At 61.3% G+C, this 54,758-nt stretch carries 61 protein-coding genes and 4 tRNA genes (1 of these 65 only partly in view); 47 read left to right on the top strand and 18 right to left on the bottom strand.

The annotated features are described in order from the left end of the window. Positions 1-81: 81 nt before the first annotated feature. The 20 genes from M2396_RS13390 (at position 82) to recX (ending at position 15,593) form a co-directional block, all read left to right on the top strand. Complete coding sequence (locus tag M2396_RS13390) at positions 82-429, top strand: phage holin family protein (protein ID WP_101317309.1); 348 nt, start codon at positions 82-84, stop codon at positions 427-429. Positions 430-431: 2 nt separating this feature from the next. After that, on the top strand, positions 432-932 hold the full coding sequence (locus tag M2396_RS13385; RefSeq protein ID WP_150570859.1) for a hypothetical protein: 501 nt from the start codon (positions 432-434) through the stop codon (positions 930-932). Next, positions 929-1,489: a phage baseplate assembly protein V gene (locus M2396_RS13380; protein ID WP_259075403.1), complete on the top strand. Its 561-nt coding sequence runs from the start codon at positions 929-931 to the stop codon at positions 1,487-1,489. Before M2396_RS13385 ends, M2396_RS13380 begins: the two co-directional genes overlap by 4 nt. 100 nt (positions 1,490-1,589) lie before the next feature. Continuing rightward, positions 1,590-1,916: a GPW/gp25 family protein gene (locus tag M2396_RS13375; protein ID WP_101317315.1), complete on the top strand. Its 327-nt coding sequence runs from the start codon at positions 1,590-1,592 to the stop codon at positions 1,914-1,916. Continuing rightward, positions 1,913-2,794, top strand: coding sequence for a baseplate J/gp47 family protein (locus M2396_RS13370; protein ID WP_181106086.1), 882 nt, complete (start codon positions 1,913-1,915; stop codon positions 2,792-2,794). The genes M2396_RS13375 and M2396_RS13370 overlap by 4 nt, the downstream gene beginning before the upstream one ends. A gap of 1 nt (position 2,795) precedes the next feature. After that, the gene (locus tag M2396_RS13365; RefSeq protein WP_259075400.1) at positions 2,796-3,404 is read left to right on the top strand and encodes a phage tail protein I; all 609 of its coding nucleotides are present in this window, start codon (positions 2,796-2,798) and stop codon (positions 3,402-3,404) included. After that, a complete protein-coding gene (locus M2396_RS13360) occupies positions 3,397-5,313 on the top strand; it encodes a phage tail protein (RefSeq protein WP_259075398.1) in 1,917 nt (638 codons plus the stop codon). The genes M2396_RS13365 and M2396_RS13360 overlap by 8 nt, the downstream gene beginning before the upstream one ends. A 3-nt stretch (positions 5,314-5,316) precedes the next feature. Beyond that, positions 5,317-5,745, top strand: coding sequence for a phage tail assembly chaperone (locus tag M2396_RS13355; protein WP_259075396.1), 429 nt, complete (start codon positions 5,317-5,319; stop codon positions 5,743-5,745). A gap of 85 nt (positions 5,746-5,830) precedes the next feature. Then, positions 5,831-6,997 carry a phage tail sheath family protein gene (locus M2396_RS13350; protein WP_259075394.1) on the top strand — a complete coding sequence of 389 codons (1,167 nt, stop codon included), beginning with the start codon at positions 5,831-5,833 and terminating at the stop codon, positions 6,995-6,997. A gap of 13 nt (positions 6,998-7,010) precedes the next feature. Next, positions 7,011-7,520, top strand: coding sequence for a phage major tail tube protein (locus M2396_RS13345; protein ID WP_101317328.1), 510 nt, complete (start codon positions 7,011-7,013; stop codon positions 7,518-7,520). Between the two features lie 10 nt (positions 7,521-7,530). After that, on the top strand, positions 7,531-7,833 hold the full coding sequence (locus M2396_RS13340) for a phage tail assembly protein (protein WP_101317330.1): 303 nt from the start codon (positions 7,531-7,533) through the stop codon (positions 7,831-7,833). A gap of 125 nt (positions 7,834-7,958) precedes the next feature. Beyond that, complete coding sequence (locus M2396_RS13335; RefSeq protein WP_259075391.1) at positions 7,959-10,193, top strand: hypothetical protein; 2,235 nt, start codon at positions 7,959-7,961, stop codon at positions 10,191-10,193. A gap of 9 nt (positions 10,194-10,202) precedes the next feature. Beyond that, a complete protein-coding gene (locus M2396_RS13330) occupies positions 10,203-11,048 on the top strand; it encodes a phage tail protein (protein ID WP_259075388.1) in 846 nt (281 codons plus the stop codon). Continuing rightward, the gene (locus M2396_RS13325) at positions 11,023-11,232 is read left to right on the top strand and encodes a tail protein X (protein WP_101317336.1); all 210 of its coding nucleotides are present in this window, start codon (positions 11,023-11,025) and stop codon (positions 11,230-11,232) included. Before M2396_RS13330 ends, M2396_RS13325 begins: the two co-directional genes overlap by 26 nt. 21 nt (positions 11,233-11,253) lie before the next feature. Next, complete coding sequence (locus M2396_RS13320) at positions 11,254-12,288, top strand: phage late control D family protein (RefSeq protein WP_259075386.1); 1,035 nt, start codon at positions 11,254-11,256, stop codon at positions 12,286-12,288. 82 nt (positions 12,289-12,370) lie between these two features. Continuing rightward, positions 12,371-12,919 (top strand): glycoside hydrolase family 19 protein, encoded by a 549-nt coding sequence (locus M2396_RS13315; protein WP_150572008.1) that lies wholly within the window; start codon positions 12,371-12,373, stop codon positions 12,917-12,919. Further along, entirely contained in the window at positions 12,916-13,413 is a 498-nt protein-coding gene (locus M2396_RS13310; protein ID WP_259075384.1) for a lysis protein, read from the top strand. Before M2396_RS13315 ends, M2396_RS13310 begins: the two co-directional genes overlap by 4 nt. 59 nt (positions 13,414-13,472) lie before the next feature. Further along, positions 13,473-13,955: a CinA family protein gene (locus M2396_RS13305; protein ID WP_101317344.1), complete on the top strand. Its 483-nt coding sequence runs from the start codon at positions 13,473-13,475 to the stop codon at positions 13,953-13,955. A 102-nt stretch (positions 13,956-14,057) separates the two neighbouring features. Then, on the top strand, positions 14,058-15,119 hold the full coding sequence (gene recA / locus M2396_RS13300; protein ID WP_101317346.1) for a recombinase RecA: 1,062 nt from the start codon (positions 14,058-14,060) through the stop codon (positions 15,117-15,119). Positions 15,120-15,122: 3 nt separating this feature from the next. Continuing rightward, positions 15,123-15,593: a recombination regulator RecX gene (gene recX, locus M2396_RS13295; protein WP_101317349.1), complete on the top strand. Its 471-nt coding sequence runs from the start codon at positions 15,123-15,125 to the stop codon at positions 15,591-15,593. Between the two features lie 10 nt (positions 15,594-15,603). On the opposite strand, the gene M2396_RS13290 is transcribed toward recX, so the two are convergent. Next, positions 15,604-16,722, bottom strand: coding sequence for an LOG family protein (locus tag M2396_RS13290; RefSeq protein ID WP_259075380.1), 1,119 nt, complete (start codon positions 16,720-16,722; stop codon positions 15,604-15,606). 235 nt (positions 16,723-16,957) lie between these two features. Here M2396_RS13290 and M2396_RS13285 point away from each other — a divergent pair, with 235 nt between their 5' ends. Continuing rightward, entirely contained in the window at positions 16,958-17,146 is a 189-nt protein-coding gene (locus M2396_RS13285; RefSeq protein ID WP_101317353.1) for a hypothetical protein, read from the top strand. A gap of 19 nt (positions 17,147-17,165) precedes the next feature. On the opposite strand, the gene M2396_RS13280 is transcribed toward M2396_RS13285, so the two are convergent. Continuing rightward, positions 17,166-17,585 carry a quorum-sensing-regulated virulence factor family protein gene (locus M2396_RS13280; protein WP_101317355.1) on the bottom strand — a complete coding sequence of 140 codons (420 nt, stop codon included), beginning with the start codon at positions 17,583-17,585 and terminating at the stop codon, positions 17,166-17,168. Between the two features lie 191 nt (positions 17,586-17,776). On the opposite strand from M2396_RS13280, the gene M2396_RS13275 reads away from it, so the two are divergent. From M2396_RS13275 to M2396_RS13265, 3 genes are all read left to right on the top strand, one after another. After that, positions 17,777-18,487: a tRNA-uridine aminocarboxypropyltransferase gene (locus M2396_RS13275; protein ID WP_150570870.1), complete on the top strand. Its 711-nt coding sequence runs from the start codon at positions 17,777-17,779 to the stop codon at positions 18,485-18,487. A 76-nt stretch (positions 18,488-18,563) separates the two neighbouring features. After that, complete coding sequence (erdR, locus tag M2396_RS13270; RefSeq protein ID WP_101317359.1) at positions 18,564-19,214, top strand: response regulator transcription factor ErdR; 651 nt, start codon at positions 18,564-18,566, stop codon at positions 19,212-19,214. A gap of 72 nt (positions 19,215-19,286) precedes the next feature. Beyond that, positions 19,287-19,649 (top strand): diacylglycerol kinase, encoded by a 363-nt coding sequence (locus M2396_RS13265; RefSeq protein WP_101317361.1) that lies wholly within the window; start codon positions 19,287-19,289, stop codon positions 19,647-19,649. Here the strand turns inward: M2396_RS13265 and finR are convergent. After that, on the bottom strand, positions 19,646-20,572 hold the full coding sequence (gene finR / locus M2396_RS13260) for a LysR family transcriptional regulator FinR (RefSeq protein WP_101317363.1): 927 nt from the start codon (positions 20,570-20,572) through the stop codon (positions 19,646-19,648). The two genes, M2396_RS13265 and finR, sit on opposite strands and share 4 nt — an antisense overlap. Before the next feature lie 121 nt (positions 20,573-20,693). On the opposite strand from finR, the gene fpr reads away from it, so the two are divergent. Continuing rightward, positions 20,694-21,473, top strand: a complete 780-nt coding sequence (gene fpr / locus M2396_RS13255) for a ferredoxin-NADP reductase (protein WP_103436354.1) — start codon at positions 20,694-20,696, stop codon at positions 21,471-21,473. Between the two features lie 75 nt (positions 21,474-21,548). On the opposite strand, the gene tsaA is transcribed toward fpr, so the two are convergent. The 5 genes from tsaA to rimO form a co-directional block, all read right to left on the bottom strand. Next, positions 21,549-22,244, bottom strand: a complete 696-nt coding sequence (tsaA, locus tag M2396_RS13250; protein WP_101317367.1) for a tRNA (N6-threonylcarbamoyladenosine(37)-N6)-methyltransferase TrmO — start codon at positions 22,242-22,244, stop codon at positions 21,549-21,551. Between the two features lie 6 nt (positions 22,245-22,250). Next, positions 22,251-22,712 (bottom strand): DUF1456 family protein, encoded by a 462-nt coding sequence (locus M2396_RS13245; protein WP_259075372.1) that lies wholly within the window; start codon positions 22,710-22,712, stop codon positions 22,251-22,253. A gap of 49 nt (positions 22,713-22,761) precedes the next feature. After that, positions 22,762-23,472 (bottom strand): rRNA pseudouridine synthase, encoded by a 711-nt coding sequence (locus M2396_RS13240; protein ID WP_101317371.1) that lies wholly within the window; start codon positions 23,470-23,472, stop codon positions 22,762-22,764. A 79-nt stretch (positions 23,473-23,551) separates the two neighbouring features. After that, a complete protein-coding gene (locus M2396_RS13235) occupies positions 23,552-24,034 on the bottom strand; it encodes a GNAT family N-acetyltransferase (protein ID WP_259075370.1) in 483 nt (160 codons plus the stop codon). Between the two features lie 88 nt (positions 24,035-24,122). Then, the gene (gene rimO / locus M2396_RS13230) at positions 24,123-25,460 is read right to left on the bottom strand and encodes a 30S ribosomal protein S12 methylthiotransferase RimO (protein WP_101317375.1); all 1,338 of its coding nucleotides are present in this window, start codon (positions 25,458-25,460) and stop codon (positions 24,123-24,125) included. A gap of 234 nt (positions 25,461-25,694) precedes the next feature. Between rimO and M2396_RS13225 the strand changes: the two genes are divergently transcribed. Next, entirely contained in the window at positions 25,695-27,593 is a 1,899-nt protein-coding gene (locus M2396_RS13225) for a potassium transporter Kup (protein ID WP_150570872.1), read from the top strand. Positions 27,594-27,628: 35 nt separating this feature from the next. On the opposite strand, the gene M2396_RS13220 is transcribed toward M2396_RS13225, so the two are convergent. The 5 genes from M2396_RS13220 to M2396_RS13200 all read right to left on the bottom strand — a co-directional run bounded on the left by M2396_RS13220 (position 27,629) and on the right by M2396_RS13200 (position 32,311). Continuing rightward, the gene (locus M2396_RS13220) at positions 27,629-28,921 is read right to left on the bottom strand and encodes a virulence factor family protein (RefSeq protein WP_220633220.1); all 1,293 of its coding nucleotides are present in this window, start codon (positions 28,919-28,921) and stop codon (positions 27,629-27,631) included. Then, complete coding sequence (gene mprF, locus M2396_RS13215) at positions 28,921-31,563, bottom strand: bifunctional lysylphosphatidylglycerol flippase/synthetase MprF (protein ID WP_259075367.1); 2,643 nt, start codon at positions 31,561-31,563, stop codon at positions 28,921-28,923. Before mprF ends, M2396_RS13220 begins: the two co-directional genes overlap by 1 nt. Before the next feature lie 251 nt (positions 31,564-31,814). Next, positions 31,815-31,891 (bottom strand) — tRNA-Met (locus tag M2396_RS13210). A gap of 133 nt (positions 31,892-32,024) precedes the next feature. Beyond that, positions 32,025-32,101, bottom strand: a tRNA-Met gene (locus M2396_RS13205). A 133-nt stretch (positions 32,102-32,234) separates the two neighbouring features. Beyond that, positions 32,235-32,311, bottom strand: a tRNA-Met gene (locus M2396_RS13200). A gap of 218 nt (positions 32,312-32,529) precedes the next feature. Here M2396_RS13200 and dinB point away from each other — a divergent pair. After that, positions 32,530-33,588: a DNA polymerase IV gene (gene dinB, locus M2396_RS13195; RefSeq protein ID WP_259075826.1), complete on the top strand. Its 1,059-nt coding sequence runs from the start codon at positions 32,530-32,532 to the stop codon at positions 33,586-33,588. Between the two features lie 44 nt (positions 33,589-33,632). Here dinB and M2396_RS13190 read toward each other — a convergent pair whose 3' ends face one another. From M2396_RS13190 to M2396_RS13180, 3 genes are all read right to left on the bottom strand, one after another. Beyond that, positions 33,633-34,586, bottom strand: a complete 954-nt coding sequence (locus M2396_RS13190) for a hypothetical protein (protein ID WP_259075366.1) — start codon at positions 34,584-34,586, stop codon at positions 33,633-33,635. 21 nt (positions 34,587-34,607) lie between these two features. Next, complete coding sequence (locus tag M2396_RS13185) at positions 34,608-36,323, bottom strand: proline--tRNA ligase (protein ID WP_259075364.1); 1,716 nt, start codon at positions 36,321-36,323, stop codon at positions 34,608-34,610. Positions 36,324-36,482: 159 nt separating this feature from the next. Then, the gene (locus M2396_RS13180) at positions 36,483-37,763 is read right to left on the bottom strand and encodes an OprD family porin (RefSeq protein WP_101317389.1); all 1,281 of its coding nucleotides are present in this window, start codon (positions 37,761-37,763) and stop codon (positions 36,483-36,485) included. A 732-nt stretch (positions 37,764-38,495) separates the two neighbouring features. On the opposite strand from M2396_RS13180, the gene M2396_RS13175 reads away from it, so the two are divergent. Both M2396_RS13175 and M2396_RS13170 read left to right on the top strand, forming a co-directional pair. Continuing rightward, positions 38,496-38,918, top strand: a complete 423-nt coding sequence (locus M2396_RS13175; protein ID WP_101317391.1) for an HIT domain-containing protein — start codon at positions 38,496-38,498, stop codon at positions 38,916-38,918. A gap of 4 nt (positions 38,919-38,922) precedes the next feature. Then, on the top strand, positions 38,923-39,129 hold the full coding sequence (locus M2396_RS13170; protein ID WP_101317393.1) for a SlyX family protein: 207 nt from the start codon (positions 38,923-38,925) through the stop codon (positions 39,127-39,129). A gap of 45 nt (positions 39,130-39,174) precedes the next feature. Here the strand turns inward: M2396_RS13170 and M2396_RS24185 are convergent, their stop codons facing one another. Beyond that, a complete protein-coding gene (locus M2396_RS24185) occupies positions 39,175-39,768 on the bottom strand; it encodes a cold shock domain-containing protein (RefSeq protein ID WP_150570879.1) in 594 nt (197 codons plus the stop codon). Between the two features lie 283 nt (positions 39,769-40,051). Between M2396_RS24185 and M2396_RS13160 the strand changes: the two genes are divergently transcribed. From M2396_RS13160 to M2396_RS13075, 18 genes are all read left to right on the top strand, one after another. Further along, a complete protein-coding gene (locus M2396_RS13160) occupies positions 40,052-40,525 on the top strand; it encodes a Dps family protein (RefSeq protein ID WP_150572002.1) in 474 nt (157 codons plus the stop codon). Positions 40,526-40,783: 258 nt separating this feature from the next. After that, the gene (locus M2396_RS13155; RefSeq protein ID WP_258197118.1) at positions 40,784-41,029 is read left to right on the top strand and encodes a ribbon-helix-helix domain-containing protein; all 246 of its coding nucleotides are present in this window, start codon (positions 40,784-40,786) and stop codon (positions 41,027-41,029) included. 92 nt (positions 41,030-41,121) lie between these two features. Then, on the top strand, positions 41,122-41,343 hold the full coding sequence (locus tag M2396_RS13150) for an FmdB family zinc ribbon protein (protein WP_101317401.1): 222 nt from the start codon (positions 41,122-41,124) through the stop codon (positions 41,341-41,343). Positions 41,344-41,436: 93 nt separating this feature from the next. Next, the gene (gene aspS, locus M2396_RS13145) at positions 41,437-43,212 is read left to right on the top strand and encodes an aspartate--tRNA ligase (protein WP_101317403.1); all 1,776 of its coding nucleotides are present in this window, start codon (positions 41,437-41,439) and stop codon (positions 43,210-43,212) included. A 98-nt stretch (positions 43,213-43,310) separates the two neighbouring features. Beyond that, the gene (locus M2396_RS13140) at positions 43,311-44,057 is read left to right on the top strand and encodes a YebC/PmpR family DNA-binding transcriptional regulator (protein WP_101317405.1); all 747 of its coding nucleotides are present in this window, start codon (positions 43,311-43,313) and stop codon (positions 44,055-44,057) included. A 68-nt stretch (positions 44,058-44,125) separates the two neighbouring features. Further along, positions 44,126-44,650 carry a crossover junction endodeoxyribonuclease RuvC gene (gene ruvC, locus M2396_RS13135; protein WP_101317407.1) on the top strand — a complete coding sequence of 175 codons (525 nt, stop codon included), beginning with the start codon at positions 44,126-44,128 and terminating at the stop codon, positions 44,648-44,650. Between the two features lie 108 nt (positions 44,651-44,758). Beyond that, complete coding sequence (gene ruvA / locus M2396_RS13130; RefSeq protein WP_101317410.1) at positions 44,759-45,376, top strand: Holliday junction branch migration protein RuvA; 618 nt, start codon at positions 44,759-44,761, stop codon at positions 45,374-45,376. Next, the gene (ruvB, locus tag M2396_RS13125) at positions 45,373-46,419 is read left to right on the top strand and encodes a Holliday junction branch migration DNA helicase RuvB (RefSeq protein ID WP_101317412.1); all 1,047 of its coding nucleotides are present in this window, start codon (positions 45,373-45,375) and stop codon (positions 46,417-46,419) included. Before ruvA ends, ruvB begins: the two co-directional genes overlap by 4 nt. Positions 46,420-46,544: 125 nt before the next feature. Next, positions 46,545-46,997 (top strand): tol-pal system-associated acyl-CoA thioesterase, encoded by a 453-nt coding sequence (ybgC, locus tag M2396_RS13120; protein WP_101317414.1) that lies wholly within the window; start codon positions 46,545-46,547, stop codon positions 46,995-46,997. A gap of 2 nt (positions 46,998-46,999) precedes the next feature. Beyond that, entirely contained in the window at positions 47,000-47,695 is a 696-nt protein-coding gene (tolQ, locus tag M2396_RS13115) for a protein TolQ (RefSeq protein WP_101317416.1), read from the top strand. A 14-nt stretch (positions 47,696-47,709) separates the two neighbouring features. After that, complete coding sequence (tolR, locus tag M2396_RS13110) at positions 47,710-48,162, top strand: protein TolR (RefSeq protein WP_101317418.1); 453 nt, start codon at positions 47,710-47,712, stop codon at positions 48,160-48,162. Further along, positions 48,162-49,238, top strand: a complete 1,077-nt coding sequence (gene tolA / locus M2396_RS13105) for a cell envelope integrity protein TolA (RefSeq protein WP_259075358.1) — start codon at positions 48,162-48,164, stop codon at positions 49,236-49,238. Before tolR ends, tolA begins: the two co-directional genes overlap by 1 nt. Before the next feature lie 26 nt (positions 49,239-49,264). Next, positions 49,265-50,536, top strand: coding sequence for a Tol-Pal system beta propeller repeat protein TolB (gene tolB, locus M2396_RS13100; protein WP_189691595.1), 1,272 nt, complete (start codon positions 49,265-49,267; stop codon positions 50,534-50,536). 54 nt (positions 50,537-50,590) lie between these two features. After that, complete coding sequence (gene pal, locus M2396_RS13095) at positions 50,591-51,091, top strand: peptidoglycan-associated lipoprotein Pal (protein ID WP_043201913.1); 501 nt, start codon at positions 50,591-50,593, stop codon at positions 51,089-51,091. A 5-nt stretch (positions 51,092-51,096) separates the two neighbouring features. Then, positions 51,097-51,912 (top strand): tol-pal system protein YbgF, encoded by an 816-nt coding sequence (ybgF, locus tag M2396_RS13090; protein ID WP_101317426.1) that lies wholly within the window; start codon positions 51,097-51,099, stop codon positions 51,910-51,912. Positions 51,913-52,071: 159 nt separating this feature from the next. Further along, positions 52,072-52,719, top strand: a complete 648-nt coding sequence (gene queE, locus M2396_RS13085; protein ID WP_259075354.1) for a 7-carboxy-7-deazaguanine synthase QueE — start codon at positions 52,072-52,074, stop codon at positions 52,717-52,719. Positions 52,720-52,736: 17 nt separating this feature from the next. Beyond that, positions 52,737-53,411, top strand: a complete 675-nt coding sequence (queC, locus tag M2396_RS13080; protein ID WP_101317428.1) for a 7-cyano-7-deazaguanine synthase QueC — start codon at positions 52,737-52,739, stop codon at positions 53,409-53,411. 62 nt (positions 53,412-53,473) lie between these two features. Beyond that, positions 53,474-53,549: transfer RNA gene (locus M2396_RS13075), tRNA-Lys, on the top strand. A 294-nt stretch (positions 53,550-53,843) separates the two neighbouring features. Here M2396_RS13075 and M2396_RS13070 read toward each other — a convergent pair. Continuing rightward, on the bottom strand, positions 53,844-54,758 hold the 3' portion of the coding sequence (locus M2396_RS13070) for a cation diffusion facilitator family transporter (RefSeq protein WP_259075350.1). Its footprint extends 45 nt past the window's final position; only the last 915 of its 960 coding nucleotides appear in the window; its start codon lies beyond the right edge, outside the window — the gene reads right to left on this strand; its stop codon occupies positions 53,844-53,846.

Here is a 54,758-nt window from a genome sequence, read left to right as displayed (position 1 = left end):
GCGGGCTTTTTGGAATGCCGAGTTTAAGCGTAAACCGACCTGTCGACAGTCGTCGGCGGGCATCACACAGGAGACAGGGCAGTGACGAACGAGCAACAAGCGTTACTGGAAATGCCGCTCTGGCTGGTAATCGTCCTGGCGTTGCTGGGCGGTGTTTCCGGCGAAATGTGGCGGGCCGACAAGGCTGGAGCAAAAGGCTGGTCGCTGGTGCGCCGGCTGGCGCTGCGTTCCGGGGCATGCATGATCTGTGGCGTGTCGACGGTGATGCTGCTGTACGCCAGCGGCATGTCGATCTGGAGCGCCAGCGCCTTTGGCTGTCTGACTGCGATGGCGGGAGCCGATGTTGCCATCGGCCTTTATGAACGCTGGGCAGCCAAGCGGCTTGGGCTGCGCGACGGCGCGCGGGCAGATGTGCGAGAGGAGCCCTGAACATGAGCGAACTGACAACCTTACACGCGGCAGTAACCGCAACCATTCGTGAGGCGATCCCGGAACTTGCGTCAGTCGATGCATATTCATCTGTAGGAAATAGCACGGCATTACCCGCACTGCGCCATGGCGTGGTGCGCATGACGGCCGACCCTGCCCCCCGCGATGGACGCTCGGTGCTGCTCGCCAGTTTCGAGGCGGACATTACCGCCGCGGATAGCGCCCAGGCCGAGGCGCGCCTGCAAGGCAGCCTCCTGGCAGCGCAATTGATCGACGTGCTGCGCCAGCAGTTCTGGGAGCTGGATTTCGTCGAAGCGAGCCGCAATGTCGAGGCTCAGTTCGACGGTAGTGGCTGGACGGTGCGCTGGGACCAGCCGGTGCTGCTCGGCGAGCCACGCTGGGATTGGCCCGACCAGCCGCCTGGGCAGTTGATGCTGGGGATCAGCCCGGAAACCGGCCCTGGCAACGAGGGCAATTACTTCCCTGCACAGGATCTGTCATGAGTTACTCAAGTTCAATGCACGACCGCATGTTGGCCTGCCTGGTCATCCCTTGCCGCGTAGTGGCGGTGGATCCTGCCGCTGCGCGGGTACGGGTCTCGGATGGCAGCGGCTGGAGCAGCGCCTGGTTGCGCTGGCATGCACTGGCGGCAGGCCAGGCCCGCCACTGGCGCGCGCCAAGTATTGGCGAGCAGGGCGTCCTGTTGAGTCCCAGCGGCGAGCCAGCCCAGGGTACGTTCTTCCCGGGACTGTATGGCAATGCGGGGAGCCCACCAGATAACCGTGACCATCTTGAAGTGTGGCATTTCGCCGATGGCGGCTCACTGGCCTACGACTGGCAAGCACGGCGCTACGACATCCACTTGCCGACCGGCAACGCCAGCATCCGGGTCGGGGGCAGCACGCTGCAGGTCAGCGACGGCGCCATCAGCCTTGACGCAGCGGCGATCACCCTCACCGGTAGCGTCTCGATCAAGGGCCCGCTGGTGGTCAGCGGCGACATCAATGGTGGCGGCCAGATCATCGACACGGCCGGCAACACGGCCAATCACAAACATTAACAGACCCGCCGATGCGGGTTTTTTTCTGTCAGGAGACTGCTATGCAAACCTGCCCATGGGGCTCGACCATTGCTGTCCGGCCCTCGCCTGGAGGTGCGCCATGATCGGTATGGACCGGCGCACCGGCCAGCCGTTGGCCGGCATCGCCCACCTGCGTCAATCGATTGAAGACATCCTTTCTACCCCCCTCGGCAGCCGCCGCATGCGCCCGGAATACGGCAGCCAACTGCGCCGCTACGTCGACCTGCCGGTCAACGAAGGTTGGAAAAGCGCCGTACAAGCTGAAGTCGCCCGTGCTCTGGGACGTTGGGAACCGCGTTTGCAATTGGAGCGAGTCAAGGTGATTGCGGTAATCGGCGGTCAGGTCAGCATGAGCCTGCGTGGCCGCTACCTGGGCACTGAAGCCATGCTCGAGGTGCAGGTATGAGCCAAGTCGACCTGGCCCAGTTGCCAGCACCTCAGTTGCTCGAAGACCTCGATTACGAGGCCTTGTATCAGGCTGATCTGCAGACCTTTCGCGCGCATCTGGGGGACGCTTGGACCGCACAGCTTGAAAGTGACCCGGTCTGCAAGCTGCTGGAAGTCGGGGCCTACCGCAAATTGCTCAACCGGGCACGCATCAACGACGCGGCCAAGGCACTGCTGTTGGCTTACGCTCAAGGCAGCGACCTCGACCAATTAGCGGCCAATGTCAGCCTGCAGCGTTTGCTCATCCAGGCTGAAGACCGGACTCAGGTACCGCCGCTCGAGGCACTGTTCGAGTCTGACGCGGCACTGCGCGAGCGGGTGCAGTTGGTCTACGAGGGGCTCACCACTGCCGGGCCGCGCAACAGTTACATCCTGCACGCTCGCAACGCCTCGGGACTGGTCGCTGACGCAACCGCCGAGAGCCCGTCGCCCGCGGTCGTCGATGTCACTGTGTTGAGCCTGGAGGGCAACGGTGTAGCAGATGCGCAGTTGCTGGCCCAGGTGGCCGCGTACCTCAATGACGATGACATTCGCCCGGTAGCCGACCGCGTCAGCGTGCGTAGCGCCGAGGTCTTGCCCTACCGCATTGATGCCACCCTTTACATCGCTGACAGCGGCCCTGAGTCGGAGGCGGTGCTCGCCGAGTGCCGTCGTCGGCTGCAAGCCTGGATCAACCCGCGTCGACGCCTGGGCGTCGAAGTTGCACGTTCCGGGATCGATGCACAGCTGCACATTGGCGGGGTCAGTCGGGTTGAGCTCAGCGGCTGGGCCGACATCCGCCCGAGCAAGTCCCAGGCTGCGTGGTGCACGGGCTTCGATCTGAAGCGGGGCGGCTGATATGGACAGCCTGCTGCCGCTCAACCGCACCGCGCTGGAATGCGCCATCGAAGCCGCAGGCGATGAAGACCTCAAGGTCGACTTACGCCTGCTCTACAGCCCCGAAAACTGCCCGCCGCACTTGCTCTATCAACTTGCCTGGGCCTGGTCGGTCGACCGCTGGGACGACAGTTGGAGCGACGCGATCAAGCGCTCGGTGATTCGCTCGTCGTTCTTCGTACATGCCCACAAAGGCACCCTTGGCGCACTTCGGCGTGTGGTCGAGCCGTTTGGCTACCTGATTGAAGTGGAGGAGTGGTGGCAGGCCAAGCCGGCTGCTGTGCCTGGAACCTTCGCTTTGAAGATTGGCGTTTCCGATGCGGGCATCAGTGAGCAGACGTATGCCGAGTTGTCGGCGCTGATTGATGACGCTCGGCCGGTCAGTCGGCATATGACGGGGTTGGTGATAAGTCTGGAAACCCGCGGCGCACTGTATGTGGGCTGCGCCCTGCAGGAGGGCGACGAGCTGGATGTCTACCCGCCTGCCTCATCGATTATTGCGGTCACAGGCGCTATAGGTCGCGGCGGCCGCGAACACACAATAGATACCTTGGACATTGCACATGGCTGACCAGAATTCACAGTATTACGCGATCCTGACCAATGTGGGCGCGGCAAAGCAGGCCAACGCGGATGCCTTGGGCATCCCGTGGAAGATTACCCAGATGGGCATCGGCGATGCCGGCGGCGCCGAGTCGACGCCAAATGCAACGCAACGTGCGCTGATCAATGAGTGGCGCCGCGCGCCACTCAATCAACTCAAGGTCGACGATAAAGACGCCTCTATCATCGTGGCTGAGCAGGTTATTCCGGCCGATAGCGGTGGGCGCTGGATTCGTGAGATCGGCCTGTATGACGCTGACGGCGACCTTGTGGCAATCGCCAACTGCCCGCCGACCTATAAGCCTTTGCTCACTCAGGGGTCGGGCCGAACGCAAGTTGTACGTATGAACCTGGTGGTCAGCAGTGCCAGCAATGTGCAGCTCAAGATTGACCCGAGCGTGGTGCTGGCGACCCGCGAGTGGGTAGAGGGCAGGCTTGCCGAGCAGGACACAAAGCCATCGGTGCTGGTAGCCACTACGGCCAACATTGCCCTGAGCGGCCTGCAGAGCATTGATGGCGTAGCGTTGACTGCCGGAGCACGGGTGCTGGTGAAGAACCAGAATGCGGGCAAGGACAACGGTATCTATGCGGTGGTAGCCGGTGGTGCCTGGAAGCGCAGCGCCGATGCGGATCTAAGCGCAGAGGTCACGCCTGGCCTGATGGTGGCGGTGGAGAAGGGTACAGCCAACGGCGACAGCATTTGGCAACTGGTTACGGACGCGCCGATCACGCTGGGCGTCACGGCGCTTGCTTTTGAAATGCTCGCCGGGCCATCTGGCGTCACCGTAGGTACTTATAAAAGCGTAACCGTTGATAAGTACGGTCGTGTGGTTGCTGGTTCCAATCCGACCAGCCTGGCCGGCTATGGGATTGTCGATGCAGTCAAAATAGGTCAGTACGGAATAGGTACGCCGCTGCCACTGCCAGCGAGTACCGACCTGAACACCATGCTGCTCGATGGCGTGTATGCCTATACATCAGGCGAGCCTTTGAAGAACGCGCCCATCCTGGGAGCGAGTCATTTGATTGTTCGCGGAGCCGCTGCCTACCCGCATCAAGAGTTGAAGCGGATTTATCAAAACCGTTTCTTCTACCGGGCGGCCAATAAGACGTTCCCTACTGAGGCTTCTGCTGACTGGGAGTCGTGGGTAGAAATGCTGCACACCGGGAACATGGTTGAAGCGACCCAGGAAGAGGCTGAAACAGGTGTCTCGGCGTCTGTATGGATGTCTCCGCGTCGGGTCGCGCAGCTGTTGGCCAAAAAGGTTGTTCAATCCACTGAGGCAGTACTTGGCTGGGCAAAGGTGGCGACTCAGACGCAGGTCAGCAACGGCGCCGACGACGCCACCATGGTGACGCCGAAAAAGCTCAGGAATGCCCAAGCCAGCCAGGTTGAGGCAGAGGCCGGGGAGGTCGACAACAAGCTCATGACGCCGCTGAGAGTCTTTCAGGCGATGCGAAGCGCTGCGGCGCAGGCAACGGAAGTCTTCTACGGGGTGTTACGTCTTGCGACCCAGGCAGAGACCGACTCCGGCACCCTGGACACGGTCGCGGTATCGCCCAAGAAAATGCGCTGGGGCTTTGCGTTCAGCTATACGTCCAACGGCTACTTTGTATTTCCCACCTGGCTCGGCGGGCTGATCATCCAGTGGGCGAACGGTCAAATCAACGCAGGTGCTGGTACGGTCAGAGTCAGGCTGCCACTTGAGTTCAATTCAAGTCTGGTGGTGTATTCCATCGGGACATCCGCGACTGGCGTGGTGGTGACTGGGCAGAACGCTTCGTCAACAGGCATCGACATCAATGCCCGATCTGCTACCAATGGCGCGGTGCCGCCTAGCATCGTCGGTTATACGTTCTTCTGCATGGGGAAATAAGAAATGCACTATTACAGTCAGACAACGGGATGCTGCTATTTGGAGGCAATCCATTCAGTGATGCCTCCCGACGCGGTGGAGATTTCCGAGGATCGCTGGAATGCGGTCATTGGTAATCCCGAGCCGGGCAAAGTGCGTGCTCACGACGATAAGTGTTTGCCCATTCTGATCGATCCACCGGCCCTTGGCTCGGACGATATTGCTGCGCGGGAGCGCGCATGGCGTGACGGCGAGCTGTCGGCACGGCAGTGGCTGCGTGACCGTCATCGCGACGAGCAGGACCTTGAGCGCGAAACCACCCTGTCAGCCGACCAGTTCGCCGAGCTGCTGGCCTACCTGCAGGATCTGCGCGACTGGCCCCAGTCAGATCAATTTCCCGTCGTCGAGCACAGGCCGGTTGCCCCGCCCTGGATCGCCGACCAATCCCAATAACGCCCCGCACCGACGGGGCGTTTTCTTTTCTGCTGTACCCCTAATGGCCTCGCTGACGCGGGGCCTTTTCATATCTGGAGAATCTATGTCTGGCTTCTTTCACGGCGTTACCGTAACAAACGTCGACACCGGCGCGCGTACTATTGCCTTGCCGTCGTCCTCGATCATTGGTTTGGTCGATACCTTCACCCCGGCGCCAGCGCTTACCGCGCAGCCCAATGACCTGATGCTGATCACCAGCGAGCGCGAGGCGATTGCCGCGTTCGGCCCTGACGCGGCAATCACCAAGGCTTGCCAAGCTGTCTTCACCCGTGCCAAGGCGGTGATTGTCGCCTGCGGCGTGGCCAAGCTCGAGGACGCTGCCGAGCAGACCTCGGCGATCATCGGCGGCACCTTGGCGGACGGCAAGCGGACCGGCCTGCAGGCACTTCTCGACGGAAAAAGCCGCTTCAACGCCCAGCCGCGTCTGCTGGTTAGCCCCAAGCACAGCGCGACCCAGGCGGTCGCTACCGCCCTGGTGGCGCTGGCTGACAAGCTGCGCGCAATTGCCATCATCGACGGCCCCAACACCACCGATGAAGCGGTCATCGCCTACGCTGGCGAGTTCGGCGCCAAGCGCGCCTATATGGTCGATCCGGGTGTGCAGTACTGGGACACCAGCAAAAACGCCACGGTCGACGCGCCTGGCTCGGCGTATGTGGCCGGGCTGTTTGCCTGGACTGACGCGGAGTACGGCTTCTGGGCCTCGCCATCGAACAAGGAATTCGTCGGTATCACTGGCACCGGTCGCCCGATCGAATTCCTCGACGGTGACGAAACCTGCCGAGCCAACCTGCTCAACAACGCCAACATCGCCACCATCATTCGCGACGACGGCTTCCGCCTGTGGGGCAACCGCACCTTGTCGGCCGACGCGAAGTGGGCCTTCGTCACCCGTGTGCGGACCATGGATATCGTCATGGACGCGATCCTCTATGGCCACAAATGGGCGGTCGATCGCGCCATTACCGCGACCTACGTCAAAGATGTAACCGAGGGCCTGCAGGCGTTCATGCGCGACCTGAAGAACCAGGGCGCGATCATCAATTTCGAGGTGTTCGCCGACCCTGAGCTGAACACTGCCAGCCAGCTCGAGCAGGGCAAGGTGTACTGGAACATCCGCTTCACCGACGTCCCACCTGCTGAAAACCCCAACTTCCGCGTTGAAGTCACCAATCAGTGGCTGACCGAAGTCCTCGATTCCGTCGCTTAAGGAGCGCATTTACATGGCAATGATTCCCGAAACCCTGGCCAACCTGAACCTGTTCGTCGATGGCGTCAGCTTCCAGGGCGATGTACCCAGCCTGACCCTGCCCAAGCTCACCCTGAAAATGGAAGAGCACCGCCCAGGCGGCATGGACATGCCGGTCGAAATGGACCAAGGCATGGAGAAACAGGAGGCGGCGTTCACCACCACCGGCGTGCGCCGCGACGCCCTGAAGTTCTTCGGCCTGGCCGATGGCAGTGGCTTCAACGGCACCTTCCGCGGCGCCTTCAAAGGCCTCAAGGGCAAGATCAATCCGGTGGTAGTGACCCTGCGCGGCGCCCTCAAGGAAGTCGATATGGGCGACTGGAAGTCCGGTGACAAAGCTGAAATCAAGCACAGCGTGGCCGTGACCTACTACAAGCTCGAAGTCGATGGCCGGCTGGTCTACGAGATCGATGCGCTGGGTATGAAGCGCGTGATCAATGGTGTCGATCAACTGACTGCGCAACGCATTGCGCTCGGCCTTTAAGGAGAAGCCCATGGCTCAAGCGAAAAAACTGCCGCAATGGCTGACCCTGAGCGCTGAACGCGTCAGCGTGCAGCTGTCCCGGCCCAGCCAGGCCAACGGCGTCCAGGTCGATAGCCTGTCGTTGCGCGCACCCACCGTGCGCGATATCCGCAACGCCCAGGCGGGCGGCGCCAATGATGACGAACAGCGTGAGCTGAACCTGTTCGCCTCGCTGGCCGAGGTCGGTATCAAGGACCTCGAAGGCCTGGCCCTGAAGGACTACAGCCGTCTGCAGGCGGGCTATTTTCGCCTGGTGCAGGACGACGAACTTTGACCCGGCCCGGCACAAGGCCGCTGCCAAGCGGCTGGCCAAGGAGCTGAACTTTTCCGCGAGCGAAATCATGACCATGTCGTACAGCGACATGGTCTGGTGGCTTTCGGAATGAGCAGGAGTAAGCCATGGCAGAGACATTAGGGCCATTCAACCTGGGGCTCAGTGTCAACTTCAGCCCGCCGTTGGGGGCTGCGCTTGACGCACTGCGCATCAGCATCGATCTGTTACGCAAGCAAATGAATACCACCCGGCTCGGTCTGATCATCGGTGCATGGACCGGTGTCAGGCCTGTGCTTGAACCGGGGCATCTAATCGGCAATTCGACCGAGCCGAATCATTTGCAGGGGCGAGGCGCACAGCGTCTGACACTAGCGCCTGTGAACGATCAGCTGGGTCGTCTGCATCAAAACTTGGCCCGGCTGGACCAGGTGATATCCGGCCTGATCTGGGTCAAGCGGCAGGATCAGCCAGCGCAGTGGCGCGCGCCTTTGAAATATTCCCCTGAGAAGAGTGCCTCACCCGTGCCAGAGCAGCGCTCCGCTAAGGGGGCGCCGAATCTCGAAACGCCTAAAGTAAGTGGGTCTTTCAGCCCGCCGCTGGGGGCCGCAATCGAAGCGCTGCGCATCAGCATCGATCTGTTACGCAAGCAAATGGATACCACCCGGCTCGGTCTGATTCTCGGTGCATGGACCGGTGTCCGGCCTGTGCTTGAACCGGGGCATCTAATCGGCAATTCGACCGAGCCGGATCATTTGCAGGGGGCAGGCGCACAGCGTCTGACACTAGCTCCTCTGAACGATCAGCTGGGTCGTTTGCATCAAAACCTGACCCGGCTGAACCAGGCAATTTCTGGACTGGCTTTGGTCGATCAGCGGACATCCAGCGCGGCGGCGGATGACTCATCCAAGCCGAAGCAGCGCTCCGCTGCGGGAGCGGAGGAACTCGCAGCGGCTGCGGCGGGAAAGGCTGAACAAGCCAATACGCTGCCAGTGTATGCGGCAGTCGCCACCATTGTTGCCGGCGTGGGCCATGTATTGAGCCAACAAGCTCCCGCAAAAGACCAACAGCGGGCGGCAAAGGCCGGAGGAAAATTTGCCAAGGAAAACTGGTTTGGCGCTTTGCTCGATATTGGCAAGGCATTGGCCACAGGCGAGGATGGCAAGGAGCAAGCCGAAGAGGTTGGTGCAGTTGCGGGAGGGTTCGGCGGGAAATTAATCGGAACAGCATTGGGAGTCCTCTTTTCCAAGAAAGAGCGAGTTCAACAGCGCTCCGCGGCGATCGGTAGCACCATAGGTGAGGTGTTAGGTCGACTGGTAGGCGGCGACGTGCTCGATTCTTTCCAGGACCAGCCAAAGTCGGCTGCTGCCAAAGCCCAAGCAGCCGCGCAAGCAGATGAAGCAAACCCCGCAGTTGCAGGGCAACAGGGACAGGAGCCACACGATAAGAAAGTTGAGAGGAATACGACGTCACCGAAACTTGACTGCAGTTGTCTAGGCCGCCTGGGTCAGTCTGCAGTTGTTCCTACTGCCGTTACATTTGGCCGTTCGTCCGCCCGGCCGCGAGCAGCTGGACTTGGTCGGGCGCTCAGTCTTGCGGCAGCAACAGCATTCAGTGTGATGCCAGTCAAAGATCGGCCCGCTGTAACACCTGCTCGTTCAAACAAAAAGCGTGGCCGGAAAAGTGCTTCAGGTACTGCGCCAGGCCGGTCGCGACGTGGCGCTGCCAAGGTCGGCACCAGCTCACCTCTCGGCCTGCCACAGACAGTCTTGAAAAAGCTGCCAGGCCTGGCGCTGCTGGGCACCACCCTTCAACTCGCCGACACCTACAGCAGTAATGCCACGCCTGAGCAGAAGCTCGAGGGCTATGGCACTGCTCTGGGCGGCTTGGGCGGAGGCTTGGCCGGCGCTGCAGCGGGCGCTGCAATCGGCTCGGTGGTGCCAGTGATCGGCACCGCCATCGGCGGGCTGGTTGGCGGCGTGCTTGGGAGCATGGGTGGCGAGCAGGTTGGCGGCTGGTTGGCCAGGCTCGTGACCTCAGACACCCCCCCAGCAGAGCAGGCTGCGGCCCATCGCGAATCCGACCCGGCGACATCACTTGGAGACGCGTCCCGATCGTTGGCCGAGTGTGCCAAGCAGCCAACGCTGTTGACCGATCCCGCACAGACCGCGCCAACAGCACCCACTCCCACTATCAACCAGCAATTCACCTTCACCGCGAATATGCCGGTCACCTTCAACAACAGCCTCTATGACCCCAGCACGCTGCACCAGTTGGAGGCGATAGCCCGTGGTCAGCTGGAAGAGCTGATGCGTCAGGCCCGCGCAGTGCAGATGTTTGAAACACCCCACGTTTCAATTTGAGGACCACTCATGAACTATCAGGAACAGCTGCAGGCTGGCCTCCACGCGCTGGTCAAGGCGGGTGAAGCGGGGCGTCGGCGGGCCGACGCCATGCTCGAGCCGATGGATCAGGCCATCGACCATGTACAAGGCGCCGTCGCCAGCCTGGAGGGTCTGCCGGTAGTGGGGCCGGCGATCGGTGCGCGCCTGCAACGCAGCTTGCGCGCAATCACCTCGGCCCAGGCCAAGGTGGCCAAGGTCATCGACAAATACGATCAGACCCTCAGCGTGGTGCGCCAGGTGCGTGATCGCCTCGGCACCTTCGCCGAGCAAGTGGACAAAGCCGGGGCCGCGGTGCGTCGGGTGGTGGGGGGCGTGCGCGCGGCAGTTACCGGCGCACTCTCGACCCTGGGCTTCGCCCCCGACAGCACCCCGGCAGCGGAGGCGGTAAAGCCGTTTGCCCACCTGCTGGTGTTGCAACCGCTCAAGCCCGGCGCCGCGGCGTACTACTTCAACCTGGATACCGCCGCGTTCGACCAACTGCGGCGGCAGACTCGCTTTCGCTGGGCGGGCCAGGAGCGCCTAAGCCGCGCCAGCGCGCAACAGGCGGTGGGCCTCGGCGAGGAGACCATCAGTATCCGTGGGGCGATCTTCCCCACCTTCAAAGGCGGGCTCGGCCAGTTGCAGGCACTGCGCAGCATTGGTCGGCAATTGCTGCCGATGTCGTTGATCAGCGGGTACGGCGAGGTGCTTGGCAACTGGTGCCTGACCAGCGTTGAAGAAGAGCAGAGCAGTCTGCTGGCCGGCGGAATCCCGCGTAAACAAACCTTCTCACTGGAGTTCATCAGCTATGGGCAAGACCTGCATGACGTCTGAGGGGGACCTGCTCGACAGCCTCTGCCAGCACTATTACGGCCACCTCAACGGCAGCGTCGAGGCAGTCCTGGCGGCCAACTACGGCTTGGCAGATGAGACTCAGCCGTTTGCCGGCGGGGTGCTGATCAGTTTGCCAGACCTCCCGCACGCCGCTGCCGGCACAACGGTCCAGTTGTGGGACTGACCCTGCTTCGGAGCCACCCCCATGCAACCACAGTTTCGTATCGTTGCCGACGGCAACGACATTACCACGCTGATCAACCAGCGCCTGCTACTGCTGCGCACCAGCGACAAGCCGGGCATGCAGTCAGATGATTTCGAACTGCGTATCGACGCCCGCGACGGCGCACTTGCATTACCTTCCCGAGGCGCCTCGATCGAGGTTCATCTCGGCTATGCCGGGCAACCGCTGACCCGGCTTGGACGCTTTACGGTCGATGAAGTCGAGCTGTCCGGCCCGCCTGACACCCTCGTCATCCGCGGCAAGGCCAGCGACCTTTGCGGCAGCGGCAAGACCACCCGCAGCGACAGTTGGGAAGCGTTGCCGCTGCAACGGATCGTCAGTGAAATTGCTGCGCGTAATGGCTGGCAGGCGGTGTGCCCGCTGACCGTGCTGGTCGCGCGGGTCGACCAGTACGCGGAGTCTGATCTGGCCTTCATCACGCGTCTGGCGCGGCTCTACGATTGCACCGCCAAACTTGCCAACGGCCAGTTGCTGGTGCTGCCTCGCCAGGCTGGCAAGAGCGCCAGCGGCAAGCCGCTTGGCGTGCTCACGCTTGACCGCAGCATGGTCACTAAATGGCAGTTCCGGCTGGATGACCAGCAGACCCACAAGGCCGTACGTACCCGTCACCAGGACCCTGCCAGCGGCGCGCTGCAGGTGGTCGAGCTGGCTAACAGCGCGGTGTCGCCGGACGACCAGCCGGTGCATACCGACCGCCACGTCTACCCCAATCGCGCCGCTGCCGAACAGGCCGCCAGGGCGCGGCTGGCCAGCTTCAACCGTGGCACCGCCAGCCTGCGCCTGGAGATGGCCGGACGAACCGATCTGTTTGCCGAGCGCAGCATCGAAACCAGCGGCTTCTGCGCCGGGCTGGACGGGCTGTACCTGATCGATTCGGTTGAACAGCTGTTCACCAACAGCGGTTGGCAGACCACGGTGCACTGCAATGGAGGCAGCCAGGGCAAATCCAACAATAAGGGCTTCGCGCCGCGGCGAGGCACGGCTATCAAGGTCTGAGCAACGTGTGCGCGGCTCATCGTTGCGGCTCAAGCCCAAGACCTCGTCCTGGGCTTTTTTTTGTTAAACAAGGAGGTGCAGCATGCTTACCGAAGGCCAACTCAGCCAGATATTTCCCCTCGCCGGCCAGCGGGTCGGCACCTTTCGCGCAGCGCTCAACGAAGCTTTGCCGCGTTGGCAAATCGATCATCCGAGGCGCATCGCGGCGTTTCTCGCACAGATCGGCCATGAATCCGGCCAACTGCGCTATGTGAAGGAGCTGGGTGGCGATCGCTACCTATCCCGTTACGACACCGGCAGCCTTGCGCGGCGTCTGGGTAATACGCCGCAGGCTGACGGTGATGGCCAGCTGTACTGCGGTCGCGGCCTGATTCAGATCACCGGCCGCAACAGTTATCAGGCCTGTAGCCGGGCCCTGTTTGGCGACGAGCGCTTGCTGGCGCAGCCGCAGTTGCTCGAACAACCGCGCTGGGCCTGCGAGTCGGCGGCCTGGTTCTGGCATTCACGCGGGCTCAACGCGCTGGCGGATCGCGGCGAGTTCAACCGCATCACCCGTCTTATCAATGGCGGCCTGAATGGCCTGGACGATCGCCTGGCGCTGTGGGCGCGAGCACGCGAGGTGCTCTGTTGAGCCGCAGCTGGCTGGGGCTCAGCCTGCTGCTCATGCTTGCATCCGCTTTGCTGGCCTGGCAGGTCCAGGGGTGGCGTTACGGTCGGCAGTTGGCCGACCAGGCTACCCGCCACGCCCAACAGATGCGTCAGCAGGCTGATGCACTGGCCGATCAGCTGCTCGCCGAGCGCGCCCGACAGCACGACCTGCAGCAGCGTCTACAGGCCAGCGAATCGCGATATTTTCAGGAGCTTTCCGATGCCCAACAAATTCAGGCTCGCCTGCGTGATCGGCTTGCCACTGCTGATCTGCGGTTGTCGGTCCTGGTCGAGCGCGACAGCGCTTGCGCCACTGTGCCCGCCGCCGGCGCCCCCGGCAGCGTGGATCATGGCGCCGTACGCGCCCGGCTTGAGCCAGCGCATGCTCGACGAATTATCGCCATCACCGATTTCGGCGACCGCGGACTGATCACATTGCGTGCCTGCCAGGACTACGTCCGCGAACTCACACGCTGACCCCTTGTCTGACCCTCTCAGGGTGATAGGGTAGGGCGCATTCCCGTCAGGAGCCGACCATGGACCCGATCACCGTTCTTTCAAGCAGTCTGGGCGAGCACCTGCAGCAGCTCAATGCGCAGGTCACCACCGCCGAATCTTGCACCGGTGGCGGCATCGCCGAGGCCATCACGCGGGTTGCCGGCAGTTCGGCGTGGTTCGAGGCCGGCTACGTGACCTATTCCAACAGCCAGAAGACTCGCCAGTTGGGCGTGCCAGCGCAGTTGTTCGAGCAGGTGGGCGCGGTTAGCCGCGAGGTTGTCGAAGCCATGGTGCGGGGCGCGCAAGCCGCCAGTGGTGCGCGCTTTGCCGTGGCCGTCAGCGGTGTGGCCGGGCCAGGCGGCGGTTCAGCAGAGAAACCGGTCGGCACCGTCTGGCTGGCCTGGGCTGATGGCGACCGCGTCAGCAGTGTGCGCAAGCACTTTGCCGGTGACCGTGAAGCGGTGCGCCGACAAACGGTGATCGCCGCGCTAGACGGCTTGTTACAGCTTGGCACCGAGTAAATTGCCAACAGGGGTTTGCTCAGGCGCCTTGCTGTGGAATAATACTGGCTACTTATACAGTTATTCGGGCCGTCAGGGCCAGTCGATCACGTGAGGATTTCAATGGACGACAACAAGAAGCGCGCCTTGGCTGCGGCCCTGGGTCAAATCGAACGTCAATTCGGTAAAGGCGCGGTCATGCGCATGGGCGATCAGGATCGCCAGGGCATGCCTGCTATTTCCACCGGCTCGCTGGGCCTGGACATCGCGCTGGGCATTGGCGGTCTGCCGAAAGGCCGTATCGTCGAAATCTACGGCCCAGAGTCTTCGGGTAAAACCACGCTGACCCTGTCGGTCATCGCTGAAGCGCAAAAAGCCGGTGCCACCTGCGCCTTCGTCGATGCCGAGCACGCGCTGGATCCAGAGTACGCCGGCAAGCTGGGTGTCAACGTCGAAGACCTGCTGGTCTCGCAGCCGGACACCGGCGAGCAAGCGCTGGAAATCACCGACATGCTGGTGCGTTCCAACGCAGTAGACGTGATCATCATCGACTCCGTGGCAGCGCTGGTACCCAAGGCTGAAATCGAAGGCGAAATGGGCGACATGCACGTGGGTCTGCAGGCACGTCTGATGTCTCAGGCGCTGCGCAAGATCACCGGCAACATCAAGAACGCCAACTGCCTGGTCATCTTCATCAACCAGATCCGGATGAAGATCGGCGTGATGTTCGGCAGCCCGGAAACCACCACCGGTGGTAACGCGCTGAAGTTCTACGCTTCGGTACGTCTGGACATTCGCCGTACCGGCGCGGTCAAGGAAGGCGACGAAGTGGTCGGCAGCGAAACCCGCGTCAAGATCGTCAAAAACAAGGTTTCGCCGCCGTTCCGTCAGGCCGAATTCCAGATTCTGTACGGCAAGGGTATCTACCGTAACGGCGAGATCATCGACCTGGGCGTTGCCCACGGCATGATCGAGAAATCCGGTGCCTGGTACGCTTACCAGGGCAACAAGATCGGTCAGGGCAAGGCCAACGCCGCCAAGTACCTGCAAGACAACCCGGCCGTTGGTGCAGACCTCGAGAAGCAGATCCGCGACAAGCTGCTCAACCTGGGTGCTGTTGCTGCAGCCGGCAAAGCAGCCGCTGCTGCCGAGCCAGCGGGTGCCGACGCCGACGCAGAAGCTTGACCCATGCCCGCCGTACTCGACACCCCGGTTGCGGTTCGGCGGACAGCCATGGACCTGCTCGCGCGCCGCGAGCATGGTCGCGTGGAGCTGACGCGCAAGTTGCGTCAGCGCGGTGCTACAGATGACCTGATCGAGCCTGCGCTCGATCGGCTCACCGAAGACGGCTTACTCAGTGAAGCCCGTTATCTCGAGAGTTTCATTGCCTATCGTTCCAACGCCGGTTATGGCCCTGCACGTATTCGTGAAGAGCTGACCCAGCGTGGCCTCAACCGTGCTGATGTCGAGCAGGCCCTGCGTGACAGCGGGGTGAACTGGGCTTCACGGTTGCAGGATGTCTGGCAGCGCAAGTTTGCCGGGCAGCTCCCTCATGATCCGCGCACTCGCGCACAGCAAACCCGCTTTCTGGTCTACCGTGGCTTTGCCATGGACATGGTCGGCCGCCTGTTGAACGGCCGAGACCTGGACGATTACTGAATTTCCCTGATCAACTGGCTTTCAGCGCTTGGCGGGCTCGTTGAGTGGTTTGTATCGGCTCTGGCCTGGCCCAGTTTTCGCTAAGGTTGATAAAGTCGATCAGCTCCCGCAAGCGTCCCTGGTCACGCCCGGTGAAGGCGAAGGTGAGCCGGGTCAGATGATCAAAGCTATCCACTTCGTGTTCTGCGCTGGCATCGGCTTGCTGCTGGAATGTGCCGCTCAGGCGTAGATCGGCAAATGCCTCCTGGGCGTCGAACAGCGCGGCCTCGCTGAGCGGGTGATGCATGCGAATGACGAATTGATTCTTCAGCCAGCGGCTGGAGTGGTAGTTGTTATAGAACTGGGTGATCTCTTCCACCGCCTCGTCAGCGCTGTGCACCAGCCGCACCAACTTCAGGTCCCGGGGCAGAATGTAGTGGTTCTCTTCAAGTTGCCGGCTGATAAACGCCAGGCAATCTCGCCAGAACGTCCCTCCGGGAGAGTCCAGCAGCACCACCGGCACCAATGGGCTTTTGCCGGTCTGGATCAGGGTCAGGACTTCCAGTGCCTCATCGAGCGTGCCGAAGCCGCCGGGGCAGAGCACCAAGCCGTCCGCTTCCTTGACGAAGAACAGCTTGCGGATGAAGAAGAAGTGGAACGGCAGCAGTTTGTCGGTGCCATCGACGGTGGCATTGGCGTGTTGCTCGAAGGGCAGGCTGATATTGAATCCCAGGCTGTTCTCGGTGCCGGCACCCTCGTGTGCCGCAGCCATGATGCCGCCGCCGGCACCGGTGATCACCATCAGCTCATTACGCGCTAGGCAGGCACCCAGCTCGCGGGCGAGGGCGTACATCGGGTGCTCCAGCGGCGTGCGCGCGGAGCCGAATACGGTGACTTTGCGCCGACCACGGTAGCGCTCGAGGGTGCGGAAGGCGTGGTCGAGTTCGCGCAGGGCCTGCAGGGTGATCTTGGCGTTCCAGCGATTGCTGTCGTCCTGTGCCATGCGCAGCACGGTCAGCATCATGTCGCGGTAGAGCGGCAGGTTGGTGCTGTTGGGAGCCACCTGTTGTAGCTGTAGGTCGATGTTGCTCAGATCGATGCCGCTGTTCTTGAAGTGGGTCAACAGAAGCTCGTTGGCTTGGTAGGGCATACAACTCCTCCTTGTGCAGCAGGACCTTCAGTGCCGGTTTCTACCAGGCGGCGCATGGGCCGGGCTTGGCAAAAAGGCACAAGGGCTGAATAACAATTTAGACGTTGTGGCGTGATTGTGCTGGAGCAGTCCGCTGGTCGGGACGCGAGCCACTGCCAGTGCGATGCTGTTCACTTGAAGTGCGGGGCAGTCACTTGCAACCAGCAGCACAGCGCCAGGCGCGGGAGGTGGCCAGATGCATCGTTTGGTTATCGAAGTCGACCAACAGCTATACCGGCTGCTGGAAAACGCTGCGCGCGCGCATCACTGGAGTCTGGAAGTCGAGTGCCGGCGCCGGTTGGGCGGCGCAGAAGGGCACTCGAGGTATCTGCAGGCGTTGCTGGCAGAGTTGCGCGCCGAAGACGAGCAGCGGCGCGCCAAGTGAGGCCGTCAGCGGCAGACGATCACTTCTTCTTGTTGCCGGCCGTGCAGCTGGCAGCATCAAAGGCCTGGTCCATGACCGGGCTGTTGCTCTTGTACACCGTGAAGCGGTAAACCAGCACCGCGCCTTTGGACAGCAACTGACGGTAGCCATTGTTGCGGCAAACGCTGTCGCCCAGTTGGCTGCGCACCTGCTGCGGGTTGCTCTGCATGCGCTCGGCATGCTCCTGGCGTACGCTCAGGTGGTTGATCAGCGCTTTACCTTCAACGGTGTAACCCTGGTCGAGGATGTCTTCGTTGATAGCGCGAGGGGTGCCGACGCTGCTTTCCTTGGCGACCTTCTGCAACAACTGAGTCAACTCATACTCTTGCTTGGACGCGGCCTGGGCTGCGATGGGCAACATGAGCAGCAGGCTCAAGGTCGGGACGATAACACGCAGCATGGATCTCTCCTGATTCAATGACTGGCGCTTTGACCGGCACCTGCGGCTGGCGTTCCGTTGGCGCCGAGTGCTTGATTATAAGGCGCGCAGGCGCTGCACGGCAAAACAGCGCTGCTCTGATAGACTGGCGCCTTCGATTTGTGCCGAGTTGTTGAAGTGATCATCGTTAATCTGTCCTGCGGTGTGGCCTCGTGAGCCATGCGGTGGCGCGGCTGCGCGCCGAGCGCCTGGCCCGTAGCGTCAAACCCTTTGTAGCCCGTGGTTCGCGCGCGGTGCGCTGCGCCCACTGTCGGGTCATTGCCAGTCACTGCCTGTGTGCGCTGAAGCCTACTGTCACGGCTGAAGCGGGCGTGTGCCTGCTGATGCATGACACCGAGCCATTGAAACCGACCAATACCGGTTGGTTGATCGCTGATTTGATCGAAGACACCTCGGCCTTTGGCTGGCAGCGCACGGCGGTCGATCCCGCCTTGTTGGCGCTGCTGGAACAGCCGCAGTGGCAACCGTACATCGTCTTCCCCGGCGAGTTCGTCGCCGAGCAGCGGGTGGTCAATGAGGTCAGCCTGCCGCCCGGCAAGCGTCCGCTGTTCATCCTGCTCGACGCGACCTGGACCGAAGCGCGCAAGATGTTCCGTAAAAGCCCGTATCTGGACCGCTTCCCGGTGCTCAGCCTGGAAGCCGAACAGATGTCGCGCTACCGGCTGCGCCGCTCCAAGCGCGATGATCACTTCTGCACTGCCGAAGTGGCGGCGATGTGCCTGGAACTGGCTGGTGACGTGCGTGCGGCGCAAGCACTGGATGCCTATCTGGACGTGTTCAGTTTGCATTACCTGAGCGCCAAGCGGCATTTGCCGCTGGACCTGCAGGATGAACCGCATCAGCGCTTGCATACCTTTCTATAGTCCAAGGGGCAGCCGGCCGGGTTTGCTTCATAATGACGAGCACCGTGCCTCGGCACAGAACAGGATCGATTGATCGATGGCCACTTACGAAATCCTCATCGCTGATGACCACCCGCTGTTTCGCAGCGCCTTGCGCCAGGCGGTCACGCTGGGCCTGGGCCCGGACGTGCGGCTGGTCGAGGTGGCGAGCATCGCCGAGCTGGAAACCCACCTCGGCGACAAGTCCGACTGGGATCTGGTCCTGCTCGACCTGAACATGCCAGGCGCTTATGGCTTCTCCGGCCTGGTTCTGCTGCGCGGGCAGTATCCGCAGATTCCGGTAGTGATGGTCTCGGCCCAGGAAGAAGCGGCGGTGGTGGTCAAGTCGCGCGAGTTTGGCGCCAGTGGCTTCATTCCCAAGTCGAGCACCCTCGAGCAGATCCAGGACGCCGTGCAAAAAGTTCTCGATGGTGAGGTCTGGTGGCCGCCACAGGCATTCGAGAAAGTCGATGTTTCAGCCGAAGCCAAAGCCGCCAGTGAAGGCCTGGCAAGCCTCACGCCGCAGCAGTTCAGGGTGCTTACCATGGTTTGCGAAGGTTTGCTGAACAAGCAGATTGCCTACGAGCTGAGCGTCTCCGAGGCGACCATCAAGGCCCACGTCACGGCGATCTTCCGCAAGCTCGGCGTGCGTACCCGGACCCAGGCCGCGCTGCTGCTGCAACAGCTTGAATCAGTTGCCAGCAATTAAAACCTGCGGCTTCACGCTTTTTTGACCCGGCTCCGGCTAGCCTTCTGGCTTTTTTCTTGTGAAGTGACACCCATGTCGCCATTCAAAGGCCAGACCGGCCTTAAACGTATCTTCAACGCCGCCGGCTATTCGCTGGATGGGCTGCGCGCAGCATTCAAAGGCGAAGCGGCCTTTCGCCAACTGGTGCTGCTCAATGTGGTGCTGGTGCCAACTGCCTTCTGGCTGCCGGTCAGCCGCGCCGAGCGGGCCATCATGATTGCCGTGTGCATGCTCGGGCTGATCGTCGAGCTGTTCAATTCGGCGATCGAAGCCGCCATCGACCGTATCTCGCTGGACCGCCACCCGCTGTCGAAAAACGCCAAGGACATGGGTAGCGCTGCCCAGTTCGTGTCGCTGTTGATGGTGGCGCTGGTCTGGGGCGTGATCCTGCTCTAGGCAATCGGCGGTAGGACGATCTCGTCGCTGCGACGCACACCGGCGGTGAAGTTGCGGCACAGTTCAAGAAACTCGCGCATGGCTGAGGTCTGGTACTTCTGCTTGTGCCAGATGAAGTAGAACTGCCGCGACAGATCCAGCTCCGGTGTTTCCACGGCGACCAGGCTGCCACGGCGAAATGCATCGCGCAGGGCCAGCCGCGAGATACAGCCAATGCCCAGCCCCGACTCGACTGCGCGCTTGATCGCTTCGGTGTGTTCAAGCTCAAGGCGGATGTTCAGGTTGGCGCGGTGGTGGCGCATTTCCTGATCGAACGTCAGCCGCGTGCCCGAGCCCTGCTCGCGCAGGATCCAAGCCTCCTGGGACAGTGTGGCAATGTCTGCCCGGCCAGCCTTGGCCAGTGGATGCTGCGGTGCGCAGAACACCACCAGCTCGTCCTCGACCCACGGCTGCACCTCAAGGTCGGGGTGGTTGCAGTCACCTTCGATCAGACCCAGGTCAATTTCGTAGTGGGCAACCTGTTGCACAATGTGCGCAGTGTTCTGTACATGCAGTTTGACCTGGCTCTCCGGATGCATCTGCATGAAGCTGCCGATCAGCAAGGTTGCCAGGTAATTGCCGATGGTCAGGGTTGCCCCCACCGACAGCGAGCCGAAACCGGACTTGCCGTTGAGCAGGTCTTCGATTTCCTTGGCCTGGTCGAGCAGGGCCACTGCCTGGGGCAGCAATTGGTGACCCAGTGCATTGAGGCTCAGGCGTTTGCCGGCGCGGTCGAACAACTGGCAGCTGGACTGGCGCTCCAGTTCGGTCACCGAAGTACTGGCCGCCGATTGCGACAAGGCCAGTACGCCGGCGGCTTTGGACACGCTCTGGTGCTGGGCTACCGCGACAAAAACCTGCAGCTGACGAAGTGTAAAACGCATATCTATATAACCGATAAGACATATCTTGATAATCAACTTAACAGATATCGTCGCTGCCCCTAAACTATTGCGCAACTGTGCGCTTGGTCCGCGCTGCGTCTTTCTTCAGGAGCCACCTTAGATGAGCAACATGAACCACGAACGTGTCCTCAGTGTTCACCACTGGAATGACACCCTGTTCAGCTTCAAGTGCACCCGCGATCCGGGCCTGCGCTTCGAGAACGGTCAGTTCGTGATGATCGGTCTGCAGCAAGAAACCGGCCGTCCGCTCATGCGCGCCTATTCGATTGCTTCGCCGAACTGGGAAGAGCATCTGGAGTTCTTCAGCATCAAGGTGCCGGATGGCCCGCTGACCTCGCAGCTGCAGCACCTCAAGGAAGGCGATGAGATCATCATCAGCAAAAAGCCTACCGGCACCCTGGTACTGGATGACCTGAACCCGGGCAAGCACCTGTACCTGCTCAGCACCGGCACTGGCCTGGCGCCGTTCATGAGCGTCATTCAGGACCCGGAAACCTACGAGCGCTTTGAAAAAGTGATCCTGGTTCACGGTGTGCGCTACGTGAATGAAGTCGCCTACCGCGAGTTCATCACCGAGCACCTGCCGCAGAACGAGTTCTTCGGTGAGGCGGTACGTGAGAAGCTGATCTACTATCCAACCGTTACCCGCGAGCCGTTTGAAAACGAAGGCCGCCTGACCGACCTGATGCGCAGCGGCAAGCTGTTCAGCGACATCGGTCTGCCACCGATCAACCCGCAGGACGACCGTGCGATGATCTGCGGTAGCCCAAGCATGCTCGACGAAACCAGCGAAGTGCTCGACAGCTTCGGTCTGAAGGTGTCGGCGCGGATGCGCGAGCCGGGTGACTACCTGATCGAGCGCGCTTTCGTCGAGAAGTAAGGCGAGCGCGACAAAAAACGCAGACCGAGGTCTGCGTTTTTTTATGCCTGAGATTTGCCCGGTGGCCGCCTGCGGTCAGCTGTCGAGGGTGACTTCCAGCACCTGGATCCGGTCCAGTTGCGGGTAGTGCCAGCGTACCTGTACATCCCAGAACTTGACCCCGTAGACGCGCTCCGGTGGCGGTACCTGGTAGGCCGGACGCGGGTCCTGGGCCAGACACTGCTCAATCAGCTCAACCAGCGGCTCACCCAGGCGCAGCGCGTGCTCACGGGCTTGCAGCAAGGCCGCGTCAGCCCAGGCCACGCTGATCGGTGCAGGCGCCGCGCTGGCCATCAGGTTGATCGCATCGCTGACGCAATCTGCGTAGGGCACGTACGGCTTGATATCCAGCACTGGCGTGCCGTCGAGCAGGTCGATCCCGGACAGCAACAAGCGCCCAGGCTCTACCCCTTCCAGGCGCACCACTGACTGGCCGATACCGTTGGGCCGATGCGTGGCGCGGGTGGCGAACACGCCCATGCTCTTGTTGCCGCCCAAGCGGGGAGGGCGGACCTTGAGCCGTGGCTTGTCTTCCAGCGCCTGGTGAAACAGAAACAGCAGCCAGACATGGCTGACCTGCTCCAGGCCTGCCACCGCATCACCCTGATCGAACGGCGGCAACAGCTCGAGCACGCCACGCGCCGCCGGTGCCAGCTGAGGCTGGCGGGGGATGGCGAACTTCTCCTTGAAGCAGGAGCGGACAATGCCAACCGGCGCAACGCTATGCTGCATGCTCACTCAGCCGTGCACGCGCTGGGTCAGGCCCTTGAGGAAATTGCGCAGCAGTTGGTCGCCGCACGGGCGGTAATTGTCATGGCCAGCCTTGCGGAACAGGGCGCTCAGCTCTGGCTTGGTCACCGGGAAGTCGACCGACTTCAGAATCGCGTGCATGTCGTCTTCTTTAAGCTCGAAGGCGACCCGTAGTTTTTTCAGGACGGCGTTGTTGGTCACCGGTACTTCGATCGGCTGCGGTGGGCGCGACTCGTCGCAGCCGCGGCGATGGATCACCAGGCCATCGAGGAAGTGCGCCATGACTGCGTCCGGGCAACGCACATAGCCTTCCTCTTCTTCTTTCTTCATGTAGCTTGCGACTTCGTCGGCGGACACGGTAAGGCCGGACAGGCCGACGATCTCGATGATCTTGGCGTCATTGACCTTGAGCATGTAGCGCATGCTGCGCAGGACGTCATTGTGGTTCATTGTTGCAAATCCTGTTCAAAGCCGCGCCGAGCTGGCGCGGCGGTATTCCTTAGAAACGTTCGGTTGCTGCTACGTAGCGCCATTGGCCCAGCGGCAGCTTGCCCATCGACACACCGCCGACGCGGATGCGGCGCATGCTGACGATCTCCAGCTTCAGGCTGGCGCACAGGTCGCTGATATCGCCGCGCTGCGGGTTCTTCACTACCATGCGCAGGTGAGTTTCGTTCTGCCAGCTGGCCTTGGCCTTGGGCAGTTCGCGATCATTGCGCGACACGCCACGGGCAAGCCGCTCAAAGGCTTGCGGGGTGGCTTCGCCGCGCACCTCGATGATGAATTCCTGCTCGAGCTTGCGCAGATCGCGTTCGATCTTGCCGCTGACCTTCCAGTCCTGGGTGAACAACTGCAAGCCGCTGACGCCGCGCTCCAGCGGCGCCATGCAGGTCAGCCGGGTGAAGTGGCTGTGCAACGGGCGCACATCCTGGCTGTGGGCTTCGCTGAGGGTAGCCATGACCATGCTCGCGCGGGCGCTTTCCGGATCCATCCCGGCGGGTTGATTGAGCAGCAAGGTCACCAGTGCCGGCGCCTCGGCGCGGGCCCCTGGCAGCAGGGCGACCTGCTGGCCCTCGACCTTGAACTGGGGCTGCTCGACGACCACGCCATCCACCGTCACCCAGCCGCCTTCGATGTACTGCTCGGCCTCGCGGCGGGAGCAGCCGAGTTGCTCGATGAGGCGTTTGGACAGGCGTACGGGTTCAGACATGGAGACGATTCGCTAAAGGCAGATTAAGACCTGCCATTGTACCTGCCCGCGCGTTGTTGAGGGCCGGGAATCTGCTGCTTTAACGGTGTTTGTCAGCACCGTGGTCGCCACTGCGGTCGCGCAGACGAAGGTGCAGCAAGGGATACGGCTGACCGAGGCCGTCCTGCTCCGAGCGTCCGATAATTGCAAAGCCCTCGTGCAGGTAGAAGCCCAGCGCCTGCGGGTTTTGCTCGTTGACGTCCAGATGGTCGGCGTTCAGTTCGCTGATGGCGTGGCGCAGCAGGAGCTTGCCGACACCTTTGCCGCGGTGCTCGGGGCCGACGAAGAGCATGGCGACCTGACCATTGGCGACCCCGGCGAAGCCGAGAATGCGCTGACGCACGTCCTTGCAGCAGATCAGCATGACCGCATCGAGGTACTTGGCCAGGATGTGATCGCGCAGCAGCAGGATGTAGGCATCCGGGAGAAAGTCGTGGGTGGCGCGGACCGAAGCTTCCCAGACGCGGATCAGTTCCGGGTAGTCGCTGGCGCGAGGGGTTTGCAGGGTGAACAGGGCTGGCATCGCGGCAGTCTCTAGTGCTGATTGCAGAACCATAGATGCTTAGTGCAGGCTTTGCTGGTTGGGGCCGCAATACGGCCCCAAGCAATCGTCAGACCGGCTCGGCCCACATGTCGTATTCGTCGGCATCCACGATCCGGCAACGGACCTTGTCGCCCGGCTTGAAGCCATGGTCGCCATCGATGAACACGCTACCGTCGATCTCTGGGGCATCGAAGAAGCTGCGGCCAACCGAGCCTTGTTCTTCGACTTCGTCGATCAGCACTTCGATCTCACGACCGATGCGCAGTTGCAGACGGGCGGCGCTGATGGCTTGCTGATGGGCCATGAAACGGTCCCAGCGGTCCTGTTTGATGTCGTCCGGCACTTCATCCAGGCCCAGATCGTTGGCCGGCGCGCCTTCGACCGGCGAGTACTGGAAGCAGCCGACGCGGTCGAGCTGGGCTTCGGTCAGCCAGTCGAGCAGGTACTGGAAGTCTTCTTCGGTCTCGCCCGGGAAGCCGACAATGAACGTTGAGCGGATCACCAGCTCAGGGCACTGCTCGCGCCAGTTCTTGATCCGCGCCAGGGTGCGGTCTTCGAACGCCGGGCGCTTCATCGACTTGAGCACTTTAGGGCTGGCGTGCTGGAACGGGATGTCCAGGTACGGCAGGAGCTTGCCAGCGGCCATCAGCGGAATCACGTCGTCGACGTTCGGGTATGGATACACGTAGTGCAGACGCACCCAGACGCCCAGGCTGCTCAGCGCTTCGCACAGCTCGAGCATGCGGGTCTTGACCGGGCGGCCGTTCCAGAAATCGGTCTTGTACTTGACGTCGACGCCGTAGGCGCTGGTGTCCTGGGAGATCACCAGCAGCTCCTTGACCCCGGCCTTGACCAGGCGCTCGGCCTCGCTCAGCACGTCACCTACCGGGCGGCTGACCAGCTTGCCGCGCATCGACGGGATGATGCAGAAGCTGCAGCTGTGGTTACAGCCTTCGGAGATCTTCAGGTAAGCGTAATGACGCGGGGTCAGCTTGACGCCTTGCGGTGGCACCAGGTCGATCAGCGGATTGTGGTCCTGGCGCGGTGGCACCACTTCATGCACGGCGTTGACCACCTGCTCGTACTGCTGCGGACCGGTGACCGACAGCACGCTTGGGTGCACGTCACGAATGTTGCCCTCGGCGACGCCCATGCAGCCGGTGACGATGACCTTGCCATTGGCTTTGATCGCTTCGCCGATCACTTCCAGCGACTCGGCCTTGGCGCTGTCGATGAAGCCGCAGGTGTTGACCACCACGACGTCGGCGTCCTCGTAGGTCGGCACGACTTCATAGCCTTCCATGCGCAGCTGGGTGAGGATGCGTTCAGAGTCGACCAGAGCCTTGGGGCAGCCGAGCGAAACGAATCCTACCTTGGGCACGGTAGAAGCAGGGGTGGTGGACATAGCTAACCTCGGTATTGAATGCGGCTGCAGCGCCGGTGGCGCAGCAATCGTGACGGGCGCTAGCGGCGCCTCTGATCAAAAAGTGCGCAATTCTAGCGAGCACAAGGTCGCTTGACCAGCAGAAATACGACGAACGCTGCGCTATGCTTCGCGCCATTGCAGCGAGGTCCATGTTGGACCTGGCTGCGGGTTCGAATTCTATTGGTCCGATGTGGCCGTCTGCGGGAGTGGTCGATGGTTCAGGCAAGCAGTCACGCCCAAGCGGGGCAAGGGGTCGCGCGCCCGATTGGCCTGCTGGTGGCAGCTGTTGGGGTGGTCTATGGCGATATCGGCACCAGCCCGCTTTATACGCTCAAGGAAGTGTTTTCCGGCGGCTACGGGGTGCCGGTCAACCATGATGGTGTGCTCGGCATCCTGTCGTTGATCTTCTGGTCGCTGATCTGGGTGGTGTCATTCAAGTATGTGACGTTCATTCTGCGTGCCGACAACCAGGGCGAGGGCGGCATCATGGCCCTCACCGCGTTGGCCACGCGGGCTTCAGCGCCTTATCCGAAACTGCGCATCGTCATGATCGGCTGCGGCCTGGTCGGTGCCTCGTTGTTCTATGGCGACAGCCTGATTACCCCGGCGGTATCGGTGTTGTCGGCGGTCGAGGGCATGGGGCTGGCGTTCGACGGCATTGACCACTGGGTGGTACCGATTGCCGTGGTGGTGCTGGTGGCGCTGTTTCTGGTGCAAAAGCACGGTACGGCCAAGATCGGCATCCTGTTCGGGCCGGTGATGGTGCTCTGGTTCGCGGTGCTGGCGCTGCTCGGCCTGCATGGCATCGTGCAGAGCCCGGAGGTGATCAAGGCGCTGAACCCGGCCTGGGCGGTCAACTTCTTCGTGGTGCATCCGGGCATGGGTGTGGCCATTCTCGGCGCGGTGGTGCTGGCGTTGACTGGCGCCGAGGCGCTGTATGCCGACATGGGCCACTTTGGCCGCAAACCGATTGCCCGCGCCTGGTTCATCCTGGTGCTGCCGGCCCTAGTGCTGAACTACTTCGGGCAGGGCGCATTGCTGCTGCAGGACCCGGAAGCGGCGCGCAATCCGTTCTACCTGCTGGCTCCGAGCTGGGCGCTGTTGCCGTTGGTCGGCTTGTCCACCCTGGCCACGGTGATCGCTTCCCAAGCCGTGATTTCTGGAGCCTTCTCGTTGACGCGCCAGGCGATTCAGCTCGGTTACATCCCGCGCATGCAGATCCAGCACACCTCCAGCGACGAGCAGGGGCAGATCTACATTGGTGCGGTGAACTGGGCGCTGATGATCGGCGTTGTGCTGCTGGTGATCGGCTTTGAATCATCCGGCGCGTTGGCTGCGGCCTACGGCGTAGCGGTGACCGGTACCATGCTGATGACCACACTGCTGGTGGCGACGGTGATGCTGCTGTTGTGGAAATGGCCGCCACTTCTGGCAGTGCCGATCCTGATCGGCTTCCTGTTGGTCGATGGGCTGTTCTTTGCCGCCAACCTGCCCAAGGTAGTGCAGGGCGGCGCCTTCCCGGTATTGGCAGCGATTGCCTTGCTGTTGTTGATGACGACCTGGAAGCGCGGCAAGCAGATCCTCGTGGAGCGCATTGACGAAGCCGCGCTGCCGCTGCCGATCTTCATCAGCAGCATCCGCGTGCAGCCGCCGCATCGGGTCGAGGGCACTGCGGTGTTTTTGACCGCGCGGCCAGACGCCGTGCCTCATGCGCTGTTGCACAACATGCTGCATAACCAGGTTCTGCATCGTCAGGTGGTGTTGTTAACGGTAGTCAGCGAAGACCGGCCGCGGGTGCCGGAGCAAGAGCGCTTCGAGGTCGAAGCCTATGGCGATGGGTTCTTCCGGGTGCTCCTGCACTTTGGCTTCATGGACGAGCCGGACGTGCCGCAGGCACTACGCTTGTGCCATCTGGACGAGCTCGACTTTAGCCCGATGCGCACGACTTACTTCCTGAGTCGCGAGACGGTTATCGCCTCACGTCTAGAAGGCATGGCGCGCTGGCGCGGGGCGTTGTTCGCATTCTTGCTGAAGAACGCCAACGGCAACCTGCGCTTCTTCAACCTGCCGTTGAACCGGGTGATCGAACTGGGCACTCAGGTCGAGATTTGAAGTAACCGGGGCCGCAATGCGGCCCCGATTACTACTCAGTTCTGTTCAGCTACGTTGGTTTTGCCCTGGCGCGTCTCGATCTCGCCGATCAGGCGCTTGGCCAGTGCCGGGTAGTTCTCATCGAAGTGGTGGCCACCCGGCAGTTTCAGGCGCTCGCCAACTGCAGTGTGCTCGGTGCAGCCGCTCTCGTCGGCCTCTTCGACACCATAGATGCATACAACCTTGGCCGCAGGCATACGGGCCATTTCCGGGCCGGTCGGTGCTTCCTGGCCTTCCTTGCCAAGCCAGCCTTCGACTTCGATCTCGAAACTGCCGCTGCGGGCAAACGCCAGCAGGATCACCGCATCCACGCGCTGCTGATCCTCTGCTGGCAGGCGGTTGTAGATCGCCGGCAGTACGTCGGCGCCGAACGAATAGCCGGTCAGGACAAAGCGCTTGGTGCCCCACTTTTGCCGGTAGTGCTGCATCAATTCGGACAAGTCGATGGCGCTCTGTTCCGGGGTCTTGTGCTGCCAGTAATAGCGCAGCGTGTCGATGCCGACCACCGGATAGCCGAGTTTGGCCATTTCGCCTGCTACATCGCGGTCAAGGTCGCGCCAGCCACCATCTCCGGAAAGGAACAGGGTCACGGTATCAGTGGTTTGCCCGGCAGGCACTTCCACCACCGGGATGCTCAGCGCGTTGCCGTCGTGGCCGACCAGAACCTGGGTCAGCTGACCCTTGAGCACCTGCGGCAGATGGATGTCGTAGTCGCTGATGCTGGTTTCGGCGTTGTTTTGATCACGGACGAAGGCGGCGCTGGCGTCATCCGGGTTGTCGTTCCAGGCGACATTCCAGTGGCCATGGGCAGCGCTTTTCGGTAGTGCCGGGCAGCCGGGTTGCTCAAGCTTGAAGTCGACCGAGATGGCGCGGGCCTTGTCATCGGTCTGGCTGGACAGCCAGCGCCAGGCTTGCGCTGCGCCAGGGCCGATGCCGGCAACCACGGTCGGTGCGCCGCCCAGATGGCTGATGGCCTGATCCAGCGCCTGTTGCTGCTTGGCGCAATCGACAGGTGGCAGGGTCACCTGCACCAGCTGCGCTTCGCCGGCCTGGCTCAGGTCGAGCAGTTGCTTGTCGCTGAGCGCCTGATCTTCAGGCACGCCAATCGCCACGCGGGTTTTGGCGGTGACTGCAGGTGTGGCTAGAACCAGGCTGCTGCCATCGGTCAGGGTCAGGTGCTCGACCTGAGCCTCCGGCGCCGGCCGGGTCCACAACCAGAACCACACGGCGGCACCCGCCAGGGCAAGCAACAAAGCGATCAATAGGTAGTGCCAATAGCGTCGAATCATCAGCGTTTCACCAATCCAGTCAGGCCGCCAGCGATCAGGGCGGCAGTGTCAGCCAATGCCACCAGCGGGTCCAGCCCGGCTGGCACGGCCATGTAACGAGGTTCCCAGTCTGGCTGGAACTTGTCCTTGAAACGGCGCAGACCCTGGAAGTTGTACAGCTGCTCGCCGCGCTGGAACACCAGCGAACCCAGGCGCTGGGTCAGCGGTGCGCCACGTCGCGGCTGCAGGCCGGAGAGCGGGACCATGCCCAGGCTGAAACGCCCGTAGCCATGGTTTTTGTAGTGCAGGATCAAGCCGATCATCATGAACTCCATGGTCAGCTTCGGCGCTTCAGGGTGCGCGCGCATCAAGTCGAGGCTGGCCAGCTCCAGGCTGTGTGTCTCGAGCAGGTTGGCGAACGCCACCGGACGACCTTGGAAGCGGATCAGGGCGATGCGGAAGTGCTGTAGGTATTCCGGGCTGAAACGGCCCAGCGAAAAGCCTTTCTCGCGCACGTTCTTGCCGCTGAGCCAGGCGTCCGAGATTTCCTTGAGCTCGTCCAGTGGTGCTTGGCCAGGTTCGTGTACTTCCAGGCTCAGGCCGTCGCGGCCACCGCGGTTCCAGGTGTAGCGCAGGTCTTTCATCTCCTTGCCTTTGGCTTCCAGATCGAAGCGGCGCAGATCAACCCGCGCTTCTTCGCCAAGCTTGAGCGCGGTCAGGCCGATGTCCATGTAGAAAGGCAGGTTCTCGGCGCGTACCTGGTAGAACACCGGGCGGGCATGGTGCACGTCGCACAGGTCACGGAACTGCCAGATCATCTCGGCGCGCTCCTGAGCAGGGCCAATCGGGTCGTACAGTGCGACCAGGCTACGGCCACGGCGGGCATACATGATGAAGGCGTTGTCGTTGGGGTGGAACAGCAGCGCCTTGTCGCCGGTCAGGGCCAGGCCGCCGTCTGGTTGATCGGACGCCAGCAGGATCTGCCGGGCCCGTTCCAGGTCATCGGCGGTCGGCAGATGGATCACCGGCCGCGCCGTGCGCAACAACCAGGTCAGGGCGACGAACACCAGCAGCACCGCGCTGCCCATGGCTGCGCGCAGGCCGCGTGGGGCGTCGGCATCGAGGGTGAACTGCCACCACAGCTGATGGCTATAGGGCACGTCCTGATAGGCGAACAGCAGCAGCCAGACCGATGCGCCGATAACGCAAGCACTGGCGACCAGATACACCGGCGAAAACGGCAGCTCGAGCAGGCGGCTCGGCCGGTAGAACGAGCGTCGGAACACCGCCAGCAGGACTGCGGTGAACGTCAGCACGCAGGCTTCTTCCCAGTCGAAGCCTTTCAGCAGCGACAGCAGCGCGCCCACCAACAGCAACACCGTGGTCAGCAACCAGGCAGCGGACAGACGTCGGCGCAGGCCCTGGGCCAGCAGCAGGCAAAGCACGCCGATCAGGCTGGCGCCGAAGTGCGAGGCGTCGATCAGCCGGTGCGGTACCAGAAAGCCCATGTGTTCGAGGCGCGTGTCGATCTCCGGTGTGGCGCCGGAAAACAGCAGCACCACGCCGGACAGAAACACCAGAATCGCCAGCACTGGTGCAGCCAGCCCGGAAGCGGCCTTCAGTGCCTGCTGGGCGAACAGCAAGCGGCGGGCTTCGTTGGCCAGCAGCAGAACGCAGGCCAGCAGCAGCGGCAACACCACGTAGATCAAACGGTACAGCAACAACGCTGCTGCCAGTGGCGCCGCGCCAAGCTGATCGGCAAAAGCGGCCAGCAGGATCGCTTCAAACACACCAACGCCACCCGGCACATGGCTGAGCACGCCCGCTGCCAGTGCCAGCAGGTACACCAGCACAAACGCGCCAAACGGCGGCGCCTCAGGCAGCAGCAGATACAAAACTGTGGCGGCAGCCGCAACATCAAGTGCGGTGATCAGCAGTTGCAGGCCGGTCAGGCGCGCGCCGGGCAGGCGCAGCGTGCGCCGACCGAGCTTGACCAGCAGGCTGTCAGCCAGCGGCTGCTCGGCCAACCGGCGCCGATAGAGGCCGGCGACCAGCAGTGCACTCAGCATCAGTACCGCAATGGCGATGGCCGCCAATACACCGGCCGGCATGCGTAAGGCGATTGCTGCCGCAGGCAAGTTGCTCAGCGTTGCCAGTGCTGCCAAAGGGGGCAGGGCGCAGCCCAGCGACAGGCTGGCGAATACCGTCATCCGCGCCACTTCACCGGCACCCAGACCATGGCGGGCATACAGCCGATAACGCACCGAGCCACCCGACAGTATCGACAGGCCAATTGCATTGCCAATGGCGAACGCACTGAAACCGCCCAGCACCAGGGTTGCGGCTGGCAGCTTAACGGCGGCGTAGCGGCTGGCAGACCATTCATAACCAAGCAGGATCACGAAGCCGACCACGGTCGCTAGCAGTGCACCGAGCATGGCCTGCTTCGGCACGCTGAGAATGGCGTCGTGCAGCGCATAGATATCCAGCTCACTGAGCAGGTGACGGCAGGCAATCAAGGCCATGCCGAACAACAGCAGGGTCAGTACCAGAACGATCGGTTGCCGGTACCGGCTCAGCCGCTCGAGCCAGGGCAGGCGTTGGGCAGCCACCGGCAGCGCCGCTGTGAGTGGCGTCTGGGGATCAGGGGTATGGGCGGTCATGAGTTACCTCGGGCCGACAGCGCGAGGTGAGAGAAAGGTGCGGCCAAGTGGAAGTCCCTTAGGAAAACGTATCCAGATATTACTCCTGCCGGAGGCGCTTGCAGCGGTCCGACGGGGTTAAAGATAGTTCATCCATTAGGGCTGGCCAGGGTGTGGCAAAAGGCGAGGGCAGGCTGATCGGGGATTTTCAGAACCCCAGAAACAACAAACCCCGCACTGTTTAAAACAGTGCGGGGTTTGTTCTGACGATTTGGTTGCGGGAGCCGGATTTGAACCGACGACCTTCGGGTTATGAGCCCGACGAGCTACCAGACTGCTCCATCCCGCGTCAGTGGGGCGCATTCTACGCATTACTGGCACTAGGTCAAGTCTTCCACGCTGATGCAGCGTAAATAACTTAAAAGCACAACGTGCAGACGAAAAAAATGGCCGCTGTTTTCACAGTGGCCATTTTCTCTGTTTGGTTGCGGGAGCCGGATTTGAACCGACGACCTTCGGGTTATGAGCCCGACGAGCTACCAGACTGCTCCATCCCGCGTCTGTGGGGTGCACTATACCCTGATTCGCGCTGATGTCAAGCTTACCCTTTGATTTAGAACAAATTATTCTAGGACAGCTTTATTTGAAGCAAAGAAAAAGGCCACTGTTTGCACAGTGGCCTCTTCTATATTTGGTTGCGGGAGCCGGATTTGAACCGACGACCTTCGGGTTATGAGCCCGACGAGCTACCAGACTGCTCCATCCCGCGTCTGTGGAGTGGATTCTACGCCCTGGCGCTGCGCAGTCAAGCTATTTCTCAGGGAAATCCTTTTCTGTTCAATCTGTTAGCGTCTCAATTAAGCGCCGGGCTCAGCAACGGCGGGCATTCCAGGCCAATTGTCGAATAGCAGAGTGCGCACGGTGCCAGCGCGTGGCGGTTACGGTAATATCTGTATGAATTTACAGTGCTGACGGTCATCCATGTCTTTGCGCAAGATCATCCATGTCGACTGCGACTGCTTCTACGCTGCGATCGAAATGCGTGACGACCCGAGCCTGGCTGGCCGGCCGATGGCGGTGGGTGGCTCGGCGGAGCGGCGCGGGGTGATTGCCACCTGCAACTATGAAGCGCGCGCCTATGGGGTACGCTCGGCAATGTCCTCGCGCCACGCGCTTAAACTCTGCCCTGACCTGTTGATCGTCAAGCCGCGTTTCGAGGCCTACCGCGAAGCCTCACGCGAGATCCAGGCGATCTTTCGTGACTACACCGAGCTGATCGAGCCGCTGTCGCTGGATGAAGCCTATCTGGATGTCAGCGACAGCTCGTGGTACGGCGGCAGCGCCACGCGGATTGCTGAGGATATCCGCCAGCGCGTCGCCAAGTCCTTGCACATCACGGTTTCAGCAGGAGTTGCGCCAAACAAGTTCCTGGCCAAGATTGCCAGCGACTGGCGCAAGCCCAACGGACTGTTCGTGATTACCCCCGGCGAGGTGGAGGCGTTTGTTGCCGCGCTGCCAGTGGCTCGCCTGCATGGTGTGGGCAAGGTCACCGCCGACAAACTGACCCGGCTGGGTATCGAGACCTGCATGGACATGCGCGAATGGTCAAAGCTGGCGCTGGTGCGCGAGTTCGGCAGTTTTGGTGAGCGTTTGTGGGGGTTGGCCCGTGGTGTGGATGAGCGCGCTGTGCAGAATGACAGCCGGCGTCAGTCGGTCAGTGTCGAAAACACCTACGATACCGATCTGCCTGATCTGAACAGCTGCCTGGCCAAATTGCCTGAGTTGCTCGATAGCCTTAATGAGCGGGTCGCGCGGATGGACAGCAGCTATAAAGCCGACAAGCCATTCGTCAAGGTCAAGTTTCATGACTTCACGCAGACGACCATGGAGCAGGCGGGTGCCGGGCGCGATCTGGAGAGTTACCGACAGTTGCTGAGCCAGGCGTTTGCCCGAGGTGGCAAGCCGGTGCGGTTGCTTGGAGTAGGGGTGCGCTTGCGCGATCTGCGCGGGGCGCATGAGCAGCTGGAGTTGTTTGCGCAATCTTGAGGGTGCGTCAGCAAGGCCGCCAGGCGGCCCTGTGACGAAGGCGATTATTGTCCGCCTGGATCTGCTACCAGTCGCCCGGTCTGTTTGGTCAGTGCCTGCAAGAATTCCTGCTGCAGTTCAGGATCATTGCGGGTCAGTTCAATCAGGCTCTGCTCAAGCTCACTGGCTTCTTCTTCCAGGCCAAGCTCGGACAGCCGCTTGACCCGGTGAACCCACTGGCTGACATCGTCGTCTTCAAGGTCATCGAAGATCAGGTGCCGTGCTTCGACCAGTTTGTTGCGCAGCGTGCCGCTGACCAGCAGGCTGGCGTCGCCGCGAATGCCGTTGTCCTCGTCGACCACCTGCAGGTGCAGGGTGCCTACGCGGCCGAGATTCTGCTCGGAAAACGGCGCATCCAGCAGGTTCAGCCGCAGCACACCGTTACGGTCGGTGGTCAGCTCATGGTTGAGCTTGCCAGCCTTGACCTCGACCAGGCGCTCGCTCCAGGGCAGGTTGGTGGATTCTTCGCGCTTGGCTTTCTCCACCTCGCTGATGCCCGCCAGGTTCTGCTGGGCACGGCCGTTGGATTGCACGTTCATGAATGGATTGAGCCCGGCAACGCCATAGCTCAGCCAGTCATGAGTGACGCTTTGCGGCAGGTTGCCCAAGGCGAACACATTGACCACATTGGCACCTACTCCGGCCACCGCCGCGACCGCGCCCAGCGGGATCTCGTAGATCTCCCGCCAGGGCTGGTAAGGGGTGTAGCGGTCGTAGCGGCGGGTCACTTCGAACTCGGTGACTTCGAAGCGCTGCTGCTCGTGAACGCGCACGCGCCGTTGCGGAAGCTCCATTACCTTGGGCTCGCCAACGTCGATCTGCAGACTGTGCTCGAGCAACTTGCGCTCGACGCGTTCTTCATGCTCGCTGCGCTGGGACATCTGATTGGCGCAGCCGCTGACGAACAGGGCGCCGCAGAGTGCGGCGCCCCCCAGGGTAAAGGTACTTCGCTTGTACATGTTCACTCGCGCATTGAGCTATCAGCGACGGATGCGGGCTTGCAGGAAGGTCAGCACTTCATTGACCGGCAGCGCCTGGGCGTCCTGCTCGGTGCGGTGCTTGTATTCCAGATTGCCATCGGCCAGACCGCGGTCACTGACCACGATCCGGTGCGGGATGCCGATCAGTTCCATATCGGCAAACTTGTTGCCTGGGCTGGTCTTCTTGTCACGGTCATCGAGCAGCACTTCGAAGCCTGCAGCGGTCAGTTCGGCGTACAGCTTGTCGGTCGCCTCACGCACCACCTCGGTTTCGTAGCGCAGCGGTACCAGAGCGATCTGGAACGGCGCCAGGGCATCGTTCCAGATGATCCCTTTGTCGTCGTAGCTCTGCTCGATGGCAGCAGCAACCACGCGCGAAACGCCGATGCCGTAGCAACCCATCGACAGTACTACTGGCTTGCCGTTCTCGCCGAGTACCTGGCACTTGAGCGCCTCGCTGTACTTGGTGCCGAGCTGGAAGATATGCCCGACTTCGATGCCGCGCTTGATCACCAGGGTGCCCTGGCCATCTGGGCTTGGGTCACCGGCAACCACGTTGCGCAGGTCGGCTACTTCAGGCACTGGCAGGTCACGCTCCCAGTTGACGCCGAAGTAGTGCTTGTCGTCGATGTTGGCGCCGATGCCGAAATCGCTCATCAGGGCCACCGAGCGGTCGATGATGATTTCCAGCGGCAGGTTCAGCGGGCCCAGCGAGCCTGCACCGGCGCCAATGGCGTCACGCAGCTCGGCGTCGCTGGCCATGACCAGCGGTTCGGCAACCTGCGGGAGCTTGGCGGCCTTGATTTCGTTGAGTTCGTGATCGCCGCGCACGATCAGGGCAATCAGCTTGCCTTCTTCAGCGCCGCGCACGATCAGGGTCTTGACCGTCTTCTCGATTGGCAGGCCATGGTTTTTGACCAGTTGGGCGATGGTCTTGGCGTGCGGAGTATCGACCAGGCGCAGCTCTTCGGTTGGCGCCGGGCGCACGCTTTCGCGTGGGATGGCTTCGGCTTTTTCGATGTTGGCGGCGTAGTCGGAGCTGTCGCTGAAGATCACGTCGTCTTCACCGGTAGCGGCCAGGACGTGGAATTCGTGCGAGTAGTTGCCACCGATCGAGCCGGTATCAGCCTGCACTGGGCGGAAGTTCAAGCCCAGGCGGGTAAAGATGTTGCTGTACGCCTGATGCATGCGGTCGTAGGTTTCCTGCAGGGAAGCCTGGTCGGCATGGAACGAGTAGGCGTCCTTCATGATGAACTCACGGCCGCGCATCAAACCGAAGCGTGGGCGGATCTCATCGCGGAATTTGGTCTGGATCTGGTACAGGTTGAGCGGCAGCTGTTTATAGCTGGACAGCTCGTTGCGGACCATGTCGGTGATCACTTCTTCGTGAGTCGGGCCAACACAGAAGTCGCGGTTGTGCCGGTCTTTCAGGCGCAGCAGCTCTGGGCCGTACTGTTCCCAGCGGCCAGATTCCTGCCACAGCTCGGCTGGCTGGATGCTCGGCATCAGCACTTCAAGCGCGCCGGCGGCGTTCATTTCTTCGCGGACCACGGCTTCGACCTTGCGCATTACCCGCAGGCCCATCGGCAGCCAGGTGTACAGGCCGGAGGCCAGCTTGCGGATCATGCCGGCGCGCAGCATGAGCTGATGGCTGATGACCACTGCATCGGCAGGGGTTTCTTTTTGGGTGGCGAGCAAATATTGACTGGTGCGCATGGGGGGCCGTGTCGATTGCCTAAGACGTTGAAATGACCCCGCATTCTACGGGGGCGAAACGAAAGCGTACAGGATGCCGCAGCGCAGGCCAGTTGTCAGCCAAGAAAAAGCCCGGCGTGGTCGCCGGGCTTTTCAAGTGCGGGGCACTGCAAGCCAGGCTTACAGGATGCTCAGCGGGTACTCGACGATCAGACGCAGTTCGTCCAGAGAGTTGGAGTAAACGGCGTCGGACGAGCGATAAGTTGCCTGACGAACACGGAAGCTCAGGTCCTTGGCGGGGCCCTCCTGAAGCACGTATTTGACGTCGATGTCACGTTCCCACTCGGTTCCGTTGTTGGTGCCTTCCACTTTCGCATCCGTACCGCGTACGTAGCGAGTCATGAAGGTCAGGCCAGGAATACCGAACTCGGCAAAGTTCAGGTCATAACGTGCTTGCCAAGACTTCTCGCCTTCAGCATTGAAGTCGGAGCGGGCAATGGAGTTTGCCAGGAAAATGGTGCCATTACCGTCGACGCCATACTGATAGCCACCGTCGCCGGTCATCTTCTGATACGCGACGGTGAAAGTGTGCGCGCCAATGCTATAGGCGCCGGACAAGCTGAATGCGCGGCTGTCGATCTTGTCGCCATCATAGGCTCGAGCTTCGCCGCTGCCACTGCTCTTGGTGTCATACACGTTGAAGTCGAACACCAGGCCTTGAGTGTCAGAGATCGGCAGAGCCCAGTTGACGTTGGCGTAGTATTTGCGCCAGTAGTCTTCAACCTTGGAGTAGTAAAGGCTGGTGCTGAGGCTGTCGGTGAAGGCATACGTGCCGCCGGCAACGTCGGCTTTCTTCAGGCGGAAGTTGTCACGGTTGGTCTGTTCCTGACCGGTCAGGCTGGTGAAGCGACCCGCATTCAGGGTGAGGCCTTTGATTTCGCTACTGGTGATCAATGTGCCTTGGGCCATCTCAGGCAGCAAGCGGCTGTCGTCGGTGGCGAATACAGGCAGCGATACGAATTGGTCGCCAGCCTTGAGTACGGTGTCGGAAATGCGGAACTTGACCGCCGCGCCACCCTTGGAGTAGTCGTCCTGGGAACGGCCATCTGAACCGGTAGGGAACAGGCCCGTGCCGGAGAAGCCACGACCGCTGTCCAGCTTGAGGCCGAGCATGCCGATGGCGTCGACACCTACACCGACGGTGCCTTGGGTGAAGCCCGATTCAAAGGTACCGATGAAGCCTTGGCCCCATTCACGCTGATCATGACGCAGGCCGGCTGCGCGGTTAGCGGCCGACTCCTGGTTACGATAGTCACGGCTGAAGTACAGGTTGCGCAACTTGACTGACAACTGGCTGTCTTCAATAAAGCCTTTGGAATCATCCTGCGAAGAGGCGATGGCCATTTGCGAGGTGCCTGCCGCAACGGCCAGGGCGATCATGCTCCACTTCATCACGCGCATCGTGATTTGCTCCTTTGGTTTTTAGGAAGAGTACCGCTGCGCCCGGGGTTTTAATTATATGGGGCAGCTCTTTCTTGTTGTGTCGGCGCGAAGGTATATCACGCTGACTCTTTATTTGGCGATATGCATAAAGCAACTTTTCACAAACTTTATGGTGTGTCGCTTATAACTAATTCAATGTCGCAAATTACGCGCCGAACAGCGGACATATATCCCAGCGTTCTGCTCCCTCATCCGTTAACACAGGACGGTACCCCTTGATAGTGCTTCGGCGCCGTGGTCTGTCGGCAGCTCCTGCTCACTGCAGGTGTCGTGCCGACTTGGCATTGAGGGAATGCAACAAGCGTGCTCATTTTCACATTGAGTTGATGAATTTTTCACATCTGCCTGATCACTTGCTGGCAAACCTCCGAAAATAAAGGGTTCGGTCTGTCTGATGGTGTGCCAATATTCAACGGTCGATGCAACTGTAAGGTTGCTAACTAAACCAATGTGTTACCGCCGATTGTTCATCTTGAGTAGTTTTACTGGGAACCGCCGTCAGCACCGCGACGGACGGCTCTATTTTGGTGCGAAAAGTAGCGCTCTGTTACCGCGGCGGTGCAGGGCAGCTGTGCAAGCCAGCTAATGTGTAGCTGGAGCGCCCGATTTCATGCCTGTTGCGGCTAGGCAGGGTATCCTCCGCGCACCATGCCTGCGTTGCGCAGGCGATCTGATTGAAGGAGATTTGCCGTGTTCGTCCTGGATCCGCGTTTGCAGCAGGATTGCCTGGTGCTGGGAGATTTCCCGCTGTGTCGGCTGCTGTTGAGCAAAGACGCCAATTATCCGTGGTTCATTCTGGTGCCGCGGCAAGCCGACGTCAGTGAGCTGTTTGACCTCACGGCAGCCGACCAGCAGCAGCTGTGGCAAGAAACCACCTGCCTGGCCAATTCGCTCAAACAGGAATTTGCTGCCGACAAGATGAACGTGGCGACCTTGGGCAACGTGGTCAGCCAACTGCACATGCACGTGATCGTGCGCCACCGCAACGATGCTGCCTGGCCTGCGCCAGTGTGGGGCAAGGTGGCGGCTGCCGAGTACAGCGAGGAGCAACTCGCACAGCTTCGCCAGCGCCTGCGCTCGGCGTTGAACAACAATGACTTCAAGGAGGCGTGAGCTGATGTCTCTGGAATCGCAAATCATCGACCTGGAAACCCGTCAGGCGTTTCAGGATGACGCGCTGCAGGAGCTCAATGATGTGGTGGTCGAGCAGGGGCGGGTGATCAATCGTCTGCAACTGCAGATGGCCGAGCTGATCAAGCGTTACGAGGAGATGGTCGGGCAGTACGGCAGCGAAGGTGAAGAAGCGCCGCCGCCTCATTACTGAGGATGGGTACCTTGCGGGTGCATAGCGCCCGCAAGGCCTTTGCTGTCAGCGGCGCGAGACCGCGATCACGTCTTCGGCCTGCAGGCCCTTGTCGCGGTGCATGACCGAGAACTCCACGCGTTGGCCTTCGACCAGTACGCGGTGGCCGTCGCCACGGATGGCGCGAAAGTGCACGAAGATATCGTCGCCGGAGTCGCGCGAGATAAAGCCGAAGCCTTTCGAGGTGTTGAACCACTTGACGGTGCCGGTATCGCGCTTGCTGCCTTCCTGGGCAGCGCCGCCAGCATTGCGCGAGCGGCCGCTGCTGCGGCTGAAGCCGGCAACCAGGTGTGCCAGAACTGCCAGAGCAGCGCACAGCAGTGCAGGCAGGTTGCCCAGCTCAGGCCGGACCAGCACGGTTACTGTTTGCAGGGCAACCGCCAGCACCAGCAAAGCGCTGGCCAGGTATTGCAGTTGCAGGCGCGCGCCGCGGTAATAAAGCGGCACGACCGGCGCCAGCAGTAGGTTGAGCAGGCCGAGCAAGGCCAGGTACACGGCCTCCGGTTGCTGCAGGAAGGGAATTGCCTCGGTGCGAAGGCTTGGTATGAGCGACAGCAGCAAGGCTGCTACGCCCGTCACCAGATGGACGATCTTGAACATTTGGGTTGGCTCACGTTTATAAGGTCAATCACAGGAAGAGCGGGCAGCACGGTGCGCATGAGAGAGAAAGCGCGGTCACGCAGCTGGCCTGCCTATGCATCCGGCATTAACAATCCGCACGAATGGCACCCTGCCTATTTAACAGCAAAGGCCCGGTGAGCTCAAACCGGGCGGATGATGGGGGTGATCGATTGCCCTGCGTCACATGCAGGCGCAGGCAAGTCTTGTTACAGTGCCCCTTCATCCGCTTGACTACCCAAGCCACATGAAAAAGGGGAGCTTCATGGCAATCGATATCGGTATCAGTGAAGAAGATCGCAAGTCCATCGTCGATGGGCTGTCCCGTTTGTTGTCGGATACCTATGTGTTGTATCTGAAAACCCATAACTTTCATTGGAACGTTACCGGTCCGGCGTTCCGTACCCTGCACCTGATGTTCGAAGAGCAGTACAACGAGCTGGCCCTGGCGGTTGACTCGATCGCCGAACGGATCCGCGCGCTGGGCTTCCCGGCGCCTGGTTCCTACGCGTTCTATGCCCGCCACTCATCGATCCAGGAAGAGGAGGGTGTGCCGCCTGCTGACGAGATGATCCGCCAGTTGGTCGAGGGGCAGGAGGCGGTCACGCGTACCGCACGCAGTATTTTCCCGGTGGTCGACAAGGTCAGTGACGAGCCAACGGCGGATCTGCTGACCCAGCGTATGCAGGTGCACGAGAAGACCGCGTGGATGCTGCGCTCGTTGCTCGAAGGTAAATAAACTGTCCAAGCCGCCCTGCGCCGTGAAGCGCAGGGCGGTGGTGAACTGCACGCGCAGGCGGAAAATTTTGCCGCTGCTCATGCCCCGCCTCGCTGCGCTTCATTACACGCCATGATTCATGTCTCCAGCACATGAATGGATCCCCTTGGCGATGGAGTGGCAGCAGTGGACATCAGGGTGCGGAGCAGCAAACGCAATGTGTGTCAGGGACATTGGCCAGGCAAGGCCTGTGTCGATCCCTTCGCAGCGGACTTCGACATGCTGCAGGTGCAGCCAGTGTCGCGGTCGGTCAGGCTTAATGGCTTTGCCACCTGCCTGCGCCTGGAGGATGTGTATTGGCAGATATTGCAGCGTATTGCCGAGGTCAATCAGTGCTCGGTCAGTGCGGTGTTGTCCTACATTGACCGCGAAGTTCACCTGCGCCACGGCGGGGTGCGCAACTTCAGCGGCCTGGTCCGGGTGATCTGCGTTGCCTGGCTACGCGATCCGCCAAGCGCGCGTTGAGTGCCGGGCGGGCTGCACTGACCTCTCTAACCATATATAATGCCGGTTTTTGCTGCCCCGGCAGCCAGCGTTATGGTTTGCGAGAGATCCCCGTGCCCCTTTACGACTATCAATGTGCAGCCTGCAACCATCAGCTTGAGGCGTTGCAGAAGATCAGCGCCGCGCCGTTGACTGATTGTCCGGCCTGCCAGGCGCCGGAATTGAAGAAGCAATTGTCCGTTCCAGGTTTTCGCCTCAGTGGCACTGGCTGGTACGAAACCGACTTCAAGACCGGGGCAAAAAAGAATCTGGCAGGCGGCGACAAGGCCGACTGAGTTGAATTGCAATGTCCGGGTCTTGCAGTATTAGCCCTCTGGGCGGCCAAGGCCTCCATCGAATACACGAATCACGAGAAGCGAACCACCATCATGATGCGCAGCCAATATTGCGGCCAACTGAACGAGAGCCTGGACGGCCAGGAAGTCACCCTTTGCGGCTGGGTCCATCGTCGCCGCGACCACGGCGGGGTGATTTTCCTCGATATCCGTGACCGCGAAGGCATGGCCCAGGTCGTGTTCGACCCGGATCGCGCCGAAACCTTCGCCGCCGCCGACCGCGTGCGCAGCGAATACGTCGTACAGGTCACCGGTAAAGTGCGCAAGCGTCCCGAAGGTGCAGTCAACGCCAACATGGCGTCGGGCGGCATCGAAGTACTGGGTTACGAGCTGACCGTACTCAACGAAGCCGAAACCCCGCCGTTCCCGTTGAATGAGTACTCCGACGTCGGCGAAGAAACCCGCCTGCGTTATCGCTTCATCGACCTGCGTCGTCCGGAAATGGCCGAGAAGCTGCGTCTGCGTTCGCGCATCACCACCAGCATCCGCCGCTTCCTCGACGAAAACGGCTTCCTCGACGTCGAAACACCGATCCTGACCCGTGCCACCCCAGAAGGTGCACGTGACTATCTGGTGCCAAGCCGTACCCACGCCGGCAGCTTCTTCGCCCTGCCGCAATCGCCGCAGCTGTTCAAGCAGTTGCTGATGGTGGCCGGCTTCGACCGTTACTACCAGATCGCCAAGTGCTTCCGCGACGAAGACCTGCGTGCCGACCGCCAGCCGGAATTCACCCAGATCGACATCGAGACCAGCTTCCTCGACGAGTCCGAGATCATGGGCCTCACCGAGAGCATGATCCGCAAGCTGTTCAAGGAAGTGCTGGATCTGGAGTTCGGTGAATTCCCGCACATGACCTTTGAAGAGGCCATGCGCCGCTACGGTTCCGACAAGCCAGACCTGCGTAACCCGCTGGAACTGGTCGACGTTGCCGACCAGCTGAAAGATGTCGACTTCAAGGTCTTCGCCGGCCCGGCCAACGATCCGAAGTGCCGCGTCACCGCCCTGCGCCTGCCAGGCGGCGCAAGCATGCCGCGTAGCAAGATCGACGAGTACACCAAGTTCGTTGGCATCTATGGTGCCAAGGGCCTGGCCTACATCAAGGTCAACGAGCGCGCCAAGGGCGTCGAAGGCCTGCAGTCGCCGATCGTCAAGAACATCCCTGAGGCCAACCTCAACGTGATCCTCGATCGCGTCGGTGCGGTTGATGGCGACATCGTGTTCTTCGGTGCCGACAAGTTCAAAGTGGTCAGCGAAGCCCTGGGTGCGCTGCGGATCAAGGTCGGCAACGACTTCAACCTGCTCACCTGCGAATGGGCACCGATGTGGGTTGTCGACTTCCCGATGTTCGATGAGAACGAAGACGGCAGTTTCAGCGCCTTGCACCACCCGTTCACTGCACCCAAGTGCACCCCGGAAGAGCTCGAGGCCAATCCGGCCACGGCGCTGTCGCGTGCCTATGACATGGTGCTCAACGGCACCGAGCTGGGTGGCGGTTCGATCCGTATTCACCGCAAAGAGATGCAACAGGCGGTGTTCCGCCTGCTCGGTATCGAAGCGGCGGAACAGGAAGAGAAGTTTGGCTTCCTGCTCGACGCGCTGAAGTTCGGTGCACCGCCGCACGGCGGCCTGGCCTTTGGTCTGGACCGTCTGGTAATGCTGATGACCGGCGCCCAGTCGATTCGTGAAGTGATCGCCTTCCCGAAAACCCAGAGCGCTGCCTGCGTCATGACCCAGGCTCCGGGCCTGGTCGATGCCAAGGCACTGCGTGAGCTGCACATCCGTCTGCGCGAGCAGACCAAGGTCGAGTAACACCGACCCGGGCGCGCCCGTGAGGTCGCGCCCTCGAATTTATCGCGTTCCGCCCTTCGGGGCGGAACCTGTTTGTGGATCAAGGATTCGGAGTCGATATGGCTGGTCATTCCAAGTGGGCGAACATCAAGCACCGCAAAGAGCGCCAGGATGCCAAGAGAGGCAAGGTCTTCACCAAGTGGATTCGCGAGCTGACGGTCGCGGCCAAGCAGGGCGGCGCCGATCCAGCGTCGAACCCACGCTTGCGACTGGCGCTGGACAAGGCACTTGGTGCCAACATGAGCCGCGACATCATTGATCGGGCAGTTGCCCGCGGCGCCGGTACCAACGAAAGCGACAACGTCGAAGAGCTCAGCTATGAGGGTTACGGCCCTGGCGGCGTGGCGATCATGGTCGAAACCATGACCGACAACCGCAACCGTACCGCAGCGGCTGTGCGCCATGCCTTCACCAAATGCGGCGGCAACCTTGGCACCGACGGTTCAGTTGCTTATCTGTTCGAGCGCAAGGGCCAGATCAGCTTTGCCCCTGGCGTTGACGAAGACGCCTTGATGGAGGCGGCCATGGAGGCCGACGCCGATGACGTGGTCAGCAATGACGACGGCTCGTTCGAAGTGTTCACCTCATTCAACAGCTTTTATGCCGTGCGCAACGCGCTGGAAGAAGCTGGGTTCAAGGCCGCCGACGCCGAAATCGTGATGCAGCCGACTACCAGTGCCGAGCTTGATCGCGATGGCGCTGAAAAAGTCCTCAAGCTGATCGATATGCTCGAAGACCTGGACGACGTGCAGAACGTCTATTCCAATGCGCAGATCTCCGATGAGGTCCTTGAGCAGCTAGGCTGATGCCGGCGCTTCAAGCCATCAGGGCCTGACTGCTCCAAGCGTGTTTTCATTTTCAACTTGCAGGCCCTATGACTCTGATTCTTGGTATCGACCCCGGTTCGCGCATCACCGGTTTTGGCGTGGTCCGCCAGACCGCCCGGGGCTGCGAATATGTGGCGTCGGGGTGTATTCGTACGGGCGCCGGCGAGTTGTCCGAGCGCCTGCAGATCATCTTTCGTGGCGTCAGCGAGATCATTCGCCAGCACGGCCCGGTTACCATGGGCATCGAACGGGTGTTCATGGCGCGCAATCCGGATTCGGCGCTCAAGCTCGGCCAGGCCCGTGGTGCAGCCATCGTGGCCGGTGCCGAAGCTGGCCTGGAGATCGCCGAATATAGCGCCACCCAGGTCAAACAGGCGGTGGCTGGCACCGGCGCGGCCAACAAAGACCAGGTGATGCTGATGGTCATGCACCTGCTCAAGCTGACGCAAAAGCCGCAGATCGACGCCTCTGATGCCTTGGCTATCGCCCTCTGTCATGCGCATACCCGCTCCAGCCTGATCCCCCACGGCTTGACCACTGCGCGCAAGCGCGGCGGACGCTTGCGTCTGTAACCGCTTCATGCGCTGATACACATTTTGGCCGGGTGAAACGTTCACTCGACGCATTTGCTGATAGGGTTGACCGGTCTGTGGCCGGCGCTCGAAAGGAAGGATCGAAACGTGATTGGACGTTTGCGCGGCACCCTGGCGGAAAAACAACCGCCGCATCTGATTATCGACGTCAACGGCCTGGGCTATGAGCTCGAAGTGCCGATGACCACCCTGTATCGCCTGCCCAAGGTTGGCGAGCCGGTTACCCTGCATACCCATCTGGTGGTGCGTGAAGACGCCCACCTGCTCTACGGCTTTGGCGAAAAGCGCGAGCGCGAGCTGTTCCGTGAGCTGATCCGTCTCAACGGCGTCGGCCCCAAGCTGGCGCTGGCGCTGATGTCCGGGCTTGAAATCGACGAGTTGGTGCGCTGCGTGCAGGCGCAGGATGCCTCGGTGCTGGTGCGCGTACCCGGGGTTGGCAAGAAGACTGCCGAGCGCCTGCTGGTCGAGCTCAAGGACCGCTTCAAAGCTTGGGAGACGTCCTCGTCGATGTTCACCTTGGTATCCGACGGCCCGGCGCCGGTCGGTGGTGCGTCCACCGCCGAAGCCGACGCGGTCAGTGCGCTGGTGTCGCTGGGCTACAAGCCTCAGGAAGCCAGCAAGGCTATCTCGCTGATCAAGGACAAGGCTGGCCTGAGCAGCGAAGACCTGATCCGCCGCAGCCTGCAAGGGATGATTAGCAAGTGATCGAAGCCGACCGCCTGATCGCCGCTTCCGGACGCGACCGCGAAGAAGTCCAGGACCGCGCGATTCGCCCGCTGAGCCTTGATGAGTACATCGGCCAGCCGGTGGTGCGCGACCAGATGGGCCTGTTCATCCAGGCTGCCCGTGGCCGCAACGAGTCGCTCGACCATACCCTGATCTTCGGCCCGCCGGGCCTGGGCAAGACCACCCTGGCCAACATCATCGCCCATGAGATGGGCGTTTCGGTGAAGAGCACGTCAGGGCCAATTCTGGAGCGGCCCGGTGATCTGGCGGCAATGCTGACCAATCTCGAGCCGCACGATGTGCTGTTCATCGACGAAATTCACCGGCTCTCGCCGATTGTCGAAGAAGTGCTGTACCCGGCAATGGAAGACTTCCAGCTCGACATCATGATCGGTGAGGGCCCAGCCGCGCGTTCGATCAAGCTCGATCTGCCGCCGTTCACCCTGGTCGGCGCGACCACCCGAGCGGGCATGCTGACCAACCCCTTGCGTGACCGCTTCGGCATCGTCCAGCGCCTGGAGTTCTACAGCGACAAGGACCTGGCCACCATCGTTACCCGTTCGGCGGGCATTCTGGGCCTGGTCATCGATGATTTGGGCGCCTTCGAGATTGCTCGGCGTGCACGCGGTACGCCGCGGATCGCCAACCGCCTGCTGCGCCGGGTGCGCGACTACGCCCAGGTACGCGGCAAGGGCGAGATCACCAAGGCGGTGGCGGACCTGGCGCTGAATCTGCTGGATGTCGACGAGCGCGGCTTCGATCACTCCGACCGGCGTTTGCTGCTGACCATGATCGAGAAGTTCGATGGCGGTCCGGTCGGGGTGGACAACCTTGCCGCTGCCATCAGCGAGGAGCGCCATACCATCGAGGACGTGCTCGAGCCGTACCTGATCCAGCAGGGCTACATCATGCGTACGCCGCGTGGCCGCGTGGTGACGCGGCACGCCTACCTGCACTTTGGCTTGAACCTGCCCGGGCGTTTGGCCGACCCGGCGGATTTTTCCGATGTTGTCGATGAATGACAGATCAAAAGGCGGTTTCCGTGGTCCTACCGCTGGCATGCCCATGGCGCGCTGGCACTAAGGCATTACCGAATGCAAAAACACTTGCCGGGCGGATTGGCAAGCCGAGGAGTAAGCACTAGAGTATGCGCGCGCAAAATGGGCTTGAATCGTTCGCACACCGCTGTCGCGTCTATTACGAAGATACCGACGCAGGCGGCGTGGTGTATTACGTCAACTACCTGAAATTCATGGAGCGTGCGCGCACCGAGCGGTTGCGTCACCTGGGTTTCTCCCAGCATCAACTGGCCGGGGAGAATCTGCTGTTCGTGGTTCACTCCACCGAGGCGCGCTACCACGCGCCGGCGCGCCTGGATGACGAGTTGCGGGTAACCGCAGAAGTCGTCGAGGTGAACCGCGCCAGCCTGCGCTTCGTGCAGCAGGTGTGGCGAGAACAAGATGCAAAGCTGCTCTGTGAGGGGCAGTTTCTGGTGGCCGCTGTGCGCGCCGACACTTTCAAACCCCGAGCCATCCCCCCAGCGCTGCGCGACGCCTTCCTGGCGGGCGGCCCGGGTACTCAATCGAATGCAGGAGAATAAGCGTGGAAGCTAACGTCGTCGACCATACCTCCATGTGGAGTCTGGTCAGCAATGCCAGCATCGTGGTGCAGCTGGTAATGCTGATTCTGGTGGCCGCCTCGGTCACTTCATGGATCATGATCTTTCAGCGCAGCAGCATGCTGCGCGCCGGTCGTCGTGCGCTGGATGCCTTCGAGGAGCGCTTCTGGTCGGGCATTGATTTGTCCAAGCTGTACCGTCAGGCAGGCAGCAACCCGGACCCGGATTCGGGTGTCGAGCAGGTGTTCCGTGCCGGCTTCAAGGAATTCTCGCGTCTGCGTCAGCAGGCGGGTGTAGACCCTGACGCGGTCATGGAAGGCGTTGGTCGGGCCATGCGCGTAGCCATCTCGCGTGAAGAAGAAAAGCTCGAGCAGAGCCTGCCGTTCCTCGCCACCGTCGGTTCGACCAGCCCATACATCGGCCTGTTCGGTACCGTATGGGGCATCATGAACTCGTTCCGTGGTTTGGCTTCTGCCCAGCAGGCAACCCTGGCTACCGTTGCGCCGGGCATCGCCGAGGCATTGATTGCCACTGCGATCGGCCTGTTTGCTGCGATCCCTGCGGTTATCGCCTACAACCGTTTTGCCGCACGCAGCGAAACGTTGATCAGCCGTTACTACACCTTCGCCGACGAGTTCCAGGCGATCCTGCACCGTAAAGTGCACACCAGCGAAGAGTAATCAGGTAGAAACCCATGGCCCGAGTTCGCCACAAACGCAAGCCCGTCGCCGAGATGAACGTGGTGCCCTACATCGACGTGATGCTGGTGCTGCTGGTCATCTTCATGGTGACGGCCCCGATGCTCAACCAGGGGGTCAAGGTCGACCTGCCCAAGGTTTCCAGCGAAGCCTTGCCGCAGGACAACAACGTCCAGATCCTTACCATCTCGATCAAGGCCGACAAGACCTACTACTGGAACCTTGGCAGCGAGGTCGATACCGACAAACAGATGGACAAGGCCATGACCTTGCCGGACATGACCAATGCCGTGACCAAGATCATTGCCGCCGGTCGCGACCAGGGCAAACAGACCCAGGTCTTTATCCGTGGCGACAAGTCCGTCGATTACGGCTCGGTCATGGGCGCCATGGGCGGGTTGCAGAAGGCCGGTGTCGGTAACGTTGGCCTGATTACCGAGGCGCCCTGATGCAACAGCGAGAGCCATCTGCCTCGGAAAGCTACTTCTGGCCCAGTGTCTGGGCCATTGGCTTGCATGTCGTGGTGTTTGCGATGCTGTTCGTCAGCTTCGCCATGACCCCTGAGCTGCCGCCGTCCAAGCCGATCGTTCAGGCTACGCTGTACCAGCTCAAGTCCAAGAGTCAGGCCACTACCCAGACCAATCAGAAGATTGCCGGGGAGGCGAAGAAAACCGCTTCGCGCCAGACTGAAGTCGAACAGCTGGAACAGAAGAAGGTCGAACAGGAGGCCGTGAAGGCCGCGGAACAAAAGAAAGCCGACGCGGATCAAAAGGCCGAAGCTGCTCGCGAAGCGGCAGAAGCCAAAAAAGCCGAAGAAGCTGCCAAGACTGCTGAAGCCAAGAAGGCCGCCGAGGCCAAGAAAGCCGAAGAGGCGAAGAAAGCCAGCGAAAAACAGCAGGCTGATATCGCCAAGAAGAAGGCGGGAGAAGAGGCCAAGAAAAAGGCCGACGAAGAAGCCAAGAAAGACGCAGCTGAAGAGGCGAAGAAGAAAGCCGCCGAAGAAGCCAAGAAAAAAGCCGCCGAGGATGCCAAGAAGAAAGCGGCAGCCGAGGAAGCGAAGAAGAAAGCAGCTGAAGAGGCCAAGAAGAAGGCCGCTGCAGATGCCCAGAAGAAAAAAGCCCAGGATGCAGCCCGTAAGGCGGCAGAAGACAAGAAAGCCCAGGCCCTGGCCGAGCTGTTGTCTGATACCACCGAGCGCCAGCAGGCTCTGGCTGACGAGCAGGGCGACCAGGTAGCCGGTGATTTCGACGACCTGATCCGCATGCGCGCTGCAGAAGGTTGGGCCCGTCCGCCTTCGGCACGCAAAGGCATGACGGTAGTGCTGCAGATCAACATGCTGCCCGATGGCACCATCACCAGCGTCAGTGTGGCCCGCGCCAGTGGCGACGGTCCGTTTGATGCTTCGGCGGTGGCAGCGGTGAAGAACATTGGTCGACTGACCGAAATGCAGGGCTTGAAGCCGAGTGATTTCAATGCGTATCGCTCGTTCAAGATGACATTTACACCTGAGGATCTAGCGCTGTGATTAAACTCTTTCGAGGGCTGCTGGTCATGCTCTGCTGCGTGGCAGGTATGGCCGTAGCAGAGGAAAAGAACATCCTGGTCACCAGCGGTAGCGATCGGGCCACGCCCATCGCGGTAGTACCGTTCGGCCTGCAGGGTGGCAGCGTGCTGCCAGAAGACATGGCCGACATCATCGGCAATGACCTGCGCAACTCTGGCTACTACTCGCCGATTCCAAAGCAGAACATGATCAGCCAGCCAAGCCAGGCCAGCGAAGTCATCTTCCGCGACTGGAAAGCCCTGGGCGCCCAGTACGTCATGGTTGGTAGCATCGTGCCGTCCGGTGGCCGTCTGCAGGTGCAGTACGCGCTGTTCAACGTGGCCACCGAGCAGCAAGTGCTGACTGGCAGCGTTGCCGGTACTGTCGACCAGTTGCGCGACATGTCGCACTACATTGCCGACCAGTCGTTCGAGAAGCTCACCGGCATCAAGGGTGCGTTTTCCACCCGCATGCTGTATGTGACTGCCGAGCGCTTCTCTGCCAACAACACCCGCTACACCCTGCAGCGTTCGGATTACGACGGTGCCCGGGCAGTGACCCTGCTGCAGTCGCGTGAGCCGATTCTGTCGCCACGCTTCGCACCGGATGGCAAGCGCATCGCCTATGTATCGTTCGAGCAGCGTCGCCCACGTATCTTTGTCCAGCACATCGACACCGGTCGCCGTGAGCAGATCACCAACTTCGAAGGCCTCAACGGCGCGCCAGCCTGGTCGCCGGATGGTTCGCGCCTGGCGTTCGTACTGTCCAAGGACGGCAACCCGGACATCTATGTGATGAACATGGGTTCGCGCGCGATCAGTCGCGTAACTGCCGGCCCTGGTATCAACACCGAACCGTTCTGGGGTAAAGACGGCAACACGCTTTACTTCACCTCCGACCGTGGCGGCAAGCCGCAGATCTACAAAACTTCGGTCAGTGGCGGTTCCGCCGAGCGTGTAACGTTCGTGGGTAACTACAATGCCAACCCGAAACTTTCGGCGGACGAGAAGACCCTGGTGATGATTCATCGCCAACAGGGCTTCACCAACTTCAAAGTGGCGGCCCAGGACTTGCAACGTGGAAGTGTAAAGATTCTCTCAGAGACCAGTCTTGACGAGTCCCCCACTGTTGCGCCCAACGGCACCATGCTAATCTACGCCACCCGCCAGCAGGGCCGGGGAGTCTTGATGCTCGTCTCTCTCAACGGACGCGTGAGGCTCCCGCTTCCTACCGCGCAAGGCGAAGTCAGAGAACCGTCCTGGTCCCCTTACCTGAACTGATGCGGCGTTACACCGTTTTGCTTAACACACTGGGGTTTCATTAGGAGTTTCACGATGGAAATGCTGAAGTTTGGTAAATTCGCTGCGCTGGCTCTGGCCATGGCTGTAGCTGTAGGTTGCTCTTCCAAAGGTGGCGACAACGCCGGCGAAGGCGCTGCTGTAGATCCTAACGCTGGTTACGGTGCCAACACTGGCGCTGTTGACGGCAGCCTGAGCGAAGAAGCCGCCCTGCGCGCAATCACCACCTTCTACTTCGAATACGACAGCTCGGACCTGAAGCCAGAAGCCATGCGCGCTCTGGATGTTCACGCCAAGGACCTGAAGTCCAACGGCAGCCGTGTTGTTCTGGAAGGCAACACCGACGAGCGTGGTACTCGCGAGTACAACATGGCTCTGGGTGAGCGTCGCGCCAAAGCCGTACAGCGTTACCTGGTTCTGCAGGGCGTTTCCCCTGCACAGCTGGAACTGGTTTCCTACGGTGAAGAGCGTCCAGTTGCCACCGGCAACGACGAGCAATCCTGGGCTCAGAACCGTCGCGTAGAACTGCGTAAGTAAGTCCTATGCGTACGTGCCGCCGTGCTTTGACCGTCCTCGCACTCAGCCTGCCCTTCACGGCGTGGGCTGCAGTCCCTGTAGTAGATGACAACGCGAGCAGTTATCCGCCCGCGGGTTATGGCACGAGCGGCGCCTATGCCGGAGCAGGGGCTTCAACCCCTGCTTCTGCACAGGGTCAGTTGTTCATGCAGCTGCAACAGATGCAGGATCAGATTTCCCGCCAGCAAGGCATCATCGAAGAGTTGCAGAACGATGTGTCGCGCATGAAGCAGGAAAACCTGGAACGATACCAGGATCTGGACCGTCGCATTTCAAGTGGTGCCGCGCCTGCCGCGACTCCCGATAATTCTTCAACCGGTGGCGCATCCGATGCCGCTGCCGGTGCAGCAGCCGGCGCCGCTGGCGCTGCTGCGCAACAACCGGCCGCGGGTAGCGAGCCGGCTGATCCGGCGAAAGAAAAGCTCTACTATGATGCTGCTTTCGACCTGATCAAGCAGAAGGACTTCGACAAGGCCAGCCAGGCGTTTACCGCCTTCCTGCGCAAATACCCTAACAGCCAGTATGCCGGCAACGCGCAATACTGGCTGGGTGAGGTGAACCTGGCCAAGGGCGACCTGCAAGGTGCAGCTCAGGCGTTTGCCAAGGTCAGCCAGTCGTATCCCAAGCACAGCAAAGTGCCTGATTCCTTGTACAAGCTGGCCGACGTCGAACGTCGCCTGGGCCGTACCGACAAGGTAAAAGGCATTCTGCAGCAAGTAGTTACCCAGTACCCCGGCACTTCCGCCGCGCAACTGGCGCAACGCGACCTGCAAAAGCTCTAAGCAGCCCGTTTGTGAGAAAACCCGCGCCTGGCGCGGGTTTTTTCGTTAGACTCTTGGCCCTTTTACGTAAACACGCTGCTGCGGATAACGCTTTGTCGAGTCCGCGACAGTGCCTGACGGAGGCGGACAGCCTGTTTAGCTGTCACGCCCGTGGCGATCATGCAAGATACCTTACGCATCACCGAAGTCTTTTACTCGTTGCAGGGTGAAACGCGCACGGCTGGCCTGCCCACCGTGTTCGTCCGCCTGACTGGCTGCCCGTTGCGCTGCCAGTACTGCGACAGCGCCTATGCCTTCACCGGCGGTACGATTCGCAGCCTGGATTCGATCATGGAGCAGGTGGCGGGCTTTCGTCCGCGGTATATCTGCGTTACCGGTGGCGAGCCATTGGCTCAGCCCAACGCGTTGCCGTTGCTTGAGCGTTTGTGCGATGCAGGCTACGAGGTGTCGCTGGAAACCAGCGGCGCGCTGGATATTTCCAAAGTCGACAGCCGCGTCAGCCGTGTGGTCGATCTGAAGACCCCGGCCTCGGAAGAATCGCACCGCAACCGCTACGAGAACATCGAGCTGCTGACCCGTAATGACCAGGTAAAGTTCGTCATCTGTTCGCGCGAAGACTACGACTGGGCTGTCTCCAAGCTGATCCAGTACAACCTCGATCAGCGCGCAGGCGAAGTGCTGTTCTCGCCTAGCCATCATCAGGTCAGTGCCAGTGATCTGGCTGACTGGATCATTGCCGACAACCTGCCCGTGCGCTTCCAGTTGCAGCTGCACAAGCTGCTGTGGAACGACGAACCCGGCCGCTGAAACCCAAGGACCAAGACATGACTGACAAACGCGCGGTAATCCTGCTTTCCGGTGGCCTCGACTCGGCCACCGTGGTCGCCATGGCCCAGGCCGATGGCTACAGCTGCTACACCATGAGTTTTGACTACGGCCAGCGTCATCGCGCCGAGCTCGACGCAGCCGCCCGGGTGGCCCGCGACATGGGAGTAGTCGAGCACAAGGTGATCGGTCTCAACCTTGATGGCATCGGCGGCTCGGCGTTGACCGACAGCAGCATCGACGTGCCTGAGGCACCTGGCGAAGGCATCCCGGTCACCTACGTGCCGGCGCGCAACACCGTGTTCCTGTCGCTGGCCCTGGGTTGGGCCGAAGTCCTGCAGGCACGCGATATCTTCATCGGCGTCAACGCGGTGGATTACTCCGGCTACCCGGATTGCCGTCCTGAGTTCGTCGAAGCATTCGAGCGCATGGCCAACCTCGCGACCAAGGCCGGTGTTGAAGGGCAGGGCTTCCGCATTCAGGCGCCGCTGCAGAACATGAGCAAGGCACAGATCGTCCAGGCCGGTGTTGCCCGCGGCGTCGATTACAGCCTGACAGTGTCCTGCTACCAGGCCGATGATCAGGGCCGCGCCTGCCGCAAGTGCGACAGCTGCCGCTTGCGCGCGGACGGCTTCAAGGCCGCAGGTGTGGAAGATCCGACCCGCTACTTTTAAGCCTTTTTACTGATGGGGTGTTGATTTTTCGTTAGAAATCAGTATTATACGCGCCATCAAAAGGGTCGTTAGCTCAGTTGGTAGAGCAGTTGGCTTTTAACCAATTGGTCGTAGGTTCGAATCCTACACGACCCACCATTTTTACAGCTGTGCGGAGCAAGCCTCTGGCTTGGTTCGGTATCAAATCAAGATGAAAAAGCCCGCCTTTCATGGCGGGCTTTTTCGTTTCTAGAGTTCCATGCGCGCAGCGTGGCATGGCCTTGAGGGCGTTGTCTTCACCAGAGCTGAGGCAGTGGTGCCGGGCCTTGCAGCGAAGGGAACAGCGGCAGTACATCGCTGGCCAGTTCACCAATGATGCCGAAGTGCAGGCATTCGTCGGATGGATCAACGATGAAACTGCAGCCGATAGCGGCCTGGCCTGCTGACAGGCACTTACTCAGCCCACTCCGGATCCCCGGTAAACACCACCGTGATCCACCGATCCGGCCCTTCGCCGCCCACCGCATCGCCGATTTCGTTGCGCAGGGCGTCCCACTCGGCGATGGTCCGTGCCGCCATGTCGGCAGGCACGATGAAGTACAGCTCGATCTCGCGCGAGCGCCCGACCTTGGCCACATACGCCCGAAACGACTGCAGGCCATGCTTGTGCACGAAGGCCTGGGCGACGTTGTCGACGTGTTGCTTGAGGTCGCTCGGCGTCACCAGGAAGATATCGGCCAGGGCCTGGCGTACCACCGACAACGGCAGCGGAATGATCACCAGGCACACCAGTCCGAGCACCGCCGGGTCGATGTACGGTGAGATCCACTGCCACTGCGTGCCCTGAATCGCCAGGCCAACGCAGAAGGCAATCAACAGCGCGGCGGTAATGCTCGCCGACATGACCCAGCCCTTGACGTCCATGCGCACGAAGTCGGAGTTGAGCGTGCGGTTCGCGCGGGCCTCGACCACGGCGATGGTGACGCAGGCAATCACGGTCAGTACGGCGTAGATCAGGGCGAGGCCGAACTCGAGGTCGCGGCCGCCTTCGAGCAGGCTGCTGACCGCGTTGATCAGGGCGTAGATGGCCACGCCGCTGAGCAGAATGCCGTTGAGTGCCAGCACCATCGGTTCAAGGTGCCAGAAGCCCATGCTGAAGCGCTCGCGCAACTTGCGCGACATCTGCGCGCTGCTGATGTGGGCGGTGATCAGCTTGACCACCACCAGCGACAAGCCGCTCATGCTGGCGTCGACCAGCGAATAGACGCCGTCGAACACAATCGAGAACGAGCCCGAAGCCAGGCCGAAGGCGATACCGATGGTGGCGATGAAGAGAGTGACTGCGATCGAGGTGCGCAGTAGGCCCTG

The sequence above is a fragment of the Pseudomonas sp. BIGb0278 genome, from assembly GCF_024809895.1.
Lineage (GTDB): Bacteria > Pseudomonadota > Gammaproteobacteria > Pseudomonadales > Pseudomonadaceae > Aquipseudomonas > Aquipseudomonas shirazensis.
Note: the sequence above shows the minus strand (reverse complement) of the source record. Positions and strands in the feature narration are given on the sequence as shown.

What these genes read in the sequence shown, in the direction of transcription:
- M2396_RS13345 (WP_101317328.1), top strand. Translation starts at nt 7,011, where the DNA reads ATGGCAATGATTCCCGAAACCCTGGCCAACCTGAACCTGTTCGTCGAT.
- queE (WP_259075354.1), top strand. Translation starts at nt 52,072, where the DNA reads ATGCAAGATACCTTACGCATCACCGAAGTCTTTTACTCGTTGCAGGGT.
- ybgC (WP_101317414.1), top strand. Translation starts at nt 46,545, where the DNA reads ATGCGCGCGCAAAATGGGCTTGAATCGTTCGCACACCGCTGTCGCGTC.
- queC (WP_101317428.1), top strand. Translation starts at nt 52,737, where the DNA reads ATGACTGACAAACGCGCGGTAATCCTGCTTTCCGGTGGCCTCGACTCG.
- M2396_RS13235 (WP_259075370.1), bottom strand. Translation starts at nt 24,034, where the DNA reads ATGCCAGCCCTGTTCACCCTGCAAACCCCTCGCGCCAGCGACTACCCG.
- M2396_RS13340 (WP_101317330.1), top strand. Translation starts at nt 7,531, where the DNA reads ATGGCTCAAGCGAAAAAACTGCCGCAATGGCTGACCCTGAGCGCTGAA.
- M2396_RS13170 (WP_101317393.1), top strand. Translation starts at nt 38,923, where the DNA reads ATGTCTCTGGAATCGCAAATCATCGACCTGGAAACCCGTCAGGCGTTT.
- M2396_RS13225 (WP_150570872.1), top strand. Translation starts at nt 25,695, where the DNA reads ATGGTTCAGGCAAGCAGTCACGCCCAAGCGGGGCAAGGGGTCGCGCGC.
- tolB (WP_189691595.1), top strand. Translation starts at nt 49,265, where the DNA reads ATGCTCTGCTGCGTGGCAGGTATGGCCGTAGCAGAGGAAAAGAACATC.
- M2396_RS13355 (WP_259075396.1), top strand. Translation starts at nt 5,317, where the DNA reads ATGCACTATTACAGTCAGACAACGGGATGCTGCTATTTGGAGGCAATC.
- M2396_RS13265 (WP_101317361.1), top strand. Translation starts at nt 19,287, where the DNA reads ATGTCGCCATTCAAAGGCCAGACCGGCCTTAAACGTATCTTCAACGCC.
- M2396_RS13245 (WP_259075372.1), bottom strand. Translation starts at nt 22,712, where the DNA reads ATGAACCACAATGACGTCCTGCGCAGCATGCGCTACATGCTCAAGGTC.
- M2396_RS13305 (WP_101317344.1), top strand. Translation starts at nt 13,473, where the DNA reads ATGGACCCGATCACCGTTCTTTCAAGCAGTCTGGGCGAGCACCTGCAG.
- M2396_RS13385 (WP_150570859.1), top strand. Translation starts at nt 432, where the DNA reads ATGAGCGAACTGACAACCTTACACGCGGCAGTAACCGCAACCATTCGT.
- M2396_RS13160 (WP_150572002.1), top strand. Translation starts at nt 40,052, where the DNA reads ATGGCAATCGATATCGGTATCAGTGAAGAAGATCGCAAGTCCATCGTC.
- M2396_RS13185 (WP_259075364.1), bottom strand. Translation starts at nt 36,323, where the DNA reads ATGCGCACCAGTCAATATTTGCTCGCCACCCAAAAAGAAACCCCTGCC.
- M2396_RS13325 (WP_101317336.1), top strand. Translation starts at nt 11,023, where the DNA reads ATGGGCAAGACCTGCATGACGTCTGAGGGGGACCTGCTCGACAGCCTC.
- M2396_RS13370 (WP_181106086.1), top strand. Translation starts at nt 1,913, where the DNA reads ATGAGCCAAGTCGACCTGGCCCAGTTGCCAGCACCTCAGTTGCTCGAA.
- recA (WP_101317346.1), top strand. Translation starts at nt 14,058, where the DNA reads ATGGACGACAACAAGAAGCGCGCCTTGGCTGCGGCCCTGGGTCAAATC.
- M2396_RS13280 (WP_101317355.1), bottom strand. Translation starts at nt 17,585, where the DNA reads ATGCTGCGTGTTATCGTCCCGACCTTGAGCCTGCTGCTCATGTTGCCC.
- tolR (WP_101317418.1), top strand. Translation starts at nt 47,710, where the DNA reads ATGGCCCGAGTTCGCCACAAACGCAAGCCCGTCGCCGAGATGAACGTG.
- pal (WP_043201913.1), top strand. Translation starts at nt 50,591, where the DNA reads ATGGAAATGCTGAAGTTTGGTAAATTCGCTGCGCTGGCTCTGGCCATG.
- tolA (WP_259075358.1), top strand. Translation starts at nt 48,162, where the DNA reads ATGCAACAGCGAGAGCCATCTGCCTCGGAAAGCTACTTCTGGCCCAGT.
- M2396_RS13220 (WP_220633220.1), bottom strand. Translation starts at nt 28,921, where the DNA reads ATGATTCGACGCTATTGGCACTACCTATTGATCGCTTTGTTGCTTGCC.
- M2396_RS13330 (WP_259075388.1), top strand. Translation starts at nt 10,203, where the DNA reads ATGAACTATCAGGAACAGCTGCAGGCTGGCCTCCACGCGCTGGTCAAG.
- M2396_RS13360 (WP_259075398.1), top strand. Translation starts at nt 3,397, where the DNA reads ATGGCTGACCAGAATTCACAGTATTACGCGATCCTGACCAATGTGGGC.
- erdR (WP_101317359.1), top strand. Translation starts at nt 18,564, where the DNA reads ATGGCCACTTACGAAATCCTCATCGCTGATGACCACCCGCTGTTTCGC.
- M2396_RS13335 (WP_259075391.1), top strand. Translation starts at nt 7,959, where the DNA reads ATGGCAGAGACATTAGGGCCATTCAACCTGGGGCTCAGTGTCAACTTC.
- M2396_RS13180 (WP_101317389.1), bottom strand. Translation starts at nt 37,763, where the DNA reads ATGCGCGTGATGAAGTGGAGCATGATCGCCCTGGCCGTTGCGGCAGGC.
- M2396_RS13380 (WP_259075403.1), top strand. Translation starts at nt 929, where the DNA reads ATGAGTTACTCAAGTTCAATGCACGACCGCATGTTGGCCTGCCTGGTC.
- ybgF (WP_101317426.1), top strand. Translation starts at nt 51,097, where the DNA reads ATGCGTACGTGCCGCCGTGCTTTGACCGTCCTCGCACTCAGCCTGCCC.
- M2396_RS13190 (WP_259075366.1), bottom strand. Translation starts at nt 34,586, where the DNA reads ATGTACAAGCGAAGTACCTTTACCCTGGGGGGCGCCGCACTCTGCGGC.
- M2396_RS13155 (WP_258197118.1), top strand. Translation starts at nt 40,784, where the DNA reads ATGCTGCAGGTGCAGCCAGTGTCGCGGTCGGTCAGGCTTAATGGCTTT.
- tsaA (WP_101317367.1), bottom strand. Translation starts at nt 22,244, where the DNA reads ATGCAGCATAGCGTTGCGCCGGTTGGCATTGTCCGCTCCTGCTTCAAG.
- M2396_RS13140 (WP_101317405.1), top strand. Translation starts at nt 43,311, where the DNA reads ATGGCTGGTCATTCCAAGTGGGCGAACATCAAGCACCGCAAAGAGCGC.
- M2396_RS13320 (WP_259075386.1), top strand. Translation starts at nt 11,254, where the DNA reads ATGCAACCACAGTTTCGTATCGTTGCCGACGGCAACGACATTACCACG.
- fpr (WP_103436354.1), top strand. Translation starts at nt 20,694, where the DNA reads ATGAGCAACATGAACCACGAACGTGTCCTCAGTGTTCACCACTGGAAT.
- M2396_RS13375 (WP_101317315.1), top strand. Translation starts at nt 1,590, where the DNA reads ATGATCGGTATGGACCGGCGCACCGGCCAGCCGTTGGCCGGCATCGCC.
- ruvC (WP_101317407.1), top strand. Translation starts at nt 44,126, where the DNA reads ATGACTCTGATTCTTGGTATCGACCCCGGTTCGCGCATCACCGGTTTT.
- recX (WP_101317349.1), top strand. Translation starts at nt 15,123, where the DNA reads ATGCCCGCCGTACTCGACACCCCGGTTGCGGTTCGGCGGACAGCCATG.
- M2396_RS24185 (WP_150570879.1), bottom strand. Translation starts at nt 39,768, where the DNA reads ATGTTCAAGATCGTCCATCTGGTGACGGGCGTAGCAGCCTTGCTGCTG.
- M2396_RS13240 (WP_101317371.1), bottom strand. Translation starts at nt 23,472, where the DNA reads ATGTCTGAACCCGTACGCCTGTCCAAACGCCTCATCGAGCAACTCGGC.
- M2396_RS13350 (WP_259075394.1), top strand. Translation starts at nt 5,831, where the DNA reads ATGTCTGGCTTCTTTCACGGCGTTACCGTAACAAACGTCGACACCGGC.
- M2396_RS13365 (WP_259075400.1), top strand. Translation starts at nt 2,796, where the DNA reads ATGGACAGCCTGCTGCCGCTCAACCGCACCGCGCTGGAATGCGCCATC.
- rimO (WP_101317375.1), bottom strand. Translation starts at nt 25,460, where the DNA reads ATGTCCACCACCCCTGCTTCTACCGTGCCCAAGGTAGGATTCGTTTCG.
- mprF (WP_259075367.1), bottom strand. Translation starts at nt 31,563, where the DNA reads ATGACCGCCCATACCCCTGATCCCCAGACGCCACTCACAGCGGCGCTG.
- aspS (WP_101317403.1), top strand. Translation starts at nt 41,437, where the DNA reads ATGATGCGCAGCCAATATTGCGGCCAACTGAACGAGAGCCTGGACGGC.
- M2396_RS13315 (WP_150572008.1), top strand. Translation starts at nt 12,371, where the DNA reads ATGCTTACCGAAGGCCAACTCAGCCAGATATTTCCCCTCGCCGGCCAG.
- M2396_RS13290 (WP_259075380.1), bottom strand. Translation starts at nt 16,722, where the DNA reads ATGCCCTACCAAGCCAACGAGCTTCTGTTGACCCACTTCAAGAACAGC.
- M2396_RS13285 (WP_101317353.1), top strand. Translation starts at nt 16,958, where the DNA reads ATGCATCGTTTGGTTATCGAAGTCGACCAACAGCTATACCGGCTGCTG.
- finR (WP_101317363.1), bottom strand. Translation starts at nt 20,572, where the DNA reads ATGCGTTTTACACTTCGTCAGCTGCAGGTTTTTGTCGCGGTAGCCCAG.